We start from the raw sequence: 57,671 nt of genomic DNA on the forward strand, positions 1-57,671 counted from the left end.
TGCCTACTGTAACAGAATCAGGGGACAGAGGGCCGACAATATCGAACAAGCGATCAAATGTTGCACCGATGCCCTCAGCGTTCGCACCCGCGAAGCTTTTCCCCAACAATGGGCAATGACGCAAAATAATCTGGCAATTGCCTACTGTAACAGAATCAGGGGACAGAGGGCCGACAATATCGAACAAGCGATCAAATGTTGCACCGATGCCCTCACCGTTTACAAGCCCGATGCCTTTCCCGAATATTGGGCAATGACGCAAAATAATCTGGCAACTGCCTACCGTGAAAGAATCAGGGGAGAGAGGGCCGACAATATTGAACAAGCGATCAAATTTTACAAAGAGGCACTCAAAGTCTACAAGCTTGATGCCCTTTCCGAAGATTGGGCAGGTACGCAAAATAATCTGGCAATTGCCTACCGTGAAAGAATCAGGGGAGAGAGGGCCGACAATATCGAACAAGCGATCAAATTTTACAAAGAGACACTCAAAGTCTACAAGCTCGATGCCTTTCCCGAATATTGGGCAATGACACAAAATAATCTGGGACTTACCTACTCTGACAGAATCAGTGGAGAGAGGGCAGACAATATCGAACAAGCAATCAAATTTTACAAAGAGGCACTCAAAGTCTACAAGCTCGATGCCTTTCCCGAATATTGGGCAATGACACAAAATAATTTGGGACTTGCCTACTCTGACAGAATCAGGGGAGAGAGGCCAAAGAATATCGAAAAAGCGCTCAAATTTTACACCGCCGCCCTCACCGTTTACAAGAGCGATGCCTTTCCCGAATATTGGGCAACCACGCAAAATAATCTGGCAACTGCCTACCGTGAAAGAATCAGGGGGCAGAGGGCAAAGAATATCGAAAAAGCAATCGCATTTTACACCGCCGCCCTCACCGTTTACAAGAGCGATGCCGTTCCCGAACAATGGGCAACGACACAAAATAATCTGGCAATTGCCTACTCTGACAGAATCAGGGGAGACAGGGCAAAGAATATCGAAAAAGCGATCGAATGCTATAAAAATTCTTTAACTATCAGAACTCGTGAGGCTTTCCCGCAAAATTATACAGAAACTTTATTTAATTTAGGGAATCTTTACCGCAGCAACCAGCAATGGCAACTTGCTTATGATAGATTTTCTCCAGCAATTGAGACAGTAGAATTTTTACGAGGTGAGATTCAATCTGGGGATGAAACCAAAGAGAAATTAGCTGAATTATATAACAGAATATATCTGCGTATGGTAGAAGTTTGCATCCAAATGCAGCGCTACACTGAAGCTGTGGAATATGCCGAACGTTCTAAGGGGCAAAACTTAATCGAGTTGCTATCGGTGAAAGATTTGTATCCCAAAGGAGAAATCCCCGCCGAAGTGCGCCAAGAGTTGCAACAGTTAAGACAGAGAATTGCTGAAGAAAATCAACGCTTAAAACAAGCTGAAGAAAAAAACTATGCCACTATCAACCAACTACGCCAAGATTTAGCCGTCAAATATCCCTATACACCCCTCAATTTTGGTGAAATTAAGCAGTTAGCCGATGAAAAAACAGCCATTGTCGAATGGTACATTTTACGCAGTAGCTTTTGTGCCTTCATCATTACTAAGGATAACTCGCAACCACAGTTTTTATCCTTTCCTGAGTCGGATTTAAAACGATTAATTGATTGGGTAAAAGAATATTTAAGAGATTATTATAGTAACCGGCAACAATGGGAAAACAGCCTAGAAACCAAACTAACAAACCTAGCCGAAATTATCCACATTGATGAGATAGTTAATTCTATCCCCGAAAGCTGCGATAAACTAATCCTAATTCCCCACCGCTACCTGCACCTTTTCCCTCTCCACGCCTTACCTGTCAGCGGGGAAACTTGGCAACGCTTTCACCCCGATAACTCAAATTTTCCCCCGAATCCCTGTCTGATTGACTGCTTCGATAACGGAGTTTCCTACGCCCCCAGTTGCCAAATTCTCCATCAAGTCCAAAAATACCAACGAGGTAAATTTGATAAATTTTTCGCCATTCAAGATCCCAAAAATGACTTAATGGCTGCCGATATGGAAGTAGAAAGCATCAAAAATCTCTTCCCAAACCCACAAATTTTAGCTAAAAACAATGCCAAGAAAGGCAAAAAATCAAAGGAAAAATTAGAAATAGCCGAACAAGTCGCCGATAGCCATCATCTCTTCTTTTCCTGTCATGGTTATTTCAACCTCAACGAACCCCTAAAATCTGGTTTACAACTAGCCGATGGCACTCTCACCCTAGAAGAAATAATCGGCTATTTCAACCTCAGTGAATGCAGCCTAGTCACCCTTTCCGCCTGCGAAACTGGACAAGTTCGACTCGACAACACCGACGAATACATCAGCCTCACCAGCGGTTTTATGTTAGCAGGTAGTCCCAGTTTATACGTCACTTTATGGTCAGTAAATGCCTTTTCTACAGCCATTTTACTGATTAAAACCTACGAAAACCTCTACCAGAAACCGGGTAAACTTGCCTTGGCATTAAATCAAGCACAAATCTGGCTACGAGACACCGACATCCAAGGCTTTCTCGACTGGACAAACAAATGTCCACTCCTAGACGAAGAATGGCGAGAAATCTTACAATACTCCTTGGAAGACGACAAAGAAACCCAAGGAGCTAATGCTAAGATATATCAAAATCCCTATTATTGGGCCGGCTTCTGCATGGCTGGCAAAGGAGAACAAAACATGGCTAACAGCATCAGCAAATTAGAAGTTTTCCAGCAATTAATTCAACAATCAGATTTATTGGTTAATCTGAGAAATGACCTAATTTCTCTCAAAGATAAGTTGACAGAAAATGATGAAGAAAACATCAAAATAATTGAGAAATGGCTAGAAGACAAACCAGCCATCGAGAGAAAGTACAAAGCTAAGTGCATGAAATTGGGAGATAAATCACCCAGAGATGCAACATCGTCTACTAAGCCGGGAGAAAAAAGTGAAATCTTGATAAAAACGATAGAAAATCTGACTGTCTCTGCTGAAAAAACTCCGGAAAGAGATGAAAACACCTCTCTATGAGAAACTTTAGTATCAGTGTTTATTTTTTCCATCTATATCAAACTATCGCCGAATCTCTTGATCGAGTTTCCCCGGAAGCCGATTTGATTTGGGAAAATGTGATTCAAGTAAGCGAAAAACTACCTTTCACTGAACTAAAAAATTTAAAATCCCAATTACTTTGTTATGAGTTAGATAAAGAATCAAAGGTTTTCAAACATAAAACAGAAGCGTTAAATTTAATTAATATCTGGCTAACTCAAGCTCAAAAGCCGATCACACTGACTACCATTAAACAAAATGAGTTAGAAATTAGCGGGAATCTCAAACCATTTTTATTACACGATACCTACGCTTTCGATTTAACTTTATATCCTGAAGATGTAGACCAAGATATCACAGCCGAAAAACTGAATCTATTTCAACCCAGTAGCCTCTTTTTAGATTGTTCGGCAACCACCCTCGGTGAAACCATCTGGCTGTTTGGAGAACCAGAACTAGAGGATAAAGAAGGTCAAGACTTAGCTGATATCTTTGTGAAAGAGTTTCTGAAATCTACTAAATTTACAGCTAGATTTGTCGCTGAGGGTAAATTACTGAAAGTTCCCTTATTTGAATATGAAATTAGCCAAGATAATCAGCCGAATAAACGCTATAAAATTTTAGTTTGGATTGACAATAAAGCGATTGATCCAGAAATTACCCCAATTTATGATGATTTAATTGCCTCACTCTGGACTCGCCACAAAATTGAATATGTCTACGAACAAGCGCGAGATAGTTATAGTAAAGCCAGAAAAGTTTATAGTGAACTAGAAGATTATATAAAAAAGTTTAAGCAAAATCAACCATTAGAAGAACTGCAAAAAATTCTGGAATCAATGCCAGAACTATCTATAAAGTATCAACGGCAAATGCGAGATTTGCAAGCGCATTATACCACAATCAAAGTAAATCAAATTAACTATCAAAATTATTTAAAAAAATTCTGGCAATCGGGGGATATTTCCACTTGGCAAGAGTTTGGTGAAACTACCTGTAAGCGCTACCTTGATCAGATAGAAACCTATATTAACTACATTCAACCAGGCAAAGAATTAATCAAGGAGTTTATCAATACCTTACGGGGTTTGGTTGAAGTTGAACAAGCAAAGATTGATCGCAGCCTCCAAAAAACCCTCCAAGATAATGAAGCCGCAGAAAAAGAGCGAGATCGTCAATTGCAAACTACTGTAGCTGTTGTTGGTGTAGGAATAGGTGTGGCCGGTGTTACGGCTACAGCATTGCCTTATTACATGAAGCCACCCGATAAACCACAAGAAATCCAATTATATCCCTGGAATTCTCCACCTCATCAAATTACTCAAGCTATTGGTATCAGTCTGGGTGTCGGTTCGTTGCCATTTTTAGGCTGGCTGTTAATTTATGTTGTCGGGCGGGTGTCGAAATTTATCAAAGGCGAATCAGCTTTTCTTGGGTTTTCGCGCAAACCTAAGACAATTAAGCCAGCCGACCGCACTCAACCTTAAACAACAAGGTAACACGACTTAGCCACGTTGAGCTTAGAAACCTGGTTTCTTTGCCTAAGCCCTCGGTAAATTATCTGACAATCACAACAATTAAAAAATAATCTTCTCCCAAAACCGGCATCTAACGTAAAATCCCTAATAGGGACAGAAATACAAAGGAGACACAATGGTTAAACCAGATCAAGTCGAGGCAATGATCAAAGAGCAATTGCCAGACGCACAAATTCAAGTCTATACCAACGACGGAGAACATTACGAAGCAGTAGTAATTTCCGCCCAATTTGAAGGCAAAAACTTAGTGCAACAACACCAAATGGTTTATGCTGCCGTCAGAGAAGCAATGGACAGCAACGCCATTCACGCCTTAGCCTTAAAAACCTATACCCCTGCTTCTTGGGCCGCTGCCGGCCAGCCGGTGTGACACCAAGAGCGATAGACTAATTAACAGTCGGTATTACCATCTCAACCGCCAGCGCTGACTCAACAACTAACGAATTGCAAGCACAACCATGACACCAGAACTCAAAGAACGCCTCGACAACTTAGTAAAAGAGAACAAAATTTTAGTTTTTATGAAGGGTTCCAAACTGATGCCTCAGTGCGGTTTCTCTAATAATGTCGTGCAAATTCTCAATGCAATGGGCGTCCCCTACGAAACCATTGATGTTTTGGCAGATTGGGAAATTCGCCAAGGCATCAAAGAATTCTCCAACTGGCCAACCATTCCCCAAGTTTATATTAATGGGCAGTTTGTGGGGGGCTCCGATATTCTGATCGAGCTTTACCAGAAAGGCGAATTGCAAGAAGTCTTAGAAGTTGCTCTAGCTTCTTAAATGCCGGTCAAAACCAAACTTGAAAAAAGCAAAGTCCCCCGGTGGGGGACTTCGAGCTTTTAGCTACTGATTTTAAGCAATAGCTTAAGGCAATATATTAAAGACTCTTACTGTGGATTGTTAAAAAAAACGTTTTAAAACCAACCTCAAAGCCCCCCTTAAATGGGGGTTAAATGGGGGTGATTCACGAAGCTTTCAGCGCTCAAACAAATCATTACCGCCTAGTTAATAATAACCAGTTTCCGGTTCAGGCTGAGGCTGGAGCATATCAAAGTTTGAGCGGTCGTAGAGATAGCGAACTGCCTCTTCTTCAAGCCTGTTAATGAGATAAGGTTCCAGGGCGTTCGTGTGTCTAAGAGCAGCCACATAGCCATCTAAATACAGCCGCAATTCATCGAAACGATAACCCCGATTCCACTGTTCAACAAGGGCATCGGTAAGCTTTTGGTAATACCGGATGGTCAAAGTATCTTGAAGCATGGTTAAACCTCCTGGCAGATGGGTATGCAAGCACAAATAAGATTGTTTTGGCCGTCGTTGCTGAAATAAGTTGACCAGGTTTTTCTCTTACCGACGTAACAGGGTCAAACATTGTTCTGTGGGGTCACTGGGAAACCAAAGCTTCGGGAGTGGTGGCTCGCAGATACTTGCTGGCTTAGATGGGCCTTTTTAACAATGCGCTCTCCGGTCGAGGATCGGTGTATGGAATCCGTAGTTTAGCAAACCTTCTCTAATTGTGCTGATTATTTTTGCTAATTTCTTCATCTTTAAGGTTGAGACACCGGCTTAAACAAGAGTTGAGGCTATGCTTTTTGGCAGAGTTCTCATTTTTTGGATAGCATCTGTCCACCTTAAATAAAAGATTTTGGCCCTCAACGATTCTTGCTTTGAGCAGACAACTAACCCCCTGATCTAAATAAATCGCGTCTTGGGTTAGCGATCCAGTCTTTTTGGCAAGTTCTCAGGATTCTTAACTTATCGTAACATTCTTTCGCTCCGTCATTTGTATTTGCGGTGAAACCCTCGCAAACGCCCGATTTTTTCGCAAAACTCAACACCGGCCAACGCACCGGCAGTAACAGAGGTTACAAAACCATGACAAATGCTCTGTTAACCTTAAAACCACTTCCCTTAAAGGTACAGTTTTGTGGTATTAATTTCTATTCAAATTGTTGAGGCAAACCCTCATTTACGTTCGCTTTTAGGCTGGCATCTTCAGCAAGTAGGCTATACGGTGCACCAATCAGCCGATATTCGCCATGCCCGCGAGGTATTCTATAACCGGCAGCCAAATTTAGTCATTCTTGACTCAGAATTGCCCGATGGCGACTCTTTAGAGTTTTGCCGGTGGTTGCACGGCCAGCAGCAGTCAATGATCCTCATCCTCAGTGCTCGCATCACCGAAGCGGATATTGTGGCCGGACTCAAAGCCGGTGCCGATGACTATCTGAAAAAACCCTTCGGAATGCAAGAGTTTCTGGCGCGGGTAGAAGCTTTGATCCGCCGGCATAAAACCGTTACGCCGCCGATCAGTTTAGATTATGGCCATCTGAAAATTGACTTAGTGCAACGCCGAGTGCGCGTTCAAGACGATCACATCGAGTTGACTCCCCAAGAATTTAGCTTGCTTTATGTCTTGGCCCAAGCCGGCGGTCTCCCCCTGAGCCGGCCTGAGTTGTTGCGGCGCGCGTGGCCCGATGCTATCGATAACCCCCGCACCATTGATACTCATGTGTTATCTTTGCGGAAAAAAATTGAAACTGACCCCCGCCAGCCTAGCTTAATTCAAACAGTTCGCAATGTCGGATATCGATTTAACATCGATACGTTAAATAATGCCTACAATGCGGAAACTTCCCTGGCTTCTGTGGCGACTAAGCCGATGCGCCAACTTTCTCAAGTTGGGGCCGGTGATCATAACCGGAATTAGAAGTTTAGGAAGTTGTTTAATTGTTTAAATTATGCCGGCTTCATTCTCCTTCCTAAACCTAACCCCTGAGCTTAGTTCCTTTGTAGATAAGGGGGAGAAGAGAGATAATTTTTGTTCTCTGTTTCTTTCTTTAAAAATACCTATCTTCTCTCCCTTACCATATCTTTTCCCCCCTTCCCTTGTCAGCAAGAGGGGCTGGGGGTGGTTAGGTTAATCCCATTCTTCAGCGGCTTTTTGTTCGGCTTCAATTAAGCTTTGGCGTAGATGCTGCCAGTTTATTTGGGATGCCGGCATATCTGCAATTAATTTACCTTCCTGAATGTGCAGCACGCGAGTAGCGAATTCTTCCACCATATCTAACTGGTGATTTACCATTAAGATTGTAGTTTTTGTGGTGCTGGCGAGTTCTTTTAAAACGGAGATAAGCTGTGTTCCCCGACCGGCATCTAAGGCGGAGGTTGGCTCATCAAGTAAAAGAATTTTTGGCTGTGTTATTAAGGCTCGTGTTATGGCTACCCATTGACGCTGACCGGCGGATAATTGCACTTCTGTTCTTTCCATCCAATCATTGGGTAAGCGCATTTTTTCTATCCATGTAATCAGACGATCTCGAATAATTTGGGGATTCAAGTTTTGCAGTTTTAACCCATAAACCAGGCTATCTTTTACCGGCATTCCTAAAAGTTTTGATTCTTGTTGTACCAGCATAATGTCGCGGCGAAGTTGAATAGCTGGTAAAAGCCGGTAATCTTGATTTTCTATATAAATTGACCCGCTGGTGGGTTCGCTGAGACGATTTAGTAAGCGTAACAAAGAAGTTTTGCCGGCCCCAGAAGGGCCAACAATGGCCACTTTTTCCCCGGCATTGATTTCAAAAGAGATATCTTTAACTAAATACTGGGAACCCAGGGAGGTAGTGAGGCTGACTTGATCGAGGCGCACTTGATAAGTTTCTATGGTTGAGGAATTTAGGATAGTTTTTTTCAATTTTAACGTAGACAGGTTCAGTTTTCTTATTTTCTTTAGGGGAAAAATTTTGTGGGGGTTACGGGCAAATTTAAAATTATTCCTAGATAATTTCGTAGCTTGGTTAAGCAATGCGTGTTTTTAGTTTAACCCAATAATTAATAACTCGCTTTGGTTTTTTTCGACAATTTCCGTAATTTCACTGAGCAAAGTTCCGTGCTTTTACTGAGAAAACGAATCTCTTTCTTATGTTTTAATAATATCTTAATCCGAAAAATACGTTCATCGCTCCACAAGCTTTTTAGTAAATCAGGGTAAAAGCATCTAGCCTCTGTGGAGTGATTTTCTTAATAAATTTAAGAAATCTCTTGTTTAAGAGGCGGTTTTATTTGAATTAAATTGCTCAATTGTCTTCACTAAAAAACCGACAAATGACAAATGACTAATGACTCATTGCTATGGCTGTGGAAATTGTCCAAGCATCTACCAGCAATAACAAAAATGTAAAACTCAACAAGATAATGTACATCCAAGGCTGAGCCAAAGGACGAACATCGCGGGTATCTAGGTTAGTTTTTTGTTGGACAAGTTGGACAAATTTTGCAAACCCTACCATCCGCATCGGCAATAGATATCCTTTGCCTTCTTTGCTGAGAAAATAATAAACTAAACCGCCTTGGCCGGTGGTTTTTGGCTTTAAAGCTTGCACGTCTTGCCAAGGCAAAAACCACCCTTTACGGAGGGGAAACCAAGCCGGATATCTGACGGAAATGCCGGTGTCATCAACAATAACTCGCTCGCTTAAAGCGCCATAAAGCAACCCTAAACCTATGGCTAAACCCACCCATAAAAAAGCCGGTGACAGAGGAGCATCGGCCATTTCAGCTAAAAAGGGTAGGGGAAGTGTTAAGGCAATATACAAGCTTAAAAGGGTCAGACGAATTAAAGGAGAAATTCTAAAAACTCCTAAAGCAGGGGTTTCGGGTGGCTTGGTTTGTTGGTTAGTCATTCGTCATTTGTCATTAATCACTGGGGACGGGTAATTGTTGGTTTGATGATTGTCTGTGGGCTAATTACCCGTTACGGTAAATATTTTTGCACAACGAGCCAACCAGTCCAAGAAACCCAAGAAAAAGCCAAAAATAAAACGAAATTTGTGGAAATATGAACCCATCTTGCCCAGCGGCGTTGGGGGCTAATTTGTGTTGCACTCCAAGCAGATATTAAAACTAAAGCTACGACCGTAAAACCGGCGATGAAATGGCCTGAATGGCCAAGTGTCCCGTAGTGTCCGAGAGTGCCAATAATGCCGATAAAAAGCAATAACAGCACCAAGGCTACCATAGAGATACCAATCAGGTAATGCAACCTTCGCAGCCAATACCGGCGCCGGTAGCTACGAGTTTGCCTTGCCTGAAAAATCGATAGGCCGGTTATTGCTAGTAGCAGATAAGCGAGGATGGAAAATCCCATCGACCAAGCTGCTATTTTCCACAACCACAAAAAGGAAGGCAGATTCAAGGCGGTTTTCCAAAAATTCCAGCTATTGAATCATAGCAAATCCTATAGAGTTGTAGTCAACTACCCTGACAGATATTAAAATTTGAGTTTAATCAACTGTTGTTAAAGCTGCGGCCCTCATAGGTCTGGAGATCGGGCGATTTTTGGCAATTGCTTCAACCCCCGTTTTAATAATGTTGATCGCTTCTTCTTTTATCTCCCCGCCTAAGTCAACGCCAGCGCTTTTTTGTTCGCTGATCCGTAGTCGATTGCAGGGAATTTTATCTGATAAAATTGCACTCGCCATCATTCCAGTATGGATTTCTAAAAGCCCTTCGGCAAAAGATTCAAATACCAAGCGCTGGCCGGGGAAGACTACCCGCTCAAAATACCAGTTTTGAATATTTGTGATCCGTGCGATTTGTATTTTGCTGGTTGCATTAACATAGCAGCAAACAATGTGCCGGTCGCTGCGGTCAGTGGGGATGGGATCAAGGATTTGAGCCATAGGTGTGAGGGGTTTTGCACCACGACAAATTACATCATAAACCTTAACACTTGCTGATCCCCAGATGTTGTAAAGAGGGCTACCAACTGATATATTTCTTTAGATTTCATCCTTTTGGTATATCGGGCGGATTATTTAAATCTATTGATGTATTGACATACCCTAAACTTTGTGCATTATGTAGCCTTTGCAGTTTTCCATAGGCAAATTTGCTATAGCTTGCATTATTTAAAATAAAATTAAGCTTAGTTAGAGAGAGCTTTAAGTAAAGTTTAACCGAAGAGCTAAAAGATAAATTTTTTTAATAATCAAGCCGGCAGCTTGCTCATCTCAGAGAATACCAGCCAATCGAACCTAGCAAGTGGGAGCAATAAAAAATCTTGATCGCCCCGTAATGCACACCGGCATAAAGGCAATGATATTGTTAAGTTATATAAAGGCCGTTTCAGAAACCTGTAACAGCACCCCCCATGACAGACCGCATTTTGTACGTTCGCCTACCATGCAACCCCATCTTTCCCATTGGGGTTGTTTACCTCAGTGATCACGTCCACAAACTTTTCCCAGACGTGGAACAGCGTATTTTTGACTTGGGAACCGTCCCACCCTTGGACTTTGGCAGTGCGTTAGATGCCTGTGTAAACGAATTTAAACCCACCCTGCTTGTATATTCGTGGCGGGATATCCAAATTTATGCGCCGGTGGGTGGACGCGGCGGAAACCCTCTGCAAAACGCTTTTGAATTTTATTACGCCAAAAATCCCTTCCTCAAACTACGGGGCGCGTTGGGAGGACTGCGGATCACCACCGCTTATTACACCGAACTTTGGCGCAATTTAGGATTAATAAAACGCGGCTTAAAAACTGCAAAAAAATACAATCCCCAAGCGCGGGTAGTGGTGGGTGGTGGTGCAGTTAGCGTTTTTTACGAACAATTAGGAAATAGTTTACCGGCCGGCACCATTGTATCTGTAGGAGAAGGCGAAACCCTCCTCGAAAAATTGCTCAAAAAGCAAGACCTTAGCGATGAACGCTGTTATGTGGCCGGTGAAACAATTCCCCGTGAAAGATTAATTCACGAAAAACCGACACCCATTGAAAAAACCGCCTGTAACTACGACTACATCGAGACTATTTGGCCAGAATTTCAATATTACTTGCAAGACAAAGACTTTTACATCGGCGTGCAAACAAAACGCGGTTGCCCGCATAACTGTTGTTATTGCATTTATACCGTCATTGAAGGCAAGCAAGTAAGAGTTAATCCCGCTGATGAAGTTGTCGCAGAAATGCAGCAACTTTATAAACGCGGAGTTAGAAATTTCTGGTTTACTGACGCGCAATTTATCCCAGCGCGAAAGTTTATGGATGATGTGGTGGAATTGCTGAATAAAATCATCGATTCGGGGATGACTGATATTCATTGGGCTGCCTATATTCGGGCGGATAATTTAACGCCAGAAATATGCGACTTGATGGCAAAAACCGGCATGAATTATTTTGAGATCGGTATTACCAGCGGTTCTCAAGAACTGGTGCGAAAAATGCGGATGGGTTACAATCTCCGCACGGTTTTGGAAAATTGCCGTGATTTAAAAGCTGCGGGCTTTAATGATTTGGTTTCGGTTAATTACTCGTTTAATGTGATTGATGAAACCTACGAAACTATCCGCCAAACTATTGCTTATCACCGGGAGTTAGAGCGAATTTTTGGTGAAGATAAGGTGGAACCTGCTATTTTCTTTATTGGGTTGCAACCGCATACAATTTTGGAAGAGTATGCTTTTAAGAAGAATATTCTTAAACCTGGTTACGATCCGATGAGTATAATGCCTTGGACAGCTAGAAAGTTGCTTTGGAATCCTGAACCTTTTGGCTCATTTTTTGGCGAGGTTTGTTTGCAAGCGTGGCAACAAAATCCTAATGATTTTGGACGCGAGGTTATGCGGATTTTAGAGCAACGTTTGGGCTGTGCGCCGTTGGAGGAGGCTTTGTCTGCGCCGGTGGTTGAAGATAAACCAAAAGAGTTAGTTTCTGCTTAATTTTGGTGGTTTCGCGAACCCGGTTTATTTAAAAAACCGGGTTTTTTATTGGAAAAACTTTACAATAAATTTATATTTTTCTCTTGACATAATAAAAAAAGCCAGTTTGAATTGAATTAGAGTTTCCCCGAATTATTTAGAAAATGAAAACCTTTTCCAAACGTTCCAGCCTAATTGCTAAACTCGCCTTCGCAGGAATTGGCGCATTTTGCTTGCTCACACCGGCAGTCCAAGCAGTACCAATCACTCCTGTAAAAATTGCTCAAGCTGATAGAGCTTGTCCGAAAGCAATGCCGGTGAGTTCTTTTGAAACGCCAAACTTTTATGTTTTCATTTGTCAAGGCCAAGATGACAAATTGTTTTATCAAGGCATAGAAAAAGGCAATCCTGACAATATGATTAATGTCAGCCAGGTGGAATATAAAAATGGGTCTTACAGTGCTTTAAATGGCAACGTTATCTATCAAATTAACGAGAAAGAGCTAGTGATTTATGAAAATGGCAAAGTGATTCAAAGAGAGCGGGTGGTTCAATCTAATTAAATTTGGTTTGCATTAGATTGCTTTTTTTGATGTGAAATAACCGGCCTCGGTTTTAAGTTTGACTGGGGCCGGTTTACAATCTGCCGGTGATGGATTAATAATCAACTCAATTATGCAATAATCAAAAAAACTACGCTCGCTCAACCCTATGATACCCGCCGGCACCCTATTAAGGAACCGTTACCAAATCATAAAACTCCTGGGATATGGAGGTTTTGGGGACACCTACCTAGCCCAAGATAAAGATTTACCCGGACATCCTTTTTGTGTCGTCAAACACTTAAAACCAAAAGATCCCAATCCCGCAGTTTTGCCAATTGCCAGACGGTTATTTGAAAGCGAAGCACAAGTCTTATATAAACTTGGTCAAAAAAGTGAGCGCATCCCTACACTTTCCGCGCACTTTGAAGAAAAAGGCGAGTTTTATTTTGTCCAAGACTTCATTGATGGAGAAGATTTAACCAAAGAACTCATTCCTGGGAGAAGATTAAGTGAGCAACAAGTCAGAGACATTTTGCAAGGTATTTTAGAAGCTTTAGAAATTGCTCATCAGAATAACGTCATCCATCGGGATATAAAACCGGCCAACTTAATGCGCCGCAAAGATGATGGTCAAATAGTCTTGATAGACTTTGGTGCTGTTAAAGAAATTGGCACTTTAATAATCAATTCTCAAGGACAAACTACTGTATCAGTTGTTGTTGGCACTCACGGTTATATTCCTAGTGAACAGGCAAGAGGTAAACCAAAATTGTGCAGCGATATTTATGCTGTGGGGATGATTGGTATTCAAGGCTTAACAGGAATTTCGCCGGATCAATTGCCAGAAAATCCGAACAATGGCGAGGTTATTTGGCGAAATAACGCACAGGTTAGTTCGGAGTTTGCTGCTGTTTTAGATAAGATGGTACGCGACCATTTTAGCCAACGCTATCAAAATGCTACTGACGCTTTACAAGCATTAAATTCTTTAGGGTTAAAAATTCCCCCGACTGTACCAGTTATACCACAACAAAATACTGTGACGCGGCGGAATTGGTTACAGCTTGCAGCCTTTGGCGGAGTGGGGTTTGTGGTGGCGGTGATCAGTAAAGATTTTTGGAATAAACAACCGGAAAACGTAGTATTAGCAAAAGAAACGCCTTTACGAGAACCGATTTATACCCCAACCCTTGAACCAAAATCTACACCAACACCGACTGAAACTCCAACCACACCATCAAACGAAAATCCAAAGCTTTTTTATTTTGATTTTACCACTGTTACGGTGAATTCATGGGGGGAAATTATGAATCGCCGGCAGGCACAAACCCAATTTTTTAAAGATAATCTCGGCAATGGAGTAGGTTTGGAAATGGTGGCGATACAAGGTGGAACTTTTATGATGGGTTCCCCAGAAACGGAAGCAATACGAGAGAGTGATGAAAGTCCGCAGCATCAGGTAACAGTTAAGCCTTTTTATCTGGGAAAATATCCCGTAACCCAGGCGCAATGGCAAGCGGTGATGGGGAATAATCCCTCGAATTTTATAGGCAATAATAGGCCGGTGGAAACTGTATCTTGGGATGATGCGGTGCAGTTTTGTCAAAAACTTTCGCAACTAACAGGACGTAATTATCGCTTACCAAGTGAGGCAGAATGGGAATACGCTTGTCGTGCCGGCACATCCACACCTTTTTATTTTGGGGAAACAATAACCCCAGATTTAGTTAATTATGATGGCAATTATCCTTACGCTTGGGCACCAAAAGGAAAATATCGTGAACAAACAACAGATGTAGGAAGTTTTCCACCAAATGCTTTTGGTTTGTATGATATGCACGGCAATGTTTGGGAATGGTGCCTGGATGTTTGGCATCAAAACTACAATGGTGCGCCAAAAGATGGCAGCGCGTGGGAAGCTGGAGGTAATTCTCAATACCGGTTGCGGCGTGGAGGTTCTTGGGACCGCAATGCCAGGAGTTGCCGTTGCGCTAATCGTGTCAGGCATCAGCCTGGTGACAGGTGGTCGAGCAGCGGTTTTCGTGTAGCTGTTTCCCCTGGTTTTAGCCCTTAGCACTTTTGCTCTTTTCCCTTCTTTTATTTTTCCTTTTGGTTGCCGTCGGCAGGTGACTCGATTTTTTTTAAACTCAACAAAGAAAGCGGGATTCTTAACCCTGGCAAACCCAACCAAGAAACCCGATTGCAAGTTTGACAAGGCTCTGGTTATAATTTAAATAAATATTGGGTTTAAAAATGGTAAAGTTACAAGAAGTTTTGCAGTTAGCAAAACAGCTTTCCTCGGTGGATAAAATGCGTTTAATTCAGCAAATAGCACCAGACATTGAACAGGAATTGATGGTTAGTAACAACAAGCCTCGTAAATCATTATGGGGTTTATGTGCAGATTTGGGGCCGGCACCTTCGGCAGAAGAGATTGAGGAAATGCGGCAAGAAGCATGGGCAAACTTTCCCAGAGAGGATATCTAGTGTTGCGTGCTGTTGCTGATACTCATGCCGTTATTTGGTATTTGTTTGGAGATAGGCGTTTGTCGCTAAATGCTAATAACTTTATTACCCAAGTTGCAGCTAGTTGAGCGTCATCAAGTGCCTGATTTACCAGATCGGATTATTGCTGCGACGGCTTTGCATTTAGGAGTGCCGGTGATCAGTCGAGATACCAAAATTCAATTATCGAATATAAATACTATTTGGTAAAGCAGTAGAGCTATTCAACCACCGATTAAAATCGGTGGCTACACGAAAAAAGTCCTACGGACTAAATAGGCTTTATCACGTCCTGAATTAAATAATATTCCTAACCCCCAAAGGGGGTTTTATTCGTGTAGACATCGGTTTCAACCGGCGGCGACTATTGTCACCCATCACCTCGACGCTATCCACTCTGTAACAGAGGAAAACCCCCTGAGCCCCTCCCAAAAACAAAATACAGTATTATACTCAAAGGAAAAATCGCCGCTTAAATTAATCTAAATAAATGTTACAAGGCTCGATTGTCCAGCAGCTACAAGCCGCCCACCAGAACAGTACCCGGCCCGTCAGATTTGGGGTGTATTACAAAAATACCCTAGTTTCCCTCTGCCACGCCCTCGAAGACTGTATCCTCGCCTCCCGTACCTCCCCCATCGTCATCACCGCCTTTCAACAAGGTAAATGGTATTTGCAAGAAGCCGAACGCTACGGCGACTTAGCAAAAAAATCTCGCCAAATTGTGATTATGGCTTCCCCAAACTCTGGCTGGCAAGAACACCCAACCAGTCAATTACCAAATGTTGATTTAGTCAGCCTCGACAAAACCGATCCTGTCGCTGAAGAATGGCACTTAATAATATTATCGCCAACCTACACAGCAATGGTACTTTGTCAAGAGTTATCCGAAGCAGATTATGGAATTACCGGCATTCCCAAAGAAGACCGCGACCGCAAATTTTATGGCTTATGGACATTTGAACCGGCCCTCGTCAAAGAAACCATAGAATTAGCAATAGATCACATCGGAAAATACAACCCCGAACTACAACAAAAACTTACCCAACAATTAGAAACCCTAAGCCAAGAATTTGTCGAGCAAAAAGACGATTTAAGCGAAATTGTTGCCCGTGTTATTGATTACTTACAACAAGGACAGCATGAATTAGAAACTCCCACTTATACCAATCATAAAGCCTTAGATCGCAACTTAATATCAAACGAAATTCAAGCCTTTTTGCGAATGGCGCAGATCATGGATCTAGCAGACGCCACAAACCCAATGGCGGCGGCGGAAGTTACAGCCATCACCGAAACCATCGGTCAATTACTCGACTTGCCGGCATGGCAAATGAAACGCCTACGCCTTGCTTCCTTACTCCACCGGCTAGACTCAGCCCAACGCATAGATAACATAATATCCGAGAATACAAACCGCTATCAAGAAGACGGCCCCTGCTGCCCCTTAGTAGCCGGAGCACAAGTGCTACGCCGAATGCCGCAACTGCAAGCCATCGCCCAAATAATAACTCATCAAACGGAGAACTGGGATGGCACCGGCAAACCTGCCGGCCTCAGCGGTGAAGAAATTCCCCTCGAATCAAGAATTATCGCACTTGCCGCAGAATTCCAACAAAAAATAGTCAAATATCGAAACACCGGCAACCCCGAAAATGCAGCTAATTACGCACTACAAGCCGTAGCAGAATGCCAAACAGAAAAAGGCGAAAAATGGGAACCAAAATTAGTAGATACCCTAACCTTATTAGTAATGGGAATGCAGCAAGGATTAACCCTACCAATCACCCAACCAAAAATCACCGCCGGAATGTGGCTATTAGACTACCACATAGATAGCGAAACAAGAACAAACAAAAACCTTTCCCAAAAACCCTAAACCCATCTGCGTTTATCTGCGGTTAAAAAAAATTATGAACATCGAAGCCATCAAAAACGGAACCCAAAAAAACCTTCCCGGAATCAACCTAGAAGACGAAGACTTGTCCCACGCAAATCTCACAGGAATTAACCTTGTCGGTGCCAACCTCACCGGCATCAACTTAAGCCGGTCTAACCTTGAAAGATCACGTTTAGATGGGGCAAACTTGCTGGGTGCAAACTGCGTAGAAGCCGACTTGCGGGCAAACTTATTAGGTGCAAATTTAATGCAGGCTGACCTCACCGGCGCTGACTTACGAGGGGCCAACCTACGCGGCGCAAGCCTAATGGCAGCAAAGCTTACAGAAGCTTCTTTTGCCGGGGCTTTTTTAAGTGGAGCAAATTTAATGAATGTTAATTTGCAAGGCGTAGACTTGCGGGGGGCCGATTTGCGAGGGGCTAATTTAACGGGGGCAAATTTGAGTGGTGCAGATTTAAGTCGTGCAGATTTACAAGGTGCTTTATTAAATGATGCCAATTTGGAAGAGGCGGATTTACGTTCTGCTAATTTGGCCGGTGCAAATTTGACCGGCGCCAATTTACTTTGTGCAGACTTGGATGGGGCGAATTTGGAGGGGGTAAGTATGGTAGGTGCTTGTTTGGTAGGGACTATTTTAACCGCAGACAAAGGCAAATAAATTAAGATGGTTTATTGGTTGGTTTCTGGGGTTTTTGTTTTGGTTTGTTGGCTTATCCAAAGGGCGATTGTTCCTAAGAATAATAGTCCTAAAATGCCGGCTAGGGGGTTTTGATTTACGCCGGTGATTATTTCGGGGACTTTGCCGGAATATTTGGTTAGGTTTCCTACTCTAACAATGTAATATCCCCAAACTAAACCTCCATGAAATCCCATCGGAAAACCCAAACGTCCTTGGTGAGAGAGTTTTCCCCAAACACAGGTTAATCCTAATAGGAATAAACCGATAATTTGTGGCCACGTTGCAAGAATTACATCTAGCGGCCTGATATAATGGGATATGGCAAAAATTAAGCCATTTACTAATAGGGAAATTTGTAAGCTGTAGTTTCGTTGAAGTTCATCAAGTAACCAACCACGAAAAAGTAATTCTTCCGCAAAACCTACCGCCAGCGACATTATTAAGCCTTCTAAGATGGTGAAGGTGAGGCTGGAGGCCGGTTTTTGCCAAATTACCCAGCCAAGCAATCCTTGAGTGATAAATAAGGCAAATAAACTGATAACACCAAGCGCTAAACCGTTAAGTAAATCTCTGCCATTTCTGCGGTTGAATTGTAAGCCGTAATCTCGCAAAATTTGCGGTTGCTGGTAAACGTTTTTTCCCCACCATCTCGCAAGCACAATAAATTCTGTGTATAAAATTACCATTGTAATGATGCTGACTAGGTTTGCATCTTTTACAAAAGCGTAAATGGGGATAGCAAACGGTGCCCATAAACCTACTAAAATTAACAAAAATATCAGCAGGCGTGCCGGTGCTGGGTATTTGGCGAATTTAGCAATTTCGAGTTTCAATCTTTTTTATCCAATTGTGATTAAGGCGTTCCCCGGCTGAGCCGGGGAACGATAAAAAGGGGGTAATGGGATGAAATAAAAGAGTTATTCATCCGGCTCAATTGTGCTTGTTAAGCCGTGATTTTTGAGGGTTTCGCAGTAAAATTCTGCGTGTTCTAAAGCGCAGGTAATCACCAACGCGAGACCGTTGGTGTGTGCTTCCATCATAATACTGACGGCCTGCGGTTGAGTTAGGCTGGGAACGGTTTGCATTAAAGTTTGCACAACGTGCTCCATCGAGTTGAAATCGTCGTTGTGGAGCAGAACTCGATAACGTGGTGCGAGTTTGCGAACCGTTGAACTTTTCGCAATAGTCTCGACTGACACAGCTTTTATCCTCTTTCGTAAATTTTTAAGATTGCTTTCGTCTATTTTAATAAGATCCGGCTCTCAATCTCTATTCGTCAACGGTTTTGTTTTACGGATAACCGAACTCGCATATTTCGGTTTACTTGTCAAGCAGGCTGGGGGAGTTTCTGCCGTGAGATGGCAACCACAGCTATCAATAATCTCAGCATTCGTAATAGGATTTAGACAAACCAGTTTTCAATTGAAATTTCCCGAAAATCATTATTAAATCTAGTCCTTAAACTCTTCTACCGGCTCATCAAAATCCTCAGATATTTCGATTAATCCTTTGGCATTTCCTGCTTTTGCCGGCCAGCGTTTCTTCTCATAAACCCCCTCAATTTCAATCACAATTTCTGAGCCATCCGCAATATTTATTTCTTCGTACATTTCAATGATTTTACCTTGTTTGATTCCTTTAACTTTCATTGTTTTTTCCTGAAAGACCGCTTTTAGCTAATTATATTGGTTTTTATCCTCAAATGTCTAGTCTGCTTTAGCCTCATTTCCCACCGGCTCATCAAAATTATCTGAGAGTTCCTTCCTATTTAGCAGTTGACGGCAAAAAGTGTGCTAAACCGAACCTCAAAATAGTAAGAGCCGAATTATTGAAAATAAACGGCAAATACACCCTCAAAATTACGGTTTGCCTCAACGCCAACCCGCACCGGCACACCTAAGATAAAAACATGGAAGGCAACAGCAATCAAAACATCAATATTTATAAGAGAGGCAACCTAAAAATGTACCCTATTTACTTACAACCCTGGCGCGAACTTGATCACCTCCGCACTCAATTAGATAAAATGTTTGATCAAGTTCCTCAAAGCAGAAATTGCGCGGTGAAAACGCAACAAAATCGGCCCACCCGCACGCCGGCAATTGAATTGCAAAACACCGAAGAAGCCTTGATTTTGCGAGTAGAAGTACCGGGGATGGAAGCCAAAGATTTAGACATCCAAGTGAGCCGACAAGCCGTGCAAATCATCGGTACCTACACTCAACCGGCCACTGCTGTCTGCACTGAATTTCGCTATGGAGAAATTCGGCGAGTGATTGAACTACCTTTGCCGGTGGAGCAAGATCAAGTAAAAGCCGACCTCAAAAACGGTATCCTCACCCTCAGCTTGCCAAAAGTCTCAGCAGTGCGTCCCAGCGTTGTCAAAATTAACCTCGCAGAAGTCGCACAAACGCAAACCGAGGGGAAAACGGAAAACCACACCACCCCCGCAGAAAACAGCGCCACAGACAGCGAAATAGCCGGGGATTTGTGGGAAAACACATCGGCTGGCTAAAGGTTTTTTAACCCTTGAAGGGGTATTAGCGCCGAGTATGGCGCAAAACCGCCACATCAAAAGTACGGTAAATACCCCTTCATCATCCAACCCCTAAACCCCAGTATAGAAATACGAGATTTATTTTAAATACTGAGGCTGGATTGGCGCGTTATTAAACCATCGCCGGTTTAAATTGCACGCTATAAAGTATGCCTAAAAACAGGCAAATACAGACCAAAGTTTTTGTAGTCATTGGAGCTAAAGCACCCTTATGGGAAAAGTTGTTGGAATTGATTTAGGAACGACTAACTCTTGCGTCGCCGTTATGGAAGGTGGTAAACCCACCGTTATTGCTAACGCTGAAGGTTTCCGCACCACGCCTTCTGTTGTTGCTTTTACGAAAACAGGCGACCGTTTAGTAGGCCAAATTGCTAAACGTCAAGCAGTAATGAACCCCGAAAACACTTTCTATTCAGTGAAGCGTTTTATCGGGCGCCGGTTTGATGAAGTTACCCACGAATCTACAGAAGTTTCTTATAGAGTTGTTCGGGAAGGAAACGGCAATGTGAAAATTGATTGCCCGATTGCCGGCAAACAATTTGCCCCCGAAGAAATTTCCGCCCAAGTGCTTCGCAAATTGGTAGATGATGCGAGTAAATATTTAGGCGAAAAAGTAACGCAAGCTGTGATTACAGTTCCGGCTTACTTTAATGACTCTCAGCGTCAAGCAACCAAAGACGCGGGTAAAATTGCCGGTCTTGAAGTGCTGCGGATTATTAACGAACCGACCGCCGCTTCTCTGGCTTATGGTTTAGATAAAAAGAGCAACGAAACGATCCTGGTTTTTGACTTGGGTGGTGGTACGTTTGACGTTTCGATCCTTGAAGTTGGCGACGGCGTTTTTGAAGTGCTGGCAACTTCTGGCGATACTCACCTGGGTGGGGATGATTTCGATAAGAAAATTGTGGATTTCTTGGCTGCTCAATTCCAAAAAGATGAGGGAATTGATTTGCGGAAAGACCGTCAAGCTTTGCAGCGTTTAACGGAAGCCGCAGAAAAGGCAAAAATTGAGTTGTCTAGCGTGACTCAAGCAGAAATTAACTTGCCTTTCATCACTGCAACTCAAGACGGCCCGAAACATTTGGATACGACTTTAACACGGGCGAAATTTGAGGAATTGTGCTCGGATTTGATCGACCGTTGCCGTGTGCCGGTGGAAGCTGCGATCCGCGATTCTAAACTCGATAAAAGCGCCATTGATGAAGTGGTGATGGTGGGTGGTTCGACTCGAATTCCTGCGGTTTTGGAATTGGTTAAACGGGTTTTGGGCAAAGATCCTAACCAAACGGTTAACCCTGATGAAGTGGTGGCTGTTGGTGCTGCTATTCAAGCGGGTGTGCTGGCCGGTGAAGTTAAGGATATTCTGCTTTTAGACGTTACTCCGCTTTCTCTGGGTGTGGAAACTTTGGGCGGTGTGATGACGAAGATTATTCCTCGTAACACCACAATTCCTACTAAGAAATCGGAAGTGTTTTCGACGGCGGTTGATGGTCAAACTAATGTGGAAATTCACGTTCTCCAAGGTGAACGGGAAATGTCTTCGGACAACAAGAGTTTGGGTCAATTCCGTTTAGATGGTATTCCACCGGCCCCTCGTGGTGTTCCTCAAATTGAGGTGACGTTTGATATCGACGCCAACGGTATTTTAAACGTGATGGCCAAAGATAAGGGTACTGGTAAAGAGCAATCTATCAGCATCACCGGCGCTTCTACGCTTGATAAGAGTGAAGTTGAGAAGATGGTGAAGGAAGCTGAAAAGAATGCTAATGCTGATAAGGAACGCCGCGAAAGAATCGATCTGAAAAACCAAGCAGACTCGCTTTCTTATCAAGCTGAGAAGCAAATGAAGGATCTGGAAGATAAGGTTTCTCCCACTGATAAAGCGAAGGTTGAAGGTTTGGTGAAAGATTTGCGCGAAGCCATCAGTAAGGATGATTTTGATCGCATTAAGTCGCAGATGACTGAGTTGCAACAAACGCTTTATACGATTGGTAGCAATATCTATCAGCAGGCCGGTGGTGGCACTCCGGGTGCCGGTGGCCCGACTGATGGCCCTCCTAATGGTGGTACCGGTGGTGGTACTAGCTCTGGCGGTGATGATGTGATTGATGCTGAATTCACGCAAAGTTAATTTGTCATTGATCAAATGATTAGTTAATAGATAAAAGAGGCTGGGCAATCCCCAGCTTTTTTTGTTAGCTTTTTAGAAAGATTGGAGGTTTTTATAATGGTTTATCCTAATGCTCCTTGGACGCTTAAAGGTTATGCGGTTCAAACTGTGCAAATGGTTGATGTTGCTAAAGTCCGCTCTTTAATTCCTGCTGAGTTAGAGATAGTTTCGGTTTGGCCGGGTAAGACTTTAGGCGGGGTTTATGTGGCTTCTTATGGGGCCGGTTCTGTCTTGCAATATAATGAGTTAATTGTGGTTTCTGGTTTGGTGAGTTATGCCGGTCATTGGGGGGCTTGGATTTCTCATATTTATGTAGATAATGCGGATTCTATGGCGGGGGGTCGTGAAATTTGGGGTTTACCAAAACAGTTGGCTGAGTTTAGTTGGAATGAGAATTCTGTGAGTGTTCAAAAAGGCGATAAGCAGCTTTGTTCGTTGGTTTGGAAAAAGTCGTTTTTGCCGGTGCCGGCGGGGATACAGTTGCCTTTTAGTGGGCCGGTTATTTCTTGTTGGGATAGTAATTTTTTGATGTTTAAAGGTGATTTTGGTAGCCGTTTGGGGTTGGTTGATGCTCAGGTGGAAATTCCAGCGGAAAGTGAGTTTTTTGGCTTGGGTTTAAATCAGCCTACTTTGACGGTTTATTGTGATGAGTTACGGTTGGTTGCTGGGGTTCCAGAGATGATTGGGGAAAAGAAAGTTGCATATAGTTATTAAAGCAAAAACCCGGTTTTTTTAGAACCGGGTTTTTTATTTTAGGTGAAATTAAATGCTAGAACCGGATGCCGCTTCTGCTCCCATTGGTAATACACAACCGCGCAAAAAATCGATTTGTTGTTGAAAATCCATTGATTCAATTTGCCCTAATAACGTTTGTCCTTGTTCGGGCAATTTGTAATCTTCGGGCATGGGAATAATTGTGCCATTTTCCATGCCTTGAGCGAGAAAATACCAGAATGCAAGTTTGGTTTCAGGGCTCATTGAACCATACATTCGGCTCAATTCTGTGCTTTTTTTTCCGGCAATATCACGCATGGCTTGCAGTTGTTTTTCGTGAGACAAGTCTTTTACTTGATTAAACAAGCCTTGAGCAATTTCGGAACCAGAAGCGCCTGGGGCTGCCGGTGTGATTGATTTACCTAATTTTGTGTAAACAAACCACAACAAACCAAGCTGATCGTCTATATTTAAGTTGTTTAAAGCTTGTTTGCCGCGATCATAAGCGCCGGTGGGGGTTGGTGTAACTGTCATGTATTTCTCCAATTAGTAATGAATAGCTGTCTCGTTTCCTCGCTTGAGGGAAAACGTGAATTTTTTTGCTTATTAGCAAGGTAACGGATTATTAAGGAATGGTGTATCTTGCTACAGGTAGAAATGCTCAATGCTAGAAGTCGGTCAAATTAGGGGGTAAAATATTTAAGCAATTTCTAACTATAGGAAGAGGCAAAAATGACATTTTAAGTATGCTCGTAATTGCAGAGTTTGGATTTAAAATATGAATTCTAATTAATAGATAATGGTTGATTTTATAAAAATGACCGCTACTCTACTTTTTTTAGTAGGATTGAAGATTTTTCTGGGGCCGGTGTAGGAAGGGTTGAATAAATCGGCAAGGGTGATATACTATTGAAAGCCGGCATTGTGGCGGCTGATGTTGTTTGCCTCCTGACTTTATGCGAATTATACACACAGCGGACTGGCATTTAGGGCGACGTTTGCGGGGGATAGATCGCACCCCAGAAATAGCGGCGGCGCTGCAACAACTGTTAAAACAAGCGATAGCAGAAAATGTGGATGCGGTATTAATTGCCGGCGATATTTTTGATGTGGCTAACCCGCCAGCGTATGCAGAAAAACACGCCTATCAATTTTTTTGTGGGTTACAAGAAGCCGGTATTCCTGCTGTCGCCATTGCCGGCAACCATGACAGCCATGCGAGAATAGATAGCCTCGCTCAATTGCTATCCCTCGCGGGGGTGCGGGCGCTAGGAAAACCCCGTTGCTCTGCGGATGGGGGCACAATTACTCTCAATACAAAAAGCGGAAAACTTTGCGTAGGGGCGATGCCGTTTGCTTCAGAACAAAGGCTTTTAGATGCAGATGCTTTGTGGCATCAAGATGAAACAGAAAGACGCTCAAATTATCGGGAAGTAGTGGGATTTTTGTTTGAAGATTTAAGCAGAGAATTTAGAGACAATACAGTTAATATTTTGATGGCACACTGTAGCCTAGATGGAGCCAGAGCCGCCAAATCAGAAGTAAGTTATTATACGCGAGATAAGTATTTAGTAGACAAAGAAAGTTTCCCCCAATCTGCTCAGTATATCGCCTTGGGGCATATTCACATTCATCAGCAAATCGGAAAAAAATATCCGGCTTATTATTCGGGTTCATTAATTCAATTAGATTTTGGGGAAGCGGAACAACAAAAGGGCTATTGTTTGATAACAGCAGAACCCGGAGAAAAGGCAAAAGTTGAGTTTAAACCTTTGATGGCTCAGAAACCTTTAAAAGTAATAAGGTGCAAAAAAGCCAACTTAGAAGAAACCCTAGAAGCCAATCAATATCATGCCGGCTTTTTAAAGGTTATTGTGGAAATGGAAAGCCCCGAAATGGGATTAGCAGATAAAGTTAGAGAAATTTGCCCGCAAACGCTGGTAGTTGAGCCATATTACCCCGAAATGCAACTACCAGAAACACCGACACCGGCAACAATAAACCCCGATAACTTTGAACCCCTAGAAGAATTTAAAAACTACTACAAAAACCGCCTAAACACAACCCCACCGCCAGCAGTATTAACAGAATTCCAAAACCTCTATAACCAACAAAAAGAAACATCTTTTACATAATCAATCCATCCCATTCATCTGTGGAGCAGGCATCTTGCCTGCTTTACATCTGCGGTTAAAAAATACTACCTAAACTCTCAAACTTATGCGCCCAATTGAACTAAACTTAGAAGGATTTACCAGCTTCCGCCAAGAAATCAAAATCAACTTTACCGACTTAGACTTATTTGCAATAACCGGCGCCACAGGAGCCGGCAAATCCTCCCTTTTAGATGCTATGACGTATGCACTTTATGGCACCACAACCCGCACCGGCAAACAAATATCAGACTTTGTTAGCCAAGGCGCAAACAACTTAAAAGTACAACTACATTTTTCAGTAGCAAACAACCAATATCGCATCACGCGCCGCTGTCGTCTCCGCACCGGCACCCCCGAAAATAAAGTCTTATTAGAAACATGGCAAAACAACAACTGGGAAAACTTAGGAACCAGCATCACAGCAGTTCAAAAAACCCTCGAAGAAATCATCGGAATGGACTTTGACACATTCACGAGAGTTATAGTTTTACCCCAAGGAAAATTTGACGAATTCCTCAAAGGAGACACCGCCAAACGCCGAGAAATTTTGCGACAATTGGCAGGTTTTGAGATTTTTGAGCGGATGCGAAAACAAGCCGGTGAAATGACGAAACTCTTTAAACAAGAGCGGGAAATGGTAGAACGTCAATTAATGGAAATTGATGCACCGGCACCCCTAGAAATTGAAGAAAAAAGTACCCAACTTGCTGCATATCAACAACAATTACCCACCCTTAATCAAGCAGTCGTCACAGCCCAAAAAACCTTAGATGAAGAAGAAAATTTATTAACTCAACTCTCCAGACTTATCCAATTAAAAAAAGACTTAGAAAACCTTAATGCCAACAATTCAGAAATCGCCGTATTGCAAGCGCGGTTAGAAAAATTAATTGCTGCTAATAACCTCCAAGCAGATTGGGCATTAGTAAGAGAAGCACGCAGTAGTTTTGAAACAGCAGAAACCGGGGTTAAAAATGCTACAATTTCCCTGAATATAGCGCGAGCAAATCTCAACACAGAGCAGCAACAATTAGAAAAAGTCAGAAAAGAAAATGAAGTGCTGGCACCCCAACTCAAAGCACGCGAAGAAGCCCTTGCTGGAGCAAAAATTTATGAAGAGCAACGCGCACAATATGGCAAAGAAGTAATTAATGCCGAGAAAACACTGCGGGAAAAAAGCCGGCAACTAGAAAGCGCCCAAACAGAGTTAACAACTGCCGAAAATAAGGTAAAAGTAGCACACCGGCAAGTCAGCGAAGCAACGGCAAGTCTTGAGCAATATAAAGCCGGTGGTGAGCGATTAAAAAGCTTAGAAAAAATTGCTCCTCTTTTGATTCAATTGCAGGAAATTGATAGCCAGGTAAAAAATGAACAAAATCAACTTATAAAAGCCAACAAAGATAAAGAAGCCGGCGCACAAAACTATCAGCAATTGCAGTTAAAATTGCGAGATTTAGAAGCCTCATTGCAACAAGCACGGGAAGCTTTAGAAGCCGGCGAAAAAGCAAATGCAGAAGCCGCAAAACTCAATCATGCAGCCGCATTGCGAGTGCAGTTGCAGGCAGGCGACCTTTGCCCTGTGTGCGGGGGGATACATCCAGAAAACGAGCGTTTGCCAGAGTTACCGGCATCCAGTGTGCTAGATTTAGTGCCGGTGCGAGCACAACTCAATACAGCACAAAAAGCCTTTCAAAATTGCCAAATTGAAACAACAAAAGCAGAAAGCACACTAGAAGCACTAAAAAGCCTATCCCAACAATTAAGCCAAAACCTAACAGCAACTCAGCAAAGATTAAACGCCGTCCAATTAGAAATTAATACCATTTTAGGCGAAGAAAACTGGCTGCCTTTGACACTTAAACAAGAATTACAAAGCTTGCAAACCAGCGATAAAGCCTACCGGGATACACAGCAACAATTGGAAAAAGCCTCAACCCAATTGCAAGTAGCTCAACAAGCCTTACAATATAGCCAAGAAACCCTTGCCAAAATTCAGACAGAATATCAACAAAGCCTTGCAGAATTAGAACACCGGCAACAGCAATTAAAAAGTTGTGAAGCTAAACTATTTGAAATAACGAATAATCAACCCTATCAAACTTTATTACAAACCTTGCAGCAAGATAAACAAAAATTAGCTACCCAACTAAAAGAGGCGGAAAATGCCTATCAAAGCGCCCATAATCAGGCAATTTTGATGGAAGAAAGAGCCAAACAAGCCACCGGCAACCTCGAACAAGCCACAGCCAAAATTCAGCAATTAGAGGCCGGTTGGCAAGCCAAACTAACCAGCGTCAACTTCACCGAAGAAACCTTTATATTTGCAGTCGAAGACATCAAAAAACAAGCCGAATGGGAAAGACTAATTCAGCAACACCGCGAAGCCAAAATCAAACTAGAAACCAAAATCACCGATTTAACAGAAACCATCGGAGAAGAAAAGGCAAAACAAACAAGCCTAGCTGAATTAAATCAACGCATCCAACAGCATAAAACCGCCAAACGCAACGCCGAAGAACAAGTGCAGCAAACCCAAAAACAAATTGCAGAAATCACAGCATTTTTGCAAATTGCTCAACAAAAACAACAGCAAACAGAAAGACTCATAGAGCAGCAAACTAGCTTACAAGAAAGAGAAGAAACTTATCATACTTTGGCACAAAACCTAAAATCTAATGAATTTCAAGCCTACATTTTAGAACACTTAGAAGACGAATTAGTAAAACGAGCAACAATCTTGCTAGAAGAATTAACCGAACAACGCTACGCTTTAAAAACCCAAGAGGGAGAATATTGGGTGCAAGACAACTGGAATGGGGGAGAATTACGCCGTGTGCGGACACTTTCTGGCGGAGAAACCTTTGCCACCTCTCTCTCAATGGCACTCGCACTCTCAGAAAAATTAGCCCAAGGATCACAATTAGGTAGCCTATTTTTAGACGAAGGCTTTGGCACTTTAGATGCTGAAACATTGGAAAGCGTAACGCAAATTTTAGAGTCATTAAGACAGCAATCTCGCTTAATTGGAGTCATTACCCATATTCGCCCATTAGCAGAAAGATTGCCGGCGCAAATTAAAGTTAACAAAACTCCCCAAGGTTCTCATATCAAAATCGAGGTGCAGTAAGAATCTTTTCTCATTTTTTCTAACTTTTCAAAAATAAACAAAGCCCCCCAAAGATCACCCTTTAAAAGTAAACCTTCAGCCTCCCATTTAACTCACCGGTTTCTCCCTTTTTACCCAAAAACTCACTGAAAAAACACAGAGGACAGTCGCCTCTGTGTTACAAAAAAACCTTAATTTACCCCCGTAATTCTCCGCATAGCCTCCACAACATTTTCCCGACTATTAAACGCAGAAATCCGAAAATAGCCCTCACCGGCAGCACCAAAACCAGACCCCGGAGTACCCACAACATTTGAATTCTGCAACAACTTATCAAAAAAGTCCCAACTCGATAAATTATCCGGCGTTTTTACCCACACATAAGGCGCATTAACACCACCATAAACCGCCAAACCGGCAGCAGTTAATTTCTCCCGAATAATCGCAGCATTTTCCAAATAAAAACTAATCAACGCCTTAACCTGCGCTTGCCCTTCCTCAGAATACACCGCCTCAGCGCCCCGCTGCACAATATACGAAACCCCATTAAACTTAGTAGACTGCCGGCGGTTCCACAACTTCCATAACTCCACATCCGAATTATCCGCCGCCTTTGCCTTCAAGTTTTTTGGCACCACAGTAAACGCACAACGAGTACCCGTAAAACCGGCTGTTTTTGAGAACGAACGAAACTCAATAGCACAATCTTTTGCCCCTTCTATCTCATAAATAGAATGGGGAATATTATCCTCAGTAATATAAGCCTCATAGGCCGCATCAAACAAAATAATCGCGTTATTTTGCTTTGCATAATTCACCCACTGCGTCAAGTTTTCCTTACTCGCCACAGCCCCCGTAGGATTATTCGGAAAACATAGATAAATTAAATCTACTTTCTCCGCCGGCACCTCAGCAGTAAAATTATTTTCCGCCGTCACCGGCAAATAAACTAACCCCTCAAATTCTCCCTTTTCATTCGCAGGGCCGGTGTGTCCCGCCATCACATTTGTATCCACATAAACAGGATAAACAGGGTCAGTTACCGCAATTTTGTTATCATCACCAAAAATATCCAAAATATTGCCGGTGTCGCATTTTGACCCATCCGAAATAAAAATTTCATCCGCATCAATATCACATCCGCGAGATTGAAAATCATGCCTCGCAATTGTCTCTCGTAACCAACCATAACCCTGTTCCGGGCCATACCCTTTAAAACTTCCCCGTTCCCCCATATCTTCCACCGCCTTTATCATCGCCTTGCGACAAGCTTCTGGAAGCGGTTCCGTCACATCCCCAATCCCCAAACGAATAATTTTTGCATCAGGATTTGCCGCCGCAAACGCATTCACACGCCGTGCAATTTCAGGAAAAAGGTAGCCAGCTTTCAGCTTTAGGTAGTTATTGTTAATTGTTGCCATGATTAATTAATTGAAACAGCTTAAAATAGCTTACCTCAAAACGTTGCTCACAAAAAACCTAAATTTTTACCAAAATCGCAAAAACCCACCTCAACCGCAGACAAAGGCAATTTTGTCAAGCACTTTGTCAAAGAACTTTCTGAGGCAAACTAAGGTAAAAATAAAAAAGACACAAACCCCTAAAAACCTCTATGTCTCAAGCTGAAAAACTCCGTCAAATCATCCAAAAACCCGAAATCTTAGTAGTTCCCGGCATCTACGATTGTATCAGTGCCAAACTTGCAGAAAAAGCCGGTTTTGAAGCCGTATTTACCAGCGGATTTGGCATCTCCGCCTCCACCCTTGGAAAACCAGATTACGGCCTTCTCACCGGCACAGAAACCCTCTACACCGTCGGCAGAATCGTCCAAGCAATAAACATCCCCCTCGTCGCCGATTTAGACACCGGCTACGGCAACCCCCTCAACGTCATTCGCACCGTTACCGAAGCCGTACAATTAGGCATTTCTGGCATCATTTTAGAAGACCAAGAATGGCCGAAAAAATGCGGACACATGGAAAACAAGCGCGTCATTTCTGCTGCTGAACACATCCAAAAAATTAAAGCCGCTGTCCACGCTAAAGCTAACAGCAACCTCGTAATTATTGCCCGTACAGATGCCCGTGCACCCCTCGGATTAGACGAAGCAATTAAACGCGGACGCGCTTATTATGAAGCCGGTGCAGACATCATATTTATCGAAGCCCCGCAAACCATAGAAGACCTTAAAATCATCGCCCAATCCCTCCCCAATATCCCCCTCTTTGCAAACATGATTGAAGGCGGAAAAACCCCCCTACTCACCCCCGCAGAACTGCAAAACTTAGGCTATAAAATAGTAGTATTTCCCCTTGCCGGCCTCTTCGCCGCCACCCACGCCATGCAAACCTGCTTTCATCACCTCAAACAAAACGGCACCACCACCGGCCTAAATAACCTCGTAAACTTCCAACAATTTGAGGAAATAATCGACCTCCCCAAATATCGCCAACTTGAACAACAATTCTCCTTTGAAAATAACCAACCATAAACAACCAAAACCAAACAATGAAAACCCCCATTTGCATCACCCTCCGAACCCAACTGCAAAAACTTAAAACCCCCATCATCATTGGAGTAGCCGGTGACAGCGGCAGCGGAAAAACCACCTACAGCGACGGAATACGCCGGCTTATTGGTAGCGACATTGTAGACACAATTGCAATGGATGGCTACCACAAAGAAAACCGCGAACAACGCAAAATTAGCAATCGCCTCCCCCTCGATCCCGAAGCCAACAACCTAGACTTACTCCAACAACATCTCACCCAACTTAAACAAGGCAAAACCGTCGAAATACCCATCTATAACCACGCCACCGGCAACTTTGACCCCCCCCTACCATTTCCCCCCAAACCGATCATCATCGTCGAAGGGTTACACGCCCTTTATCCCGAATTTTTACCCCTTTTAGACTTTAGCATTTATGTAGACCCAGACCACGATGTAAAATGGCAATGGAAATTTGAGCGAGACGTCAAAAAACGCGGTCATCGTGCCGAAAACCTCAAAGAAGAAATGCTCAAAAGAGAAGCCGCCTTTAAACGTTGGTTAGACTTCCAAAAAACCGGCGCCGATGTCGTCATCAAAATCTCTCAAAGCCAACTCAAAGAATACTCCCGCCACGAATTTACTGCCCACATTCCAGAAGGCTATTACAAAGTAGAATTAATCGTTGTCCCCGCCGCAGTTCCCCTGCCAACGCTACCCCTGCCTTTTGACTTAGCCGCCATGCTAGAATCCCACCAACCTCCCTTTATGTTGGCAGCCGTTCCCTGCACCTATTGGGGACGAAACGTAATGATATTACACATTGACGGAATCCTTTCTCAAGAAACAATTTCCGAACTAGAAAACCACATCGTAGACTACACCGGCATCCCCATTGAACAAGCCATCACAAAACGCGAAAAAAGCCAAGTTTCTGCCACAGAATTCGCCCAACTTTTAATCACTTGGCGATTCTTAGAACAAGTCAACCATATCTTAGAAGAAACCAGCAATTAAAAAATTCTTTCTAATCACTTATCATTTCCTCTACCGGCTTTTGTTCAGACAAAGGCCGGTAATTAATAATCGTCAAATTGATAACAGACACCAATAAAAACATCACAGCCACACCGAAAACCAGCCGTTCCAGCAAACTGCTACCTCCTCGGAGATTGTACTGCCCAGGTATCCTTAAATGCCGGTCAGCAGAAGATGAGTTTGACAGTTTGCCGGTTAACTGAGACTTTTTTTGAAAAAACAATTTAAGCACGATTTCCTCCACACCTCAAGAAAATTGGCATAAAACCGGCCAGACGAACCCTAAATAATTGTAGGGCTGGGAGTCCTTTCTTTGATCCAAGGGTTAGACCCCCTTTTTGGCTGTGTCTACTTTTCTTAATTTAAGACAGGTTTTCCTAATCATAATACAGATTTTTTTATCCCCAACAGCAAAAATCCAGACTTAGCCAACCGGCACCCAGGAAACACCAGAAAAACCAACCCTACATTAATTATCTAATTCTTTTTCCCACAAATTCTTGACTTTTTAACCTTTTTAAGCATAATTTGTTCATACATAAATAAGTATCAATAGTTACGATTGAGCATTCCTATAGGATCAAAAACTCCGAAGCCGCCTCAGAAAAATAACTTGTTCGTTCAAAAGCCAAAACCGCAAGCCCGGCAAGGGTTTGAACCAATAAACCCCCCTTTAAAAAAGTAAGATGCGCGCTAGCCCCAACCATTTATAAGCAAAAATTACAATATTCATCGTGTAATTTTTTAGATCCGCGCCACAAATTTGAAACCCTTTCCGGTAATCTATAGAGACAAGCTTAAAAAAATATTAATCACCCATAGAGAAGCATCTAGGAATCCCTAGAGGCTTGGTTTCTGCTTGCTTGCCAACAAAAAAACTTCTCAAGACGAGGAATTGCCAATGGCACAATATTTGTTACAAACTGTTTGGCTCGTCCCCTGCTACGCGCTAATAGGAGCAGTAGTAGGAGGTGTTTGGTCGCCCGGAATCATCCGGCGCACCGGCCCAAGACCAGCAGGCTATGTCAACGCTATAATGACCTTTTTCGGCTTTTTTCATAGCTTATTTGCCCTCCAAGCCATCTGGAACCAACCAGCACAACAACTATCTTATACCTGGCTCAACGCCGCCGGCCTCAACCTCAGCATCGACTTAGAACTATCCGCCGTCAGCATTGGCGCAATGCTGCTCGTCACCGGCCTCAACCTCATGGCCCAAATCTACGGCATCGGGTATATGGAGATGGACTGGGGATGGGCGCGGTTTTACGCCCTTGTCGGATTATTCGAGGCTGGGATGTCCGCTTTAGCTTTGTGTAACTCCTTATTTTTCAGTTATGTAATCCTAGAAATTCTCACCCTCGGCACCTATTTACTGATCGGGTTGTGGTTTAACCAATCACTTGTCGTCACCGGTGCCCGCGACGCCTTCCTTACCAAGCGCGTCGGAGACCTATTCTTATTAATGGGAGTCGTTGCCCTCCTGCCTTTAGCCGGCACCTGGAACTACACCGAACTCGCTCAATGGGCAAGCACCGCCAAAATTGACCCCCGCGTAGCCACCCTACTAAGCTTAGCCTTAATTGCCGGCCCAATGGGTAAATGTGCTCAATTTCCTCTGCACCTGTGGTTAGACGAAGCAATGGAAGGGCCCTTGCCAGCCACCGTCCTGCGTAACACCGTCGTTGTCTCCACCGGCGCCTGGGTACTGATCAAACTCCAGCCGGTCTTAGCCCTTTCCCCCGTCGCCTCCGCCTTCACAATTTTTATCGGAGCCCTCACCGCCATCGGTGCCTCCTTAATTGTTATCGCCCAAATTGATATCAAACGCGCCCTTTCCTACTCAGTCAGCGCCTACATGGGCCTGGTCTTCATCGCCGTAGGGGCAGGTCAAGACAACACAGCCCTCGTTTTACTCTTCACCTACGCCGTAGCAATGGCCACCTTAGTCATGGCCACCGGCGGCATTGTCTGGAACAACATCACCCAGGATCTCACCCAACTCGGCGGACTTTGGACACGCCGGCCTATTTCAGGACTCTGCTTTATTGTCGGAGCCCTGGGCATGATTGCCGCCCCGCCCTTTGGCAGTTTTTGGGCCTTATTGCAACTGGGTGATCACCTCTGGAAAACCCAACCTTGGTTAGTCGGAGTCTTGCTCACCGTCAACGCCTTAACCACCTTTAGCCTCACCCGTGTATTTGGCTTAATTTTTGGTGGCAAAACCCAAACCATGACCGCTCGCTCACCCGAACTGAACTGGCCCTTTGTCTTACCCATGACCATCCTGGCCGGCATTGTTCTCCACGTTCCCCTCTTACTCCTCACCTGGAACTTATTACCGAATTGGGCAAATTTCGATATAGCCATTGCCGGTTTATTAATCGCCTCCACCGGGGCCGGTTATTACCTTGGTGCCCGCATTTACTTAAACGACCGCTGGCCCAAACCCGTGCAATTTAACAAGCCCATCCAAGACTTTTTTGCCTACGATCTTTATACCGCCCAACTTTACCGAATTACCGTAGTCTTTGCCGTTGGTTTAATCTCCCAAATTGTTTACTGGATTGACCGCTATATAGTCGATGGTCTCGTCAATTTCGTAGGCATTTTTACCGTATTCAGCGGTCAAAGCCTCAAATACAACGTCTCCGGCCAAACCCAATTTTATGCCCTGACAATTTTGAGCGGAATTGCTTTACTAGGACTGGTTGTAAGCTGGCCCTTCCTATCCCATCTTTCTCTAATAGTTGGCAGTTGATCCAACTCCTGAGATAGTTAAGGGCGGGGGTATTTTTGCAGAGGTTTTACCCCCCTGCAAAAAAAATAGGAAACATCTCTCCACCCCCATAAAAAGATGTCTCTTTGTTTCTCTTATTTGCTGTGAAAAGGAAAAAACCATGACCACAAACTATCAAGGCGCATTCTCAAGACGGAACTTAATTAAATTGGGTGCCGGTGCCGTATCTGGTGCCGTCGTAACATCAGTAATCGGCTCAAATTTAACCACACCAGAACCGGCAATCGCCGACAATGATATTACTCCCGATCAAGCACTGCAAAAACTATTAGACGGCAATAAACGTTTTGTTGAACGCAAGCGGCAAAACCCCAACCAAGATTATGCACGTCTTGAACAAGTAGCCAAAGGCCAAAAACCCTATGCCGCCGTTCTTGGTTGTGCTGATTCTCGTTTTCCCTCAGAAATTATTTTCGACCAAGGTTTAGGCGATTTATTTGTATGCCGAGTTGCCGGTAATGTTGCCACACCCGAAGAAATTGGCAGCCTAGAATTTGGCACCCTTGTTTTAGGCGCAAAAGTCCTAATGGTAATTGGACACAAACGCTGCGGCGCTGTAGAAGCAACCATCAAAGGCGCTCAAGTTCCGGGTCAAATTGCCAGTATTTTAGATGCCATTAAACCGGCAGTAAACAGCGCCAAAGACTTACCCGGCGACCGCCTCGAAAATACCTGCAAAGCAAATATTGCTCTTCAAGTTGAGCGATTAAAAACATCGCCGGTGATTGCCGAATTAATCACCGCCGGAAAATTAAAAGTAGTAGGAGGCTACTACGATTTAGACAACGGCGCAGTTACTATGATTAGCTAATGCCCTAAGTTGCCGGCTTTATCATTGCTGATTGCCCAATGATAAAGCCCAAAAAAACAACAGCAAAACAGTAAAAACACAGGACAACTCTATGCTCAGTACATTAATATGGTTGCCCGTTTTGGGGGCTATTACAATTGGATTCTTACCAGGCAAACATTCGGCCTCCTTCTTACGTTTAATTACTTTAGTATTTGCCACCGGCATCCTCGGCATCACCGTTTGGTTAGCCACTCAATTTAACATCACCAGCCCCGGCCTCCAATTTCAAGAATATTTACCCTGGATTCCCCAACTCGGTTTAAGCTATAAACTCGGAATTGATGGTTTATCTTTCCCACTTTTAGCCTTAAGCGCTTTCCTCACCTGGATTGCCATTTATGGCACAGGCGAAGCCGTAGAACGCCCCCGTCTTTACTATCCGTTAATTCTGCTCGTAAATTCTGCCATTGCCGGCGCATTTATGGCTCAGAATTTACTTTTGTTTGTCTTGTTTTACGAACTCGAACTCATCCCCATTTACCTCTTAATTGCCATCTGGGGCGGTCAAAAACGCGCCTATGCCGCGATGAAGTTTCTCATTTATACGGCAGTCTCCGGGCTATTAATTTTAGTCGGCTTTTTAGGCTTAACTTGGTTAAGTGGTTCCGCAAGTTTTGACTACCAATTGCTCAATACTGCTAACTTATCCCAAACAACTCAGCTAATTTTAATCACCCTCTTATTGGTGGGATTTGGCATCAAAATTCCTCTCATTCCTCTTCATACTTGGTTGCCAGATGCCTATGTAGAAGCATCGCCAGCAGTGGCAATTTTGTTAGGAGGAATTCTTGCCAAACTCGGAACCTATGGTTTAGTAAGATTTGGTTTACAATTATTCCCCGAAACCTGGGCTTTGATTGCCCCTGGACTTTCAATTATTGGGGTTGTCACTGTACTTTATGGTGCCCTAACAGCCATTGCCCAAAAAGACATCAAACGCATGGTAGCTTATAGTTCTATTGGTCACATGGGCTATATCTTAGTTGCTGCTGCTGCGGGAAATTCCTTAAGCGTTTTGGCAGCGGTTGCTCAAATGGTAAGTCACGGTTTAATTTTGGCAATTTTGTTTTATCTCGTTGGCATTATCGAAAAGAAAGTTGGCACCCGCGAACTCGATGTTTTAAACGGATTAATGAACCCAATTCGCGGTTTACCCCTCGTCAGTGCCCTCTTAATTCTCGGTGGCATGGCCAGCGCCGGCATCCCTGGTTTAGTAGGCTTCATCGCCGAATTCATGGTTTTTCAAGGCACATTTTCAGCATTCCCAGTCCAGACAATTTTGTGCATCATTGCCAGCGGTTTAACAGCGGTTTACTTCGTAATATTGCTCAACCGTACCTGCTTTGGCAAACTCGATAATGCTTTGGCATACTATCCAAAAGTCATCTTGGCAGAAAAAACCCCAGCCCTGATCTTAGCTGCGGTAATTTTCTTCCTAGGAATTCAACCTACCTGGCTAGTCCGGTGGACAGAACCCACCACAACAGCAATGGTCGCCTCCATACCCCCCATAACCACCCAACAACAAATCGCCACCAAACCCTAAAACCATCCCATTCATCCGCGTTCATCTGCGTTAATCTGCGGTTAAAAAACCTCCTAACCACCAAACAAAACTATGGTACAAACACCAATCAAACCCACAACAAAAATCCCACCCTCCCAGCACGAATTTGCCGAAGTCATCCATCGCTTAGAAGCCGGCGGGTCAATGTTACCCGACACGCCAGAAAACCTAATGCAAATTATCGGCATCTATAAAGCCTATGCCGTACCGATGGACTTCTACTGGCGGGATTTACTTTACATAGCAGAACGAGTATTTTTAGACCCCTTACCCTTCTTTAAATACTTCCTTCCCCAAGAATATTTAGACCTGCATAACCACTACGCCGGCGATGATGCAGATTTGAGATTTTGGCGGGGGCCGGCCACTGCACACCCGGAACTTTTAGCCTTTATGGAAAAAGGCGAAACCCTGAAAATGCCCCGGATTTTTCATCACTGGTTCCATGACCGCATTAATATGGAATTTGCCGAAGAATGTATGCGGTCAATGTTATGGCATCAGAACATGGGTGGCCGGTTTAATGATTTTCTGCAAACCGAAGAATATAAGCAAAATTGCGACCGGGCAATTAAGGCTTATTTCAAAAAGAATCCCTTGATGATGGGATTGTATAAGGCGTTTCCTGAAATGTTTTATGAACAGTGCCGGCAATTGTCTTATTATGCAAATTTGGGACTGTTCTGGGAAATTATGGCGCCGGTGTTTTTTGAAATGTCGGATATTTATGATGAAGGCGGGTTTAAGGGTGTACCGGATGCGATGGATTTTTTGGTGAATGGCATTTTTGCGATTGCCGGCCGGCCTATTTACCATCATGTTTATATTGATGGCGAGTGTTATGAATTGATTCCCAAATCAAAGGCTTTTATGTGGCTTTATGAAGCGGCATTGCCTTATGTGGAAGCGGTGTTTTATCGCACTTCACCTTTCCGGGGTACAAAGTCTTATAATGCTCAAGCAAAACAAGTTCCTGATCAGCAAAAAGATTTTCATTACGGTATTTTGTATGCGGATGTGTTTCCGGTAGGGACTGCCGGTATTCCACCGACATTGTTAATGCAGGATATGCTGCATTTCTTGCCGCCTTATTTGTTGGATTACTACAAGGATAAGTGCCGGGGTGAGGATGATATGCTGATTCAGCTTGGCATTACTTTTCAGCGGTCGATGTATAATGTGACTTCGGCGGTAATTCAGGCATTGCGGACGGCGTTGTTATATCCGTTAGATGATCCTAACCCTAAACATTTGATGGCAAACCGGCGATTTTTTGAGGCGCAAATGGATCGTTTTAAGCGTCCTGAAGCGCGGTTACGGAATATCCAAAGTCAGGAATATCGCTAAGCAGACTTGAAAATTGATTTTAGCTTCTGGGGGGCCGTTAACACCGGCCCTTTTTTGTGTCTGTGTCGTTTTACTCAAAATCAACAAAATTTTCCCCTCACCCCCTTTGCTTGGAAGCCAAGGGGAAACAATTATCCCTTCCCCGTAGACGAGGAGGAGGGTAGGGAGGGAGAGTTTTCTAGTTTTATCCTGTCGTTTGGTTATCGTTGGCAGTAAACTATGCTATTAAAGTCAAGTCTTTGACCGGTATTTTTCTTTCAGGGTAGTGAAACTTAGCCAATTATTGCCGTTTTGTCAAGAAAACCTTTCTATTTGCCATTAATTACAACAGGCTAACAAAGCCTTAATTCAAATACCCCGTTATTTTTTTGACCCATGCTTCTTAGTGAATTGGATATAGCATAACACATCAATATGAACCCAAAAAATCGCTTTTTTCGATTTCCCCGTTCAGGAATTTGGGGCTATTTAATTAAAGTTGCTCTAATAGCAATTGCCTACGTTATCGGAGGAAAAATCGCCACTTCTATTCCGGGGGTAAAACTTTTAGGTTCATCAGTGTGGCCACCGGCAGGAATTTCACAAGCCGCCTTAATTTTGTTTGGCTCTCGATTTTGGCCGGGAGTTGCGTTAGGGGCATTTTTATATGATGTAATTGACCTTAAACCGTCTTTATTTTTTGGGGTTGGGGCTGCATTGGGGGCCGGTTTACAAGCCTTTGTGGCGGCAAGTTTGCTGCGACATTTCAAGTTTCGTCCTGCCTTTGACCGGCTGATAGATGTCGTCAAATTTGTAATTTTCAGCGCTTTAATTTCTACCCAAATTAGTTGTACATTAGGAGCAATGCGTCTTGCTCTTTCAGGTTTGATTCCCTGGTCTGAATATTGGCAAGTGCGCTGGAATTGGTTTTTGGGAGATGCAATGGGAATCATCATTTTTACGCCCTTAATTTTAATTTTATCCCAAAGCCCAGCGCAACTCAACACTCAACCCTTGAGCCGAAAACAGGCAATTTTTCATCAAATTAAAATTTGGATTTGGTTGTTTTTTCTGATTAGCGTCAGTTGGTTAGTTTTTGGTTCAAAAAGCGAAGGCAATCTCTCCCATTATCCCTTAGAATATTTGCCTTTTCCGCTGATTATTTGGTCAGCTATTCAATTTGGACAACGGGGCACGGTTTTGGGTGCTTTTATTGTTTCTAGTATTGCCATTTGGGGAGCTTCTCAAGGTGGCGGCCCGTTTATTACCAAAACTCAAAATAACGCTGAAGCAATTTTATTTTTGCAGGCTTTTATGGGAGTTATTACTATTACTTCCTTGTTGCTTGCAGCCACCGTAGCTGAACGCGCCTCAGCCGAAGACTCGCTGCGACAAAGCGAAATAAAATATCGAGAATTAGTGGAAAAAGCCGGCAGCATTATTTTGAAACTAGACCGGCAGGGAAACATTACTTTTTTAAACGAATTTGCTCAAACTTTTTTTGGCTATAACGAGATAGACCTATTAGGAAAAAGCGCTATTGGTACGCTTCTACCTGAATTCGATATGGCAGGAAAAAATTTAAAAATTATGTTGGAAAATATTTTAAGTAATCCCCGATATTATCAGCAAAATGAAAATGAAAATATGCGGAAAAATGGGGAACGAGTCTGGGTTTCTTGGGCAAATCAAGCGTTTTTTGATGCTGATAACAATCTCACGGAGTTACTTTGTATTGGTACTGATATTACCGACCGCCGGCGCGCAGAAATAGCCCTCCAGCAATTAAATGAACAATTAGAAAGCAGAGTTAAGGAACGCACCCAGGCTCTTACGGAAGCTTTAGAAGCTTTACAAATTCAGCAAGAACAATCTGAGAAATTACTCTTAAATATTTTACCCGAACCCATCGCCGACCGGCTCAAACAAGGTTCCCAAACTATCGCCGATACTTTTGCAGAAGTAACGGTATTATTTGCCGACATTGTTGGCTTTACCGAACTTAGCGCTCAAAGTACACCCTCAGAAATTGTCGGCTTACTCAATGAAATTTTTTCTCGCTTTGACGAATTAGCAGAAAAACACAACCTCGAAAAAATCAAAACCATTGGTGACGCTTATATGGTGGTTGGTGGTTTACCCCACCTCCGCAGCGATCATGCCGAAGCAATTGTTGAAATGGGGCTGGATATGATGGATGCAATTACTGAGATTAAAACCCTTGATGGCAAACCCTTATCTATCAGAATAGGCATCAACAGCGGGCCGGTGGTTGCCGGTGTAATTGGCATCAAAAAATTTATTTATGATTTGTGGGGAGATACAGTTAATATCGCCTCCCGTATGGAATCTCAAGGTATCCCTGGCTGCATTCAGCTAACCCAAAATACCTATGAATTATTGGGGGATAAATATGTTTTTGAGAAACGGGATAAGCTTAAAGTTAAAGGCAAAGGAGAAATGACAACTTATTTTTTAAAAAGCCGAATTTTCGATAATTAAAAGCTCCAAAATTTTACTCCAAAGTAAAATAAAATGTTGCCCCTATATCTACCTCACTATAAGCCCAAATTCGGCCTCCATGCCTGTGAATAATTCGCTGGACAGTCGCCAAACCAATGCCGGTACCTTCAAAGTCGGTTTTGGAATGTAACCGGCCAAAAGGAGTAAACAACTTTTCAGCCTTTGCCATCGAAAACCCCGCCCCATTATCCCGCACAAAATACACCTTTTGATTCGGGCAAATGTCCGGGGCATATTCCCCAACATTTTCCGCCTCAACAGCCAAACAAACCCCAAATTCAATAAAAGCCCAGGGTTTTTTAGCCGTATATTTCCAAGCATTACTAAGCAAGTTTTCCAGCACAATTTGCAACAAACGCGCATCCCCAAAAACCTCTACTCCCGGAGCAATTATTAGCTCAATTTTTTGGGCTGGGTGCGCTTGTAGTAGCTGAAGGGAAATTTTTTCCACCATCTCACTTAAAGCAACTTTTTCGGGCTGCATTTCGCTGCGCGTCACCCGCGACAAATGCAGCAAATCTTCAATTAATTGCTCCATGCGTTTCGAGGCGGCTCTCACCCGCGACAAATAATGTAGCCCTTGTTCATCCAATACCGACCCATATTTTTGCTGCAATACCCAAGTCATGCCATCAATAATTAACAAGGGATTTCGTAAATCGTGAGACACTGAATAATTAAACGCCTCTAATTCTTTATTCGTCACTTCCAAGTCTGCCGCTCGCCGCTTTAAATCATCATGCAGTTTGCGAATTTCTCCCTCGGCTCTCTCACGCTCAGTAAAGTCTCGCATCATTTGGGCAAAACCTCGCAATTGTCCGCTTTCATCTCGCAATGCCGAAATTGCCACCGCCGCCCAAAACTGCGAACCATCTTTTCTGACTCGCCATCCTTCAGCCTCAAACCGGCCTTCTTTTATAGCTAGTTGCAAATCTTTTTCTGGTTGACTAAGCGCGATTTCTTCTAAAAGATAAAAACACCTAAAATGTACACCGATAATTTCTTCAGCGCTGTAGCCTAAAATTCTATCAATGCCGGTGTTCCAACTCACCACTCGTCCATCCACTGCCAAGGTAAAAATCCCATAATCTTTACCGGAAGCTACCAACAATTCATAACGCGCCTGGCTTTCTCTCAGCGCTTCTAAAGTAGATTTTCTCTCGAGAGCATAGCGGATTGATCTCACTAAAAAATCCGCAGTTGTTTGAGTTTTTAATAAATAATCTTGCGCTCCTAAAGACACAGCCTCCACTGCTAATTCTTCATCATCCAAGCCGGTCATTACCACAATCGGAATTGCCGGCGCTTGTTCTTGCACTTTCAGCAGAGTTTCCATACCCACACTATCTGGGAGCGACAAATCGAGTAAAATCACATCAAAATGCTGATTATTCAATTCCTCGATTGCCTGTGCCAACCGGCTGACCGCCACTACTATACACTTCACCGTTTTTGCACAAGACAGTAGCTCTTGAATGAGGGCGATGTCGGCTCGGTTATCTTCTACTAAGAGAATGTCAATTGTTTTTAAATCCATAGGTAGATTATGCCTCCCAAGCGGCGAAATTCATGTTTGAGGTAGCTCCTTAGAGTGCTTCCGCCTTTGCGTAGCCGCAAGTTAACAAAAAAGTCTTATTCTTCGCTCAGCACAATAACTTGGATTATACCTCTTTATTCACAATTTCGGTTGCCGCTTCTCTGCTTAAATCTGCCTTGATTTTTTTTTGTGGAGAGATTTTTCTAGCTATGGATGTCTATAAGTTTTTACGTTTTAAATTTATGCCCAGATTTGGATAACTTAAAAGCCAGGGAAATTTTTTTTGGAAAGCGAAACAGTTGTCAAGAACCTTATCCCCTCTTCCCTAGAAGCGAAGGCGGAGTTTTCTCCTTTTCCTCTCAAAGGGGAGGGGGGTGAAAGAAAGAGGTTTTTTGCCTGATTTAGTTGCCCCACAAAGCAACATTCTAGCGGCTCTGAGGAATTGTAAAATAAAACGTTGACCCCATCCCAACACTCGAATCAACCCAAATTTTTCCTCCATGACGTTCTACAATTTTTTTACAAACTGCCAAACCAATACCCGTACCGGCATATTCTTCGCGGGTATGCAAGCGCTGAAAGATTAAAAACACCCGTTCCCGATATTTTGCATCAAAACCAATGCCATTATCGCGCACTAAAAACAACCAGTCGCTTTCTTGCGATTGAACTTGAATTTCAATAACAGGAAGTTTTGAACTGCGGTATTTAATGGAATTGCCGATTAAATTTTGAAACAGTTGTACCAGTTGGGTACTGTCTCCCAAAACAATCGGTAACTCTGGACGAATAATTGTTGCATTACTTTCGTTAATTGCTATTTGAAGATTAGCCAAAGCCTGATCCAGAACAGCATTACCATCCACCGGCACCAGAGCTTTTCCCTTTGTTCCTACCCGCGAATAAGCCAACAAATCTTGAATTAAAACTTGCATTCGCGTTGCGCCATCAACAGCAAAATAAATAAACTCATTTGCCTTTTCATCAAGTTGATCTTGATAGCGACGAGCCAATAATTGAGTGTAACTCATAACTGCACGCAAAGGTTCTTGAAGATCGTGGGAAGCAATATAGGCAAATTGCTCTAACTCGGCATTAGAACGCGCTAACTCGCCAGCGTGTTGTTGCAAAGCGGCTTCAAATCGGCGTCTATCAAGGGCACTTACAATAATTTCTCCGACGATTTTTAAGAGAGTAATATCATGTTCTGTCCAGTTTTTATTAATCCGAATTCGATCACAACCAATACTTCCCACCACTTCCCCACCGGCAGAAAGTGGCACTCGTAATAACGCTTGATAACCGCCTTCTTCAAATTGCTGTTTTTCTGCTGTCGCACTTTCGGGAAAATCAGCAAGAGAAGAAATTTGCACCGGCTCATCTTTTTTTAAAATTTCCGCCGTATATGCAAACACATCCAGGGATAAATTTTGCCGTTGATGAATTTGAGGTTCAATACCCGGACCACACCATTCATGGGTATTACTCATCGTGTGACCATCTTCGCTAAAGAAAAATACCATTGTGCGGTCTACGGCTATAAACTCAGCCAAAGCGTGGAGAGTTTGCTGAATGCCGGTGTCAATTTCGGTTGCTGACAAATTCAGAAAATGCGTAGAAATATCACTAATTAATTGTAGAAAAACCGCTCGATATTCCAGAGATTTTTGGGCAATTTTGCGGTCTGTAATATCAAAAGCTGCCGATAAAACAGCAATATTACCATCATATTCCATTAAAGCCATTGAAAACTCTGCCCAGCGTTCTTGGCCGGTTTTTGTGGTATGTTTAAATTCATAGCGACTGGCAACTTTTTTACCTTTTTGATGCAAAAAAGGATTATTCATTCCAGCGCGAAAGCGGCGACGAATTAATTTCGCAAACTTTGGATGTATTAGGTTTGTGCCGCCCAGCAGTAATTCTTCACGAGTATAGCCGGTGAGAGTTTCGGCGGCGGAGTTGACATAGCGTAGTTGGGTGCCTTGGCTAATAAAAATCGCGGCGGAGACAGTTTCAGCGAGGGTGCGAAAGCGGACTTCTCTTTCTTGCAAGGCAGCGATGGCTTGTCTACGTTCGCTAATATCGGTGTGGATAAAGACTAAACCGACCGGTTTGTGGGTGCTATCTTTGATGGCATAAGCTCGCAGTAAAGTATGGAAAACTTTGCCGTCGGGTTTGTGCATTTGCACTTCGCCCATCCAGCTATCTCCTCGCATCAAACTGTTAAATACTTCTTCGGCAACACTTTGAGAAGCAAAGAGAATTTTTGCTCCTCCGCTGGTGTTGAGTTGCGAAAAATTGTAGCCAAACATTTCTAAAAAAGCCCGGTTGCTATAGATACAGCGAGCATTTAGATTGCTAATAGTAATTGCATCAGAGGCGCTTTCAACGGCTTGAGAAAGCCAAATTAATTGCTCTTCTGCTTGTTTGCGGTCGGTGATATCTATCCAAGATCCAACGGCTTCTATGGGGTGGCCGGCGCTGTCATAAACAAGCTGCATTTTGTCATACACCCAGCGATAGTTGCCGTCTTTGTGGCGAAAACGATATTCTAAAGACAAATAGCCTTGCTCAAAAAGTCGAGGTAGTTCTTTGAAGACACCGGCCTGGTCTTCTGGGTGGAGATTATCTATCCAAAATTGAGAATTTTGGCGTAATTCTTCGGCATCATAGCCAATCACAGCAGAGATATTATTGGTGATAAAGTTCGCCCCCATCTGATCGGATAAAGGTGCAGAATAAATGACGGCTGGACTGGTATTGACTAAGTGTTCTAAACGTGCTTGGGCAATTTGTAGAGAATGTTGGGTTTGTTTGAGCAGGGTAATGTCGCGGCTAATGGCTAAAATTGAAACGACATTCTCGCTTTTATCTGTGTCAAATTCAGGGACAATATGGGTTTGATAGTGACGGATGCCGGTGGGGGAAGCAAAGCTAAATTCAATGGTTTTTTCTGTGCCGGTTTCAAATACTTGTTCGCTTGCTTGTTGCCAAATTTCGATTAATTGTTCTGGCATTCCTACTTCCTGTTTGGTTTTGCCAAGAAAAGTTTCTGGTAATAAGCCGGTGGCTTTTTCTATGGCTGGGTTGATATAAAGGTAGTGCAGTTTCCTGTCAAGTCGGCTGATAATATCGGGGGTATTTTCTGCGAGAGTGCGGAATTTTCGCTCTTGGTAACGAACAGCTTCTTCTGCTTGTTTGCGTTGGGTAATATCTTCAAAAATAGACAGCCAGCCTATGTAATTTCGGTTTTCGTCACAAACTAAACTGGAAATTCGCCGGATCATTCGTCCGTCTTTAAGCGAGAGTTCATCTTCTAACAATGGGCTGGTTTCTAACCCTTTTAAATATTTTCGTTGATTTTTAAAGGTTGCTTCATTTATTACCAGTGGCTTACACATCTTTAAAATTTCTTGGCTTTTAAATTCGCCTTGTTTTAGGGATTCTTCTAAATGAGTAAGTCCCCAAATTTCGCAAAACCGGCGATTAAAATACAAAATTTCATCACTTTGATGATCTACCACATAAAACGCCAAGGGAGACGCGCCAGCCATTGCTCGCAATACTGCTTCTTGCCATTGTAGTTTATCTTGAACTCGCACTCTTTCTGTGATGTCGCTGGCGCAGCCAAGGATTTGTTTTGGTTTACCTTCTGGGGTGCGATTAAATAAGGTTTCATTGGCTTGAAAATAGCGCCATTCTCCGCTTTTATGTCTCATGCGGAATTCAATCGAGAAAATGTCTCCATTTCTGATACTTATTTCTGGTTTATACCAAGCCTTTTGTTGTGCATAATCATCAGGATGCAGTAAGTTTTTGAGGAGATTTTCTCCCATTTCTTGGATTTCTTGAGGAGAATAACCGAGAGATTGGATGACAAAAGAATTGATATAAATATTCTTTTTTTCTACAAGATCATAGACATATAAAATTGCTGGGTTGGTATCAGTGATTTTTTCGATAAAATGTTGACTTTCTTTTAAGGCAAGTTCGGCTTGTTTTCGCTCAGAAATTTCTTGCTGTAATCGCTGGTTTGTTGCTTTTAGTTTTGCTGTTCTTTCTGTTACTAATTGCTCTAGGTGATGTTGATAGCGGTGGAGTTCTTGTTCAACTTGTTTGCGCCGGGTAATATCCATAGCCGTACCGAGAGTTTGTTGGGGTTTATCTTCGGAATTTCGCCGAAAAACTGTATCTCGACTGTATAACCAGCGCCATTCCCCATTTTTTGCCCTTAGCCGATATTCTGTCTCGACAATTTCTCCATCTTTAGCATAGTTTAATCGCGCCATATTTTCATAAAGTTTTTGCCGGTCTTCGGGATGAAGAAGCAGGGCAAAAAAGTTATTTCTCATTGTTTGTACTTCTTCAGGAGAATAACCGAGTATCTTATTAATTTGACCATTTGCATAAATATTTTCCTGTTTGATTACGTCATAAATGTATAAAATTGTCGGTGTTGCTTCAGAAATTTGTTGAATTAAACGCTGATTTTCCCAAAGCGCATTTTCCACTAGTCGATGTTGAGTTACATCTTGATTAATAGAAATCGCCCCTATGTTTTCTCCTTGTTCGCTTTGCAAAGGAACGGCGGAAATTAGCAGGGTTTTTCTTTGGCCGGTAAAACTTTGAATGTTCACTAATTTATTGAGAGTTTTTTCGCCGTTGTTAAAGGCTTTTACTAAAGGCCATTCTTCCGGTTTTAGGCGTTTATTTGTGTCTAGCCACCACCCCAGAAATGGGGAATTTTTATCCTCGTTTATCTGGCAAGTTGCTAATTTTAAAGAGCAATCAGTTTCAGCCAGTTTTAAACGCGACTGTCTTAAGCTTTCGGGAAAATCCCAAATATTTTGAATGGCCAAATTAATCTGCACATTCCCTTCTTTATCGGCTATCCAAACTCCGACGGGAAGGCTATTTAAAACGTTATGTAATAAGGCTTGATTTTGCCGCAGAGCGGTTTCTGCTTTTTTATTTGAGGTGATATCTCGGCAGGTATAAAGGAGGGTTCCCTGTCTGATATTTACTCGTTTTATTGTAACCAGTAATGTATGTAAAATGCCTTCTGTATCAGTAATGCTATGTTCGATATTGTGAATTACTTCAATTTCTTTTTCAGCAATAAATGGAATAATAAAATTTTTAAAAAAATCTCTTCCCAACAAATCAGAAACTTCTAAAATTTCGCATTTCTCTTGAGAAAAGTAGTTAAAAATTGTTTCAAGATTCGGGCAAATAAAGGTGAATTTTCCCTGATCATCGGTGATAAAAATTGTATCGGAAATTTCTCGAAAAACCAGTCTTTGAAGGGCAACGGATTCTTGTAAATCAATTGCGGTTTGTTTTGTGGTGGTTATATCTTCACAAACCATATAAATTACACGCAAGTCTGGCTCACCGGCACTTTCAACAACTACACTCACCCACAAAAAATTGCCTTCGCTGGTTTGCAGTTGAGCTTCCCAGGTAGCGGGGATAGGTAAACACCGGCTACTAAGGCTAAAGTTATGTTGAAAAACTGGCCGGCAGTTTGGATGAATCAAGTTAAAAATTGAGCGGTTAACTAATTGCTCTGGGGTGTATCCTAGACGTTGAGATCCTTTAGGGTTAATTGAGAGAATTATTCCCCTCGCATCAAGGGTAAAGTAAATACTGCTAAGCTTTTCATAAAGCAGTCGGTAGTGGTGAAGTTCCGTTTGCAATTGTTGGCAAGTATCAGCGGTTGAAGTTAAGTTAGTTTCTGAACTTTTCAAAGGCTCGTTTGGAGTAAAGCCGGCGCGGTTGTTCATAGTCAATGCTTTTTGTTGAAAATCTTTTGCTCAGAGCTTTTGGTTAAAAGCTTTCACACTCAATTTTAGGGATTCGTGATTTTTTCTTTTTCTAACCAACCTAGCTATAGTTTAATACAAATTTTTCTGGCAGCGAAAATAAAGTAAGTTGATTCAAGCATTGTTATGTCAGAGTAGGTTCTAGGTTTTCTCTAATCATAAAGGTTATCTTGAAAACCCGGTTTCTCTGCCTGAGCAAAGGATAATTTTTGTTGCTTGACAGCTTATCAAATAAAATCGGCTAATTAATTCTCTTTTGAGACGTAATTAGCCGAAACTTGTTAAAAAATAGAAATTTGCAGGAGTTTTCTTAGTTAGACACTTCCGACATCTCGATTACCCGTCCGTCGATATCTTTAACCAAAAAGTTGAGGGGCTTTTCGCGGCGGATTTTATACTTGACTCCGCGTGTTTGGACGCGCAGCAGCAAACGTTCTAAACATTCATTATCAAAGCAAACATGACGCTGGCGGTCTTTTTGACCAGGACTTGCGCCGGAGATAATATGCAATTGGGTGTTTTTTTGGAGTTGATACCACAAGCCATCGGGCGTACTGGTTTTAGTTGTGGGGCTGACGTTGGCCGCTGACATATAAAATGGATCAAGGCCATTGGTGCTGAGAGTTTGTTCGTAGTTGTAATAATAATGCAAGGGAACATCAGCCACCGGCAGATCCAGCAAGCCTTCATAAAACTGACGAGCAAGTTCAAGGTCAGACACCATAACGGTGTACACTTTTGGGGCGCTTGTCAAAAACATCCACATTGCCCCTGCATAGGCAGCGAGGAGCATGACCATAATCCCCTGAGTGGAAAAAAGAGTGTCTAGGGGAAACGATGCCAAAATGGGACTGAAAACAGGAGCGAAGAAAACTGTTAGAACCATGTAGCAATGGGGGATGAAGAATTCAACCGGCTGCCGGTGTGTGGGTGTGTGAAGGTTATTCGGACATAACCATAGCACCTATGACGATTCTATCAACTCGGTGGGTTGCGATGCGCGGATAAAATGATTTTTCAGAGTCTTGGGCTATTTTAATAAAACCTCACCCCGCCTTATCTCCAAAATCTAACAGGCGAAAGGTTTCTCCTTTGTTTTTTCCCTCCCATCTTGAGGGCAGGGGCGTAGGGGGGTAGGCGACAGAATTTGCAAAGGCATCAGCACCTTGCTCTAGCACCGCTATTTTTAGGACAGAATAAAAGTTATAGTTACTTTAAACTCAAAGTCTAGGAGTAGGGTTGTATTGTGCGAACACCTAATTTACCAGAAAGCAACCACCCGATCATTAAATCGCTTTTTCATTTCAGCGATGCTGACTTGCTGACCTTATTTCAGCGTCACCCGGAGCAAGGAAAGTATTTTACAGCGATTTTTTGCCGGTACAGTCCAATTGTCTATATGTTAATTTCTCAAGCTTGTAAGTCGCCGGTGCAAGCAGAATACCTCTACGCTAAGACTTGGCGGCATATTTTTTATGAATTTGGCTCTTTAGATTTACGCGTTTCTGATGAGCCTGGGGGTTCGGTTTTGACGCTGCAAAATTGGTTAATTAATACGACGGCTGTCTGCGTCAATGGCATGGACTTACCGCCGGTGGAATCTATTCAATATAATGTCGAAATTGCTTCGCCCCCGTTGTGGTGTTATTTACAGCAAGCCCTTGATTTACTTCCCCCTTTGCAGCGGATTATTGTTTTAATGTCTCAAACCTTTGGCTGGAGTGAATCTCGCATTGCCGCTTACCTACAAGCCGAAGGAGAAGAAATTTCTCCGGCTGAAGTACGGCAGTTGTTGGAAGACGGTTGTAGGCGTATTCAAGATACCTTACCTGCTGATATTCATACAATATATTTAGACCAACCGGTGGGGGTTATCTAAACAAAAGAATTTTTTTTTCTCAACTTTAATGGCAGCTAAACAAAGAACCAATTTCAAGTTATATCTGCTAGAGGATGCGGTTTATTTTCCACTGCTAAAAACCTTAGCTTCCCCCAATTATTGCCGACAATCTCGACAACTTGACGTTAGGAATGAAAAAAAGATTGTAGATGTCAAATCATGCAAAAATTGCGAAAAATTTGGATAGGAAGTGTCTTAATTAGCTTATCGGTTTTTGTCTTGGGGGTTTACTATCCCCTCGCCAACAAAAACAGCGAAGTTGAAAAAGACTACTCCCTCGAAAGCCTCACCCTAACTCCAAACCCCAAAGTTCCAAAAAAGTTTTCTGAGTCTGCTTGGGGTAATGTGGGTGCCGGTGGCTACCAAGCAGCAGCGCAGTGGATGGCTGCCAATAATACCAAAAGCAGAAAACTCGATGATTGGCAAAAATACTATCTCCGCCCTCATTTTGGCGATTTGGTAGATCAAGTTGATGTGATTTATAATGCTACTCTACCCGATGAATGGGTGGCTGCCAGCTTTCGCGTCGATTTGAGCAAGTCTAACGCTCAAGTTTATGGTAACAAAATTTATATTAGCGGCCCCTACAAACCCCGCGATGACCGGCAGCTTATTTTACTCGCCCATGAATTAGTTCATGTGCGCCAGTATCACGAGTTGGGGAGTTTAGATAAGTTTGGCTATCAGTATTTTAAAGAATATGAACGGGCTGGGCAAGTTTATAAACATAATCGCATGGAACAAGAAGCTTTTAAGTTTGAACGGATCTTTGCTATCTGGTTAATTCAGCAAAGGGCTCGTTATCCCCAACAGTAGCCTTTAGCGATATAATATGGGCTGATAGCCAGGGGGCTTGCGGGAACTCTCATCAAGGGTTTTGTTTCTATTTTTGTATTGCCGTTGTGTTTTGTTCTTTGGGTTATTTAGTATGAAACGTTCGCTCTTTTCTGTGGTGGTTGCTTTGGTTTTTGCTTGGCTGGTGGCTTTTGCTGCAACACCGGCTTTTGCTGCCACACCGGCCACTCCCCACCGTATTGATGTTTCTGTTAAAAAAATTCCGCCCGTTAACAATCTCAGTCAGGTTCGCGGCTCTTTGCTCAGTGTTTGGGTGGCTGCCGATCATTCGGGCGACACTTTGGGATGCCGGTGTGTCAGTTGTTTGGGTTTAGCAGGAAGTTATAACTTGCCGGTGTAATTGATTTTTTTAACCCAGACACCCAAAAAGTTTTATTTCCTCAAAAGCTTGAAATCCAGGGTTTTTAAAAACTCTGGATTTTGATTTTTAGGTAAATTGAAATTTAGCAAAGCTTGACAGCAATTGAGTTTGAGACGTTATCAAAAAAATCAAACTCGCTTAAATTACTAACAATTAGACATTTAACCAGGTTTCATCAAATTTAGTGCTGGGAAGAATAACGCTAACAGTAGTGCCTTTTTTAAGTTGGCTTTCGATGCGAATTTGTCCGTGATGATTTTCGACTATCGCACCGGCTATAGCTAATCCTAACCCAGAACCAGCCGCACTGCTATGGCTGCGGGCAGGATCGGCTCGGTAAAAGCGATTGAATAAATGGGGCAAAGCTTCCGAAGGAATGCCGGTGCCGGTGTCTGTAATTTTGATGTGCAGGTAAAGATTATTGCTGTTTCTGGCCGGGGTACTTTCCAATTCAATCAAAATTTTTCCACCGGCAGGAGTATGTTGCAGGGCATTATTTACTAAATTCGTAAAAAGTCTCGCCAGTTGATCCCAATCTCCTTTTACGATGAAGGCATTTCCCGGCAGATTAGCAATTTGCAGCTTATTAAGGATTAGTAGCGGCGGGTCTTTAATATCCAAATGTAAATTGACGTTTTTTTCCTTAGCGCTGAGCAGTTGTTCTTCGATCACTTCCATCAGTAAAGCATCAAGCGGAACTTCTTCCCGCGTTTGATTAATATTCCCGCTGTCTTGTCTGGCTAAAAACAGCAAGTCATCCACAAGCCGGCCTAATCTTCGCGTCAGCCGTTCGATAATTTGCCATTGTTGCCGGTTTTGGCTGTCAATTTCTGGGTCAGATAAAGCAACTTGAACATTAGTTTGGATAATCGCTATCGGGTTTCTCAATTCGTGGGAGGCGTCGGCGGTAAATTGTTTGAGTCTTTGGTACGATTCTCGCACCGGCTCTATCGCCAACCCCGATAATAACCAGCCAATAAAAGCTACTGAAATCACCATTAAACTAATGCCGATGCTGAGGTCAGCAATTAACTGCCGGCTGGGTTTTGTAACTTCAAACCAAGGATGACTGGCTCTTAAATATCCTAAAACTTGCCGGTTGATTTCGATTCGTTCTGTAACTTGCCGCAGCAGTTGTCCGTTGGGAAGTTGTACTGTTTTTCCCGCCCGATTTGGATACAGTTCACTTGTACCGGCAACCGCTAAAGTTGTCCACAATAAATCGCCGGTGGGACTAAACCATTCTAAGTCGATGTGGTCGTCTTCTAAAGTTTGGGTATTGTCTCGAAAACTTGCTTCTATATTTATTCGCAGTTTTCCTTGCTCTGCCCTTCCCGCATTCAACGGTTCAATAACGAGAGAACGTTCTACCACTTCCACAACGTGGTTTAAGGTGTCGTCTATCCTTTCAATCAAGGTGGTTCGGACGTATAAATATACGCCGGTGGCAAATAACAACAGCAATACAGCCGTCACGGCTGTGTACCAAAGGGCTAAACGCCGGCGTGTGGTTTGAAACATAAAAACCTTGTAATTATTCGCTTCTCAATGTTATAAGCCAAAACTCAATCAACCTTTTTTTTTCTGTCGTTATTTCCCGTTTTCATATTCTGGCAAAAAAACACCCTTTTTCAAAGAAACCGGTTTTTAAGTCTCATAAAGTTTCTCTCTAGCTGTTTTTTCCCGCAAGGCGGACAAACCCTACTATAAACGAGCTTTTGATAAGTCTGGCTTTTACCCTTTCTTCTTTCCTATCTAATTTTTCTATCAATTTTGGCAAAATTTTTCCTAATTATTGCAAATAATTATCAATTACGGCCACGAGCGATTAAGGGGTTGACAAATTTTGTGCTTTGTGGTTACTTAATTATTAAATGTAGAATTTTATATTTTTTACCAAAAATTTCTGTAAACGCGGCTTTGCCGTTTTTTTTGTGCCAAAACCCTTAAAACCTCGTTTTCCCTAAGTCGAAGTGAGTCCGCTTAAGAAGTTGGTCTCTCACGAGGTAAAAACCTGAGTAAAAATACTTACATTGACAATCTTAAAAAAATATGGTAATAGCAGACGAAAGTAAATTAGGGATTCTACTTAATGAAATCCCCAACAAGAATAAATGTTTGTCGAATGAGTGCCGGTGGGCCAATTGATTCTCCCAGAAGTCGAGATATCAACCCGCGCTTACTCTAGGTCATCAAATAACTCATCCGGTACTACACACTCAGATACGATAGCAAGTTCCGCTTCAACTGCTCGCTTAATCAACACTAGGCAAGCTTCATTGCCGAGAGTGCTTATCTGTTTGATGATTTCGTTGGTTAATTCGAGTTTGGTTGGGTGCATGGTTGTCTATAAATAAATTTCAGTAAAACATCAAAATTAACAGAAAGTTAAAGTGCAAGAAAATTCTCAAACCAAACATTGATTTCAGTTCCAGAAGTTAACGCGGGGAGAAAAGTATAACACTCTCCAGTCGCGAAAAATTGAGCAAAAGAATTATTAACCGTATTTGGATAATTCACAATAATGGGTGCGTAGCGCGTGGCAGATGGTCGCCAATTAATAGGTAGTGTAAATATGGGGGAAAATTGCCCCATTCCCGCCTGAAAAGTTATTTTGGCAGCACCACAAATAAACACCCCAGTAGTGCTACGTCTTAAAGCTAGAGGGTTTGGGCCGGCGCTCCATCCAGTGTTATAAGCGGGGCTTGTCCATTGGCTCGTGTAGTGATCATGCGTTGCCGGTGGGTAAGTTGCGGGTTTATTTGATATTTCTTCCCACGTTGGCACTTTTTTCTGGTTTAAATCAATTATCTGCATAAAGATTAGCTCTCCACCGTAACTAATACAGTTGTTGCCGCGCCGCTAGAAATAGCGGTTACCAATCCCAGAGTTTCTGGGATAGCAAAGTTCCCCGGTGGTAGGGGGAAAGAGTATAAACTTGTGGTCGCATTACCACCCAAACAAATAAAAACGGGTACAGTGCCATTATTATAAATACTCACCCGTCGCCAATCGACAGCAGTTGTTTCAGATGCAAGGGTTGCCGCCGCGCCTTCTGTCGAAATAGGTACAGTTGTTTGAGCACTTGGCGGCGTTACCGTCCTAGATGCACCGGACGCGGCGCGAACGGCTCGCAATAAGTTTGCATTGATTGTGTTTGCCGCCGGCGTTGCCGCTGCCGTGCCCAAAACACTCTCAATACCATCTGTGAATCCTTCCAACTGATCTACAAAACCGGCAATTGCACCTAAGCGCGCAAGTAAAGAGCCGGTGCTGCTTGCAGCGTCGCCGGTTGTTCCGATTGCAGCTTCCAAACCATCAACAAGAGCCGCAATTGCACCTAAGCGCGCAAGTAAAGAGCCGGCGGCGTTTGCTACATCTGCCGGCGTGCCTACCGCAGTTTCTAACCCATCAATATTTGTATTGATTGTTGTTAACGTGCTGTTTGCGTCATTTACTGGTACTAGAGAATAAATACTCGTCATTATTTCCTCTTAAAAATAATGTCCAAAACTACAGCAAGCAAACCCGCACCAATGGTAAAAAATGCCCACGTTAAAAACTCAAGTTTTGTGTTAATTGCTGAAAGCTGGGAACTAACAACACTTTTAAAATCATCTATTCGGCGCTCGTTTTGATAGGCTTTCTCAGCGGTTATCGCATCGTGTTTCTCCAATTTATCAAGCCGTAGATTTACATATTCATCTGGTGTGAGACTCATGGTTTTATTTCGAGCGAGTTTGAAATTTGGCCGTCATGCCAGAAGACTTCAAGGGTTATATCTTTAAAATACTTAGGAACTTGAATTTCCCACATATATTGATTCACCCCCTCTATTTTTGGGGCCACTATAAAGTTGAGGTTGTTAATCTTCAAAAATTGGCGGTAAATTAAACCGGCACCAGTGAAGGTTGTTTGAGAGTCTGGGAAGAAAGAGGAATAAACGTTAAAAGTGCCCCCCCAGTTCCAATTTTTTCCCTCGCTTTGAGTGCATGACGTACCAACCAAAAAAACAGAACTGGGTGATAAGCCTGTCTGCGATGGTATAGGCTGAAAGCGCTCTATACCATCCGACCCTAAAAATGTTTGAGAAGCTAAAGTGATTCGTCTTGCTAAATTCCAAGTTAAATTAGAATTCTCAAGAATGAGAGAGGAACCCCAAGGCAAGGTCATAAGCCTCTGTTAAATAAACTCTAGGGTCAAAACCGGCGTCGCTTAAAGCGTCCATACAGTCATCTACGCTTTGATTGTTTAGCGGGTTTTCTAACATTGCCGCAAGAGTTAACCCGCTAGTAACAATTTTGTTGAAATTATGCCAATTATCACCGTTAATTTCAGGAATGATTAATGTTGTAAAATCTTCCATTAGCTCAAGCTAGTAAGTTGGGGAATAACTTTCAAAGAGCGAGTGGTATTTGCTGCTGTAACCCATGTATTTAAGCCGGCATTACCTTTGATTGCAGTTGAAGCGGCTTCAAAAGTTTCTATTGCACTGCCGGCCTCTTGACCAAACGGCGCGCTTACTGACTGAGACGGGTAACTGGTGTAGCTAATGTTTGTAAACCGGCTAGTTTGCTGGGTTCCCGTTGCGTCTTTATTTTTAAGCAACACTTTAGCAAACTTAAATTTGTTGGCAGCAATTGCCGTCCACACTTCAGTCCCGGCGGGTGGAGTTGTTAGACCGTTTACAGTCGTTCTTGCTCGACTACCTAAAGCCGCAATAATTAACCCTACCATTTCTGTCGCCGTTTCTTTTTGAACTCCTGCTGTTCCGCCCGTAATAGAGGGAGCGTTAGGGCCTAATATTTGACATTTCAAAACAGTATTAGCAGCTGCTGCTACCCCAAAGGGCTTGATATATCCGTCAATCCGATCTGTAACGACTCGTCCGCCATTCATTTTTCCCCTAAATGCTGTTTGCTTGGCTTCTCTTGTTAGTGCTCGCCATGCTTCTAAAGCGGTTTTTGCTGCTTGTAATTCTGCCGCGCGCTCAATATCGGTAAATCGTGCCATAAATTCAAAGTCTTGTTAATTGTTCTTACAATCCAACACTACCAACAGTTTTGAGATTTTAAAGATTATCAGACAAGTTAAACTTGTCCGACGAGTGATCATACGTTCTCACCGGCCGGCTCAAAAACTTTACCGGTCAACCTGCTATAAAGCTGTACCGGGTTAACAAGCCCGTCTATATGCAGAATTGCGTAAGCAAACCTAACATCTGCTATCGGTCTTTTTCGCTTAGCGTTTCGTTGCTTGCCAAAAACTAACTTTTTAGGCGGAACGGTGGGAAATGCAGTCATCTCATCATCACGATTCATTTTGTCAAGAATCGCTGGTTTAATTACATGGTTTCTAATTAACAAAACTTTTTCTATCAAGTTTCTAGCATCTGTTTCAGAACGTGCGAGCAGCCTAAAATCGTACCCCTCCTCTTTGTCTAGGTAAAGATACTTTTCTTTACCTTTTTTGAATATATAACCACCGTTCGCACCGAAAATCTGTTCTATTTTCTTCGCTAGTATCCCTGCTTTTGCTTCTGTCATTGTCTCGGATGTTTCGTCATTTAATCGAAAAGAACACTCTAACCATAGCGGCGAAAAACCATCATCTACATCTGCTGAGTCTTCTAAGAAAAACAGCTTTACTTGCGGTCTGTGAATTATTCCAGAATCAGCCGCCGGAATACCTAAAATCGGCGGATGTTCATCTTGAAAAGTTGACTCACTGTTTATTAAAAAGTGAAACAGCAAAATACGCATGATTGTCATGCTTGCTGTATCTTTGTCTTGATGCGTGCAAGCATACTTTAGATTTGTTTCGGGAATGTTTAAATTTAAGTCGTTGTCTACATCTACATTGCGGAAATATTTTAAAACCTTTTTGTTTTCAAATTTTCTGAGTAAATCTTGCAGATGCTCAAAAGGC

The 57,671-nt window shown here is 42.8% G+C and carries 50 protein-coding genes (1 of these 50 only partly in view); 27 read left to right on the forward strand and 23 right to left on the reverse strand.

Annotated features, from left to right (window positions below):
* The 4 genes from NG798_RS09070 to grxD form a co-directional block, all read left to right on the forward strand.
* On the forward strand, positions 1 to 3,070 hold a 3,070-nt coding region (locus NG798_RS09070), incomplete at its 5' end, for a CHAT domain-containing protein (protein ID WP_261222092.1).
* Positions 3,067 to 4,578, forward strand: a complete 1,512-nt coding sequence (locus tag NG798_RS09075) for a hypothetical protein (protein WP_261222093.1) — start codon at positions 3,067 to 3,069, stop codon at positions 4,576 to 4,578. The genes NG798_RS09070 and NG798_RS09075, both read left to right, overlap by 4 nt.
* A 166-nt stretch (positions 4,579 to 4,744) precedes the next feature.
* On the forward strand, positions 4,745 to 4,999 hold the full coding sequence (locus tag NG798_RS09080) for a BolA family protein (RefSeq protein WP_261222095.1): 255 nt from the start codon (positions 4,745 to 4,747) through the stop codon (positions 4,997 to 4,999).
* An 88-nt stretch (positions 5,000 to 5,087) separates the two neighbouring features.
* A complete protein-coding gene (gene grxD / locus NG798_RS09085; RefSeq protein ID WP_261222097.1) occupies positions 5,088 to 5,411 on the forward strand; it encodes a Grx4 family monothiol glutaredoxin in 324 nt (107 codons plus the stop codon).
* Positions 5,412 to 5,636: 225 nt separating this feature from the next.
* On the opposite strand, the gene NG798_RS09090 is transcribed toward grxD, so the two are convergent.
* The gene (locus NG798_RS09090; protein ID WP_261222099.1) at positions 5,637 to 5,891 is read right to left on the reverse strand and encodes a DUF6761 family protein; all 255 of its coding nucleotides are present in this window, start codon (positions 5,889 to 5,891) and stop codon (positions 5,637 to 5,639) included.
* Between the two features lie 667 nt (positions 5,892 to 6,558).
* Between NG798_RS09090 and NG798_RS09095 the strand changes: the two genes are divergently transcribed.
* Positions 6,559 to 7,341, forward strand: a complete 783-nt coding sequence (locus NG798_RS09095) for a response regulator transcription factor (RefSeq protein WP_261222101.1) — start codon at positions 6,559 to 6,561, stop codon at positions 7,339 to 7,341.
* A 210-nt stretch (positions 7,342 to 7,551) separates the two neighbouring features.
* On the opposite strand, the gene NG798_RS09100 is transcribed toward NG798_RS09095, so the two are convergent.
* The 4 genes from NG798_RS09100 to NG798_RS09115 all read right to left on the reverse strand — a co-directional run bounded on the left by NG798_RS09100 (position 7,552) and on the right by NG798_RS09115 (position 10,315).
* Positions 7,552 to 8,328, reverse strand: coding sequence for an ATP-binding cassette domain-containing protein (locus NG798_RS09100; RefSeq protein WP_261222103.1), 777 nt, complete (start codon positions 8,326 to 8,328; stop codon positions 7,552 to 7,554).
* A 421-nt stretch (positions 8,329 to 8,749) separates the two neighbouring features.
* A complete protein-coding gene (locus NG798_RS09105) occupies positions 8,750 to 9,316 on the reverse strand; it encodes a hypothetical protein (RefSeq protein ID WP_261222104.1) in 567 nt (188 codons plus the stop codon).
* A gap of 71 nt (positions 9,317 to 9,387) precedes the next feature.
* On the reverse strand, positions 9,388 to 9,828 hold the full coding sequence (locus NG798_RS09110) for a DUF4079 domain-containing protein (RefSeq protein WP_261222105.1): 441 nt from the start codon (positions 9,826 to 9,828) through the stop codon (positions 9,388 to 9,390).
* An 88-nt stretch (positions 9,829 to 9,916) separates the two neighbouring features.
* Positions 9,917 to 10,315, reverse strand: a complete 399-nt coding sequence (locus NG798_RS09115) for a DUF1830 domain-containing protein (protein ID WP_261222106.1) — start codon at positions 10,313 to 10,315, stop codon at positions 9,917 to 9,919.
* A 470-nt stretch (positions 10,316 to 10,785) separates the two neighbouring features.
* On the opposite strand from NG798_RS09115, the gene NG798_RS09120 reads away from it, so the two are divergent.
* The 7 genes from NG798_RS09120 to NG798_RS09150 all read left to right on the forward strand — a co-directional run bounded on the left by NG798_RS09120 (position 10,786) and on the right by NG798_RS09150 (position 17,944).
* Positions 10,786 to 12,357: a photosystem II high light acclimation radical SAM protein gene (locus tag NG798_RS09120; RefSeq protein ID WP_261222108.1), complete on the forward strand. Its 1,572-nt coding sequence runs from the start codon at positions 10,786 to 10,788 to the stop codon at positions 12,355 to 12,357.
* Positions 12,358 to 12,500: 143 nt separating this feature from the next.
* A complete protein-coding gene (locus tag NG798_RS09125) occupies positions 12,501 to 12,899 on the forward strand; it encodes a hypothetical protein (protein WP_261222109.1) in 399 nt (132 codons plus the stop codon).
* Positions 12,900 to 13,047: 148 nt separating this feature from the next.
* Entirely contained in the window at positions 13,048 to 14,955 is a 1,908-nt protein-coding gene (locus NG798_RS09130; RefSeq protein WP_261222111.1) for a bifunctional serine/threonine-protein kinase/formylglycine-generating enzyme family protein, read from the forward strand.
* A 179-nt stretch (positions 14,956 to 15,134) separates the two neighbouring features.
* A complete protein-coding gene (locus tag NG798_RS09135; RefSeq protein WP_261222112.1) occupies positions 15,135 to 15,368 on the forward strand; it encodes a hypothetical protein in 234 nt (77 codons plus the stop codon).
* A 69-nt stretch (positions 15,369 to 15,437) separates the two neighbouring features.
* On the forward strand, positions 15,438 to 15,596 hold the full coding sequence (locus NG798_RS09140; RefSeq protein ID WP_261222113.1) for a hypothetical protein: 159 nt from the start codon (positions 15,438 to 15,440) through the stop codon (positions 15,594 to 15,596).
* Positions 15,597 to 15,876: 280 nt separating this feature from the next.
* Positions 15,877 to 17,265: a DICT sensory domain-containing protein gene (locus tag NG798_RS09145; protein WP_261222114.1), complete on the forward strand. Its 1,389-nt coding sequence runs from the start codon at positions 15,877 to 15,879 to the stop codon at positions 17,263 to 17,265.
* A 34-nt stretch (positions 17,266 to 17,299) separates the two neighbouring features.
* Positions 17,300 to 17,944, forward strand: coding sequence for a pentapeptide repeat-containing protein (locus tag NG798_RS09150; RefSeq protein WP_261222115.1), 645 nt, complete (start codon positions 17,300 to 17,302; stop codon positions 17,942 to 17,944).
* Positions 17,945 to 17,955: 11 nt separating this feature from the next.
* Here NG798_RS09150 and NG798_RS09155 read toward each other — a convergent pair whose 3' ends face one another.
* The 3 genes from NG798_RS09155 to NG798_RS09165 all read right to left on the reverse strand — a co-directional run bounded on the left by NG798_RS09155 (position 17,956) and on the right by NG798_RS09165 (position 19,614).
* Positions 17,956 to 18,798 carry a CPBP family intramembrane glutamic endopeptidase gene (locus NG798_RS09155; RefSeq protein WP_261222117.1) on the reverse strand — a complete coding sequence of 281 codons (843 nt, stop codon included), beginning with the start codon at positions 18,796 to 18,798 and terminating at the stop codon, positions 17,956 to 17,958.
* A gap of 84 nt (positions 18,799 to 18,882) precedes the next feature.
* Positions 18,883 to 19,164, reverse strand: a complete 282-nt coding sequence (gene clpS, locus NG798_RS09160; protein WP_261222119.1) for an ATP-dependent Clp protease adapter ClpS — start codon at positions 19,162 to 19,164, stop codon at positions 18,883 to 18,885.
* A 252-nt stretch (positions 19,165 to 19,416) separates the two neighbouring features.
* Positions 19,417 to 19,614 (reverse strand): DUF2281 domain-containing protein, encoded by a 198-nt coding sequence (locus tag NG798_RS09165; protein ID WP_261222120.1) that lies wholly within the window; start codon positions 19,612 to 19,614, stop codon positions 19,417 to 19,419.
* 314 nt (positions 19,615 to 19,928) lie between these two features.
* On the opposite strand from NG798_RS09165, the gene NG798_RS09170 reads away from it, so the two are divergent.
* From NG798_RS09170 to NG798_RS09180, 3 genes are all read left to right on the forward strand, one after another.
* A complete protein-coding gene (locus NG798_RS09170) occupies positions 19,929 to 20,480 on the forward strand; it encodes an Hsp20/alpha crystallin family protein (RefSeq protein WP_261222122.1) in 552 nt (183 codons plus the stop codon).
* A gap of 253 nt (positions 20,481 to 20,733) precedes the next feature.
* Positions 20,734 to 22,653 (forward strand): molecular chaperone DnaK, encoded by a 1,920-nt coding sequence (gene dnaK, locus NG798_RS09175; protein ID WP_261222124.1) that lies wholly within the window; start codon positions 20,734 to 20,736, stop codon positions 22,651 to 22,653.
* A 96-nt stretch (positions 22,654 to 22,749) separates the two neighbouring features.
* Positions 22,750 to 23,406, forward strand: coding sequence for an acetoacetate decarboxylase family protein (locus tag NG798_RS09180; protein WP_261222127.1), 657 nt, complete (start codon positions 22,750 to 22,752; stop codon positions 23,404 to 23,406).
* A 48-nt stretch (positions 23,407 to 23,454) separates the two neighbouring features.
* Here NG798_RS09180 and NG798_RS09185 read toward each other — a convergent pair whose 3' ends face one another.
* Entirely contained in the window at positions 23,455 to 23,940 is a 486-nt protein-coding gene (locus tag NG798_RS09185) for an orange carotenoid protein N-terminal domain-containing protein (protein ID WP_261222128.1), read from the reverse strand.
* A 422-nt stretch (positions 23,941 to 24,362) separates the two neighbouring features.
* Between NG798_RS09185 and NG798_RS09190 the strand changes: the two genes are divergently transcribed.
* Together NG798_RS09190 and NG798_RS09195 are read left to right on the forward strand one after the other, a co-directional pair.
* Complete coding sequence (locus NG798_RS09190; RefSeq protein WP_261222129.1) at positions 24,363 to 25,541, forward strand: exonuclease SbcCD subunit D; 1,179 nt, start codon at positions 24,363 to 24,365, stop codon at positions 25,539 to 25,541.
* Between the two features lie 85 nt (positions 25,542 to 25,626).
* A complete protein-coding gene (locus tag NG798_RS09195; RefSeq protein ID WP_261222131.1) occupies positions 25,627 to 28,689 on the forward strand; it encodes an SMC family ATPase in 3,063 nt (1,020 codons plus the stop codon).
* Positions 28,690 to 28,859: 170 nt separating this feature from the next.
* Here NG798_RS09195 and NG798_RS09200 read toward each other — a convergent pair whose 3' ends face one another.
* Positions 28,860 to 30,089 carry an LL-diaminopimelate aminotransferase gene (locus NG798_RS09200; RefSeq protein WP_261222133.1) on the reverse strand — a complete coding sequence of 410 codons (1,230 nt, stop codon included), beginning with the start codon at positions 30,087 to 30,089 and terminating at the stop codon, positions 28,860 to 28,862.
* A gap of 191 nt (positions 30,090 to 30,280) precedes the next feature.
* On the opposite strand from NG798_RS09200, the gene NG798_RS09205 reads away from it, so the two are divergent.
* A complete protein-coding gene (locus tag NG798_RS09205) occupies positions 30,281 to 31,159 on the forward strand; it encodes an oxaloacetate decarboxylase (protein WP_261222134.1) in 879 nt (292 codons plus the stop codon).
* Positions 31,160 to 31,176: 17 nt separating this feature from the next.
* Complete coding sequence (locus NG798_RS09210; protein ID WP_261222135.1) at positions 31,177 to 32,175, forward strand: phosphoribulokinase; 999 nt, start codon at positions 31,177 to 31,179, stop codon at positions 32,173 to 32,175.
* Positions 32,176 to 32,185: 10 nt separating this feature from the next.
* Here the strand turns inward: NG798_RS09210 and NG798_RS09215 are convergent, their stop codons facing one another.
* Positions 32,186 to 32,428, reverse strand: a complete 243-nt coding sequence (locus NG798_RS09215) for a hypothetical protein (protein ID WP_261222137.1) — start codon at positions 32,426 to 32,428, stop codon at positions 32,186 to 32,188.
* Positions 32,429 to 33,097: 669 nt separating this feature from the next.
* On the opposite strand from NG798_RS09215, the gene NG798_RS09220 reads away from it, so the two are divergent.
* From NG798_RS09220 to NG798_RS09240, 5 genes are all read left to right on the forward strand, one after another.
* The gene (locus NG798_RS09220; protein ID WP_261222139.1) at positions 33,098 to 34,957 is read left to right on the forward strand and encodes an NAD(P)H-quinone oxidoreductase subunit F; all 1,860 of its coding nucleotides are present in this window, start codon (positions 33,098 to 33,100) and stop codon (positions 34,955 to 34,957) included.
* Between the two features lie 139 nt (positions 34,958 to 35,096).
* Positions 35,097 to 35,807 carry a carbonic anhydrase gene (locus NG798_RS09225; RefSeq protein WP_261222141.1) on the forward strand — a complete coding sequence of 237 codons (711 nt, stop codon included), beginning with the start codon at positions 35,097 to 35,099 and terminating at the stop codon, positions 35,805 to 35,807.
* 91 nt (positions 35,808 to 35,898) lie between these two features.
* Positions 35,899 to 37,395, forward strand: coding sequence for an NADH-quinone oxidoreductase subunit M (locus NG798_RS09230; RefSeq protein ID WP_261222143.1), 1,497 nt, complete (start codon positions 35,899 to 35,901; stop codon positions 37,393 to 37,395).
* Between the two features lie 72 nt (positions 37,396 to 37,467).
* On the forward strand, positions 37,468 to 38,763 hold the full coding sequence (locus tag NG798_RS09235; protein WP_261222144.1) for a CO2 hydration protein: 1,296 nt from the start codon (positions 37,468 to 37,470) through the stop codon (positions 38,761 to 38,763).
* A 414-nt stretch (positions 38,764 to 39,177) separates the two neighbouring features.
* Positions 39,178 to 41,244: an adenylate/guanylate cyclase domain-containing protein gene (locus tag NG798_RS09240; protein WP_261222145.1), complete on the forward strand. Its 2,067-nt coding sequence runs from the start codon at positions 39,178 to 39,180 to the stop codon at positions 41,242 to 41,244.
* Between the two features lie 13 nt (positions 41,245 to 41,257).
* Here the strand turns inward: NG798_RS09240 and NG798_RS09245 are convergent, their stop codons facing one another.
* From NG798_RS09245 to NG798_RS09255, 3 genes are all read right to left on the reverse strand, one after another.
* Positions 41,258 to 42,802, reverse strand: a complete 1,545-nt coding sequence (locus tag NG798_RS09245) for a response regulator (RefSeq protein ID WP_261222147.1) — start codon at positions 42,800 to 42,802, stop codon at positions 41,258 to 41,260.
* Positions 42,803 to 43,227: 425 nt separating this feature from the next.
* Entirely contained in the window at positions 43,228 to 48,588 is a 5,361-nt protein-coding gene (locus NG798_RS09250) for a PAS domain S-box protein (protein ID WP_261222148.1), read from the reverse strand.
* 349 nt (positions 48,589 to 48,937) lie between these two features.
* On the reverse strand, positions 48,938 to 49,513 hold the full coding sequence (locus NG798_RS09255; RefSeq protein ID WP_261222183.1) for a glyoxalase-like domain protein: 576 nt from the start codon (positions 49,511 to 49,513) through the stop codon (positions 48,938 to 48,940).
* A 360-nt stretch (positions 49,514 to 49,873) separates the two neighbouring features.
* Here NG798_RS09255 and NG798_RS09260 point away from each other — a divergent pair, with 360 nt between their 5' ends.
* The 3 genes from NG798_RS09260 (at position 49,874) to NG798_RS09270 (ending at position 51,722) form a co-directional block, all read left to right on the forward strand.
* Positions 49,874 to 50,506 (forward strand): sigma factor-like helix-turn-helix DNA-binding protein, encoded by a 633-nt coding sequence (locus NG798_RS09260; protein WP_261222150.1) that lies wholly within the window; start codon positions 49,874 to 49,876, stop codon positions 50,504 to 50,506.
* Positions 50,507 to 50,686: 180 nt separating this feature from the next.
* Entirely contained in the window at positions 50,687 to 51,343 is a 657-nt protein-coding gene (locus tag NG798_RS09265) for a DUF4157 domain-containing protein (protein ID WP_261222151.1), read from the forward strand.
* A gap of 112 nt (positions 51,344 to 51,455) precedes the next feature.
* The gene (locus NG798_RS09270; RefSeq protein ID WP_261222152.1) at positions 51,456 to 51,722 is read left to right on the forward strand and encodes a hypothetical protein; all 267 of its coding nucleotides are present in this window, start codon (positions 51,456 to 51,458) and stop codon (positions 51,720 to 51,722) included.
* A 174-nt stretch (positions 51,723 to 51,896) separates the two neighbouring features.
* Here the strand turns inward: NG798_RS09270 and NG798_RS09275 are convergent, their stop codons facing one another.
* From NG798_RS09275 to NG798_RS09315, 9 genes are all read right to left on the reverse strand, one after another.
* Complete coding sequence (locus tag NG798_RS09275; protein ID WP_261222153.1) at positions 51,897 to 53,264, reverse strand: cell wall metabolism sensor histidine kinase WalK; 1,368 nt, start codon at positions 53,262 to 53,264, stop codon at positions 51,897 to 51,899.
* A 658-nt stretch (positions 53,265 to 53,922) separates the two neighbouring features.
* Positions 53,923 to 54,084: a hypothetical protein gene (locus tag NG798_RS09280; RefSeq protein ID WP_261222156.1), complete on the reverse strand. Its 162-nt coding sequence runs from the start codon at positions 54,082 to 54,084 to the stop codon at positions 53,923 to 53,925.
* 47 nt (positions 54,085 to 54,131) lie between these two features.
* Positions 54,132 to 54,560 carry a hypothetical protein gene (locus NG798_RS09285; protein WP_261222158.1) on the reverse strand — a complete coding sequence of 143 codons (429 nt, stop codon included), beginning with the start codon at positions 54,558 to 54,560 and terminating at the stop codon, positions 54,132 to 54,134.
* Between the two features lie 5 nt (positions 54,561 to 54,565).
* Positions 54,566 to 55,228, reverse strand: coding sequence for a hypothetical protein (locus tag NG798_RS09290; RefSeq protein ID WP_261222160.1), 663 nt, complete (start codon positions 55,226 to 55,228; stop codon positions 54,566 to 54,568).
* Complete coding sequence (locus NG798_RS09295; RefSeq protein WP_261222161.1) at positions 55,228 to 55,464, reverse strand: hypothetical protein; 237 nt, start codon at positions 55,462 to 55,464, stop codon at positions 55,228 to 55,230. Before NG798_RS09295 ends, NG798_RS09290 begins: the two co-directional genes overlap by 1 nt.
* Positions 55,461 to 55,916, reverse strand: coding sequence for a hypothetical protein (locus NG798_RS09300; RefSeq protein WP_261222162.1), 456 nt, complete (start codon positions 55,914 to 55,916; stop codon positions 55,461 to 55,463). The genes NG798_RS09295 and NG798_RS09300 overlap by 4 nt, the downstream gene beginning before the upstream one ends.
* Positions 55,882 to 56,109: a hypothetical protein gene (locus NG798_RS09305; RefSeq protein ID WP_261222163.1), complete on the reverse strand. Its 228-nt coding sequence runs from the start codon at positions 56,107 to 56,109 to the stop codon at positions 55,882 to 55,884. Before NG798_RS09305 ends, NG798_RS09300 begins: the two co-directional genes overlap by 35 nt.
* Positions 56,109 to 56,756 carry a hypothetical protein gene (locus NG798_RS09310; protein ID WP_261222164.1) on the reverse strand — a complete coding sequence of 216 codons (648 nt, stop codon included), beginning with the start codon at positions 56,754 to 56,756 and terminating at the stop codon, positions 56,109 to 56,111. The genes NG798_RS09305 and NG798_RS09310 overlap by 1 nt, the downstream gene beginning before the upstream one ends.
* Before the next feature lie 98 nt (positions 56,757 to 56,854).
* Positions 56,855 to 57,671 carry the 3' portion of a hypothetical protein gene (locus tag NG798_RS09315; protein WP_261222165.1) on the reverse strand. It continues 23 nt past the right edge of the window, so 817 of the gene's 840 nt are visible here — the last part of the coding sequence; its start codon lies off the right edge, out of view — the gene reads right to left on this strand; the stop codon is at positions 56,855 to 56,857.

The sequence above is a fragment of the Ancylothrix sp. D3o genome (assembly GCF_025370775.1).
Taxonomy (GTDB): domain Bacteria; phylum Cyanobacteriota; class Cyanobacteriia; order Cyanobacteriales; family Oscillatoriaceae; genus Ancylothrix.

Coding starts and splice junctions, on each gene's coding strand:
- NG798_RS09075 (WP_261222093.1), top strand. CDS start 3,067: ATGAGAAACTTTAGTATCAGTGTTTATTTTTTCCATCTATATCAAACT.
- NG798_RS09080 (WP_261222095.1), top strand. CDS start 4,745: ATGGTTAAACCAGATCAAGTCGAGGCAATGATCAAAGAGCAATTGCCA.
- grxD (WP_261222097.1), top strand. CDS start 5,088: ATGACACCAGAACTCAAAGAACGCCTCGACAACTTAGTAAAAGAGAAC.
- NG798_RS09090 (WP_261222099.1), bottom strand. CDS start 5,891: ATGCTTCAAGATACTTTGACCATCCGGTATTACCAAAAGCTTACCGAT.
- NG798_RS09105 (WP_261222104.1), bottom strand. CDS start 9,316: ATGACTAACCAACAAACCAAGCCACCCGAAACCCCTGCTTTAGGAGTT.
- NG798_RS09115 (WP_261222106.1), bottom strand. CDS start 10,315: ATGGCTCAAATCCTTGATCCCATCCCCACTGACCGCAGCGACCGGCAC.
- NG798_RS09120 (WP_261222108.1), top strand. CDS start 10,786: ATGACAGACCGCATTTTGTACGTTCGCCTACCATGCAACCCCATCTTT.
- NG798_RS09125 (WP_261222109.1), top strand. CDS start 12,501: ATGAAAACCTTTTCCAAACGTTCCAGCCTAATTGCTAAACTCGCCTTC.
- NG798_RS09130 (WP_261222111.1), top strand. CDS start 13,048: ATGATACCCGCCGGCACCCTATTAAGGAACCGTTACCAAATCATAAAA.
- NG798_RS09135 (WP_261222112.1), top strand. CDS start 15,135: ATGGTAAAGTTACAAGAAGTTTTGCAGTTAGCAAAACAGCTTTCCTCG.
- NG798_RS09140 (WP_261222113.1), top strand. CDS start 15,438: ATGCTAATAACTTTATTACCCAAGTTGCAGCTAGTTGAGCGTCATCAA.
- NG798_RS09145 (WP_261222114.1), top strand. CDS start 15,877: ATGTTACAAGGCTCGATTGTCCAGCAGCTACAAGCCGCCCACCAGAAC.
- NG798_RS09150 (WP_261222115.1), top strand. CDS start 17,300: ATGAACATCGAAGCCATCAAAAACGGAACCCAAAAAAACCTTCCCGGA.
- NG798_RS09165 (WP_261222120.1), bottom strand. CDS start 19,614: ATGAAAGTTAAAGGAATCAAACAAGGTAAAATCATTGAAATGTACGAA.
- NG798_RS09170 (WP_261222122.1), top strand. CDS start 19,929: ATGTACCCTATTTACTTACAACCCTGGCGCGAACTTGATCACCTCCGC.
- dnaK (WP_261222124.1), top strand. CDS start 20,734: ATGGGAAAAGTTGTTGGAATTGATTTAGGAACGACTAACTCTTGCGTC.
- NG798_RS09180 (WP_261222127.1), top strand. CDS start 22,750: ATGGTTTATCCTAATGCTCCTTGGACGCTTAAAGGTTATGCGGTTCAA.
- NG798_RS09185 (WP_261222128.1), bottom strand. CDS start 23,940: ATGACAGTTACACCAACCCCCACCGGCGCTTATGATCGCGGCAAACAA.
- NG798_RS09190 (WP_261222129.1), top strand. CDS start 24,363: ATGCGAATTATACACACAGCGGACTGGCATTTAGGGCGACGTTTGCGG.
- NG798_RS09195 (WP_261222131.1), top strand. CDS start 25,627: ATGCGCCCAATTGAACTAAACTTAGAAGGATTTACCAGCTTCCGCCAA.
- NG798_RS09200 (WP_261222133.1), bottom strand. CDS start 30,089: ATGGCAACAATTAACAATAACTACCTAAAGCTGAAAGCTGGCTACCTT.
- NG798_RS09205 (WP_261222134.1), top strand. CDS start 30,281: ATGTCTCAAGCTGAAAAACTCCGTCAAATCATCCAAAAACCCGAAATC.
- NG798_RS09210 (WP_261222135.1), top strand. CDS start 31,177: ATGAAAACCCCCATTTGCATCACCCTCCGAACCCAACTGCAAAAACTT.
- NG798_RS09220 (WP_261222139.1), top strand. CDS start 33,098: ATGGCACAATATTTGTTACAAACTGTTTGGCTCGTCCCCTGCTACGCG.
- NG798_RS09225 (WP_261222141.1), top strand. CDS start 35,097: ATGACCACAAACTATCAAGGCGCATTCTCAAGACGGAACTTAATTAAA.
- NG798_RS09230 (WP_261222143.1), top strand. CDS start 35,899: ATGCTCAGTACATTAATATGGTTGCCCGTTTTGGGGGCTATTACAATT.
- NG798_RS09235 (WP_261222144.1), top strand. CDS start 37,468: ATGGTACAAACACCAATCAAACCCACAACAAAAATCCCACCCTCCCAG.
- NG798_RS09240 (WP_261222145.1), top strand. CDS start 39,178: ATGAACCCAAAAAATCGCTTTTTTCGATTTCCCCGTTCAGGAATTTGG.
- NG798_RS09245 (WP_261222147.1), bottom strand. CDS start 42,802: ATGGATTTAAAAACAATTGACATTCTCTTAGTAGAAGATAACCGAGCC.
- NG798_RS09250 (WP_261222148.1), bottom strand. CDS start 48,588: ATGAACAACCGCGCCGGCTTTACTCCAAACGAGCCTTTGAAAAGTTCA.
- NG798_RS09255 (WP_261222183.1), bottom strand. CDS start 49,513: ATGGTTCTAACAGTTTTCTTCGCTCCTGTTTTCAGTCCCATTTTGGCA.
- NG798_RS09265 (WP_261222151.1), top strand. CDS start 50,687: ATGCAAAAATTGCGAAAAATTTGGATAGGAAGTGTCTTAATTAGCTTA.
- NG798_RS09270 (WP_261222152.1), top strand. CDS start 51,456: ATGAAACGTTCGCTCTTTTCTGTGGTGGTTGCTTTGGTTTTTGCTTGG.
- NG798_RS09275 (WP_261222153.1), bottom strand. CDS start 53,264: ATGTTTCAAACCACACGCCGGCGTTTAGCCCTTTGGTACACAGCCGTG.
- NG798_RS09280 (WP_261222156.1), bottom strand. CDS start 54,084: ATGCACCCAACCAAACTCGAATTAACCAACGAAATCATCAAACAGATA.
- NG798_RS09285 (WP_261222158.1), bottom strand. CDS start 54,560: ATGCAGATAATTGATTTAAACCAGAAAAAAGTGCCAACGTGGGAAGAA.
- NG798_RS09290 (WP_261222160.1), bottom strand. CDS start 55,228: ATGACGAGTATTTATTCTCTAGTACCAGTAAATGACGCAAACAGCACG.
- NG798_RS09295 (WP_261222161.1), bottom strand. CDS start 55,464: ATGAGTCTCACACCAGATGAATATGTAAATCTACGGCTTGATAAATTG.
- NG798_RS09300 (WP_261222162.1), bottom strand. CDS start 55,916: ATGACCTTGCCTTGGGGTTCCTCTCTCATTCTTGAGAATTCTAATTTA.
- NG798_RS09305 (WP_261222163.1), bottom strand. CDS start 56,109: ATGGAAGATTTTACAACATTAATCATTCCTGAAATTAACGGTGATAAT.
- NG798_RS09310 (WP_261222164.1), bottom strand. CDS start 56,756: ATGGCACGATTTACCGATATTGAGCGCGCGGCAGAATTACAAGCAGCA.